A 56,051-nucleotide genomic window follows, 5' to 3' on the forward strand; every position below is an offset into this window, starting at 1 on the left:
GCCCGTCGTCCAGGTGCTCCACCTTCGCGCCCGCCCGTGCGCTGGCGCCGTCGAAGACCAGCAGGAGCTGGCGGGCGAGCAGCCCGGGGTCGCGGACGGAGCGTACCGCTCCCTGTGGGACGTGCTCGCCCACCACGCGGTGGTCGCGCCCGCGCTGCCGCACATCGCCGACCCGACGCTGGCCGGCCGGCTGCGGGCCGCCTCACCCCTCACCGCCCTGCTCGACCGGCCCGACCGGGTCGGCGAGACCCAGGCCGAACTCCTCCTGGAGGACGTACTGCTGCCACATCCTCAAGGACGCCGCCTGATCACCACCGTCTACTGCGAGGCACCCGCCTCCCCGGCCCAGGCCCTGTGGCGGGGCCGGCTGCTCGACCAGCTCCGGATGAGCGAACGGGAGCTGGTGATCGACGTGTACGAGGCGGCCCTGCTGCGCCACGCGGAGGCACACCTGTCGCTGATACGCCGGGCCCGCGTCGGCCTGACCGTGCCGCCCGACCTGGCCGCCGCCCGCCCGGTCGCCCACTGGTGGGCCGCACTCGCCCGGCTGGAACGCTCGCACCGCCGGCTGCTGCGGGCCCGCTCCGGCATCGGGACCGCGTATCTGCCGGGTGTGCGGCTGTACCGGCAGGTGGAACGGCTCGAAGCGAGTGGGGGGAGTGCCGTGTGACCAGGACCGTGTGTCGTATGTCCGTGGCGGATTGCCCGGCGGTTTGCCGGTGGGTTCGGCCGGCCGGGCCGGGAGGCGTGCGTCGGGGGCTGTTGCGGGGGCGTTGCGGCGTCGGTGCCGCGTATCTGCCGGGTGTGCGGCTGTACCGGCAGGTGGAACGGCTCGAAGCGAGTGGGGGGAGTACCGCATGACCACGACCGTGCGCCGCATGTCCGTCGTAGCGCCGGACGAGGCGTCCCGGGCGGCGCTGCGCCGGCAGCCGCCGCACATCACCGTCGAACAGGCCCTGGCCTCCGGACCGTACATGCTGCTTCTGCCGCTCCCGCCGGGCTGGGACGTGCTGAGCTGGGAGACCGTCTCACCGGAACTGCTGCTCCAGTCGGAGCTGCCGCCCGGCACCCCGCTCTACGCACCGGCGTACTCGCCCACCGCGCCGCGGCACGACCTGACCAAGCGGCCCGGTTCGGGCGGCAGCACCGAACCGCCCCGCGAACAGGCCGTACCCGAGGAACCGGTGTACCGGCACCCGCAGCCCGCGGAGCTCCACGAGGACCAGGCGACCGTCCTCGCCTACGGCCGGGACATCGCCCAGGTCGCCTCGCTGCTGCGGGCCCGGCTGTCCGTGCTGGTCGTGGCCGAGAAACCGGTGGTGCCGCACCTGTGGCGGGAGATGGCCTCCCGGGCCGGACTGCGGGCCGAGGTACTGGAGGAACCCCCCGAGGGCGACGACGGCGACCCGCAGGAGCAGCCGCCACCCGGCGAGCAGCTCATCCCCCCGGTGCAGCAGAACCCGCGCCAGCGCCTGCTGGCCCGGCTGCGCGAGCTGGTGCGCGCGCTCAACGACGACACCGTGCTCGTCGTCCAGCACCTCGACCTGCTCGCCGGCGGCTCCGACGGACAGCTCTCGCCGGAGGCGCGGGAGGTGACCGAGCTGCTGCACGGGGCGCCCGAGCGGGTGATGCTCGCCTTCGCGGCGCCCTCGCTGTCGGTGCCCGAGGTGCTGGCCGAGCGGTTCAGCACCCGCGTCACGATCACCGGCGTGCCACGCACCGTCTGGTTCCGCGACGACCAGGAGGAACAGCCGCTGGGCCGGGCCCTGGTCACGGTCGGCGAGGCCGGGCGGTTCGACCGGTACGACCCCGTCGAGTTCTACAAGCACGTCGCCGGCATGAACCCCGTCCTGCTGCGCCAGGCCATGCGCTTCGCGATGAGCGTCCACAAGGACCACCCGGCGCCGGTCGCCCGTGACCTGTACTCCACGATCCGGGCGTTCAAGGCCCAGATGTCCAGCAACTTCGAGGTGCCGGACGTCGGTTTCGACGACATCGCCGGCTACGACGAGGTCAAGGCCCAGATCCAGCGGGCCATCGACATCGTGATGGGCCACCACCGGCTGCCCCCCGAACACGACCACCTGCGCACCAAGCTGATCCCGCGCGGCTTCATCTTCCACGGCCCGCCGGGCACCGGTAAGACCCTGTTCGCCAAGGCGATCGCCAACCGGATGAACGCCACCATCCTCGTGGTGTCCGGACCCGAGGTCATGGGCACCTACGTCGGCGAGAGCGAGCGCAACGTCCGGGAGATCTTCGCCGAGGCACGCCGCAACGCCCCCTCGGTCGTGGTCTTCGACGAGTTCGACTCCATCGCCTCGCGCCGCTCGGAGCACTCCGACGGCGGTACCCGCGCGGGCAACGCCGTGGTCGCCCAGATCCTCACCGAGATGGACGGCTTCCGGCCGGAGGTGCCCACCCTGGTGATCGGCACCACCAACCGGCTGAACCTGATCGACGAGGCCCTGCTGCGGCCCAGCCGCTTCGAGAGCATCGCCATCGACCTGCCCAACGACGAGGCCCGGCTGAAGATGATCAACCTGCACGCGGCGAAGTTCGGTATCGACGTCGGCGGCGGTGTGGACGAGCTGATCGCCTCGGCGTTGCGCGGACGCAACGGCGACGACATCCACTCGGTCTTCCGGGACGCCTTCGTCGCCGCCCACTTCCAGGACCCGCCGGTGCCGCCCACCCCCGAGCAACTGGGGCAGATCGTGGGGCAGCTGCAGCGTAAACGCCGCGAGCAGCGCCGGTCGGGCAGGCGCTGACACCGTTGCGGTCACGAGGGACACGAGGGAAGGAGGCACGGTGAGCTGGGGCCAGGACACCGTCGACACCATCAGGGACCTGGAGTACGTGCGGCGGCGGCTCGACGGCGAGTTCGTCGGCCGGGACCGCGCGGTGCGGCTGCTGCAGCTCGCCGTGGTCTGCCGGGAACACGCGCTGCTGCTCGGGCCCACCGGCACCGCCAAGAGCGAGCTGATCTCGGCCCTGGCCCGGCACATCGAGGCCCGCCACTTCAGCTATCTGCTCACCCGGTTCACCGAACCGTCGGAGATCTTCGGCGCGCTGGACTTCGAGCAGTTCCGGCAGGGCACCTACCAGGTGCGCACCGAGGGCATGCTGCCGACCGCCGAACTCGTCTTCCTGGACGAGGTGTTCCAGGGCAGCAGCGCCATCCTCAACACCCTGCTGACCCTGCTCAACGAACGCCGCTACCACAACGGCGCACGGGCCGAGCACGCCCCGCTGATCAGCCTGCTGGGCGCCACCAACGAGATACCCGACGATCCCGGCCTGACCGCGTTCTCGGACCGGTTCCTGATCCGGCTGGAGGTGGAGCCGGTGGGCGGCACCGACCTCGAACGGCTGCTCCAGGTGGGCTGGGAGCACGAGACCCGCCGGTTCACCGCCGCCGTGCAGGCGGCCGAACAGGCGCGGAGTGCGGACACCGCCGCCCAGCCGTTCGACGGTCACCGCACCTCGGGCACGGTGACCGTGGAACGGCTGGGCCGGCTCACGCTGCGGCTGAGGGACGTCGGCCTGGACCCGGTCCTCGGCGAACACCGGGAGCTGGTACGGCAGTTACTGATCCAGGGGGTCCGTCTGTCGGACCGCCGGCTGGTGCGCAGCCTGAAACTCGTCGCCGGGGCCGCGCTGCTGCGCGAGTCACGCACCGCCGAACCCGTCGACCTGTGGCCGCTGGCCCACATCTGGACCGACCCGGCCGACCGCACCACGGTCGAGGAGGCCGTCCAGGCCGTGGTGGAGAAGCACGGCGGGGAGCCGGCCGGGCGGCGCCGCCGCGACGACGAGATCCTGCTCGACGCCCGGGAGATCGGCGCACCCCTGACCGCCGGCCGGCGGCCCAGCGAGTGGAGCGTCGTCGAAGGTCTCCACAAACTCGCCGATCTGTCACGGGAGTTGAGGGAGCATCCACCCGTGAACACCCAGACCGAGGCAGAGCTGTCTCGTATCATTGCCGAAGTGAACGCCTTGCTCGACCAGTTCGAGTGAGGGCGGGAACACACGAGGGGGTACCCCAGCATGTGCAATCCCCGACGGGTCCGCATCCGGGCCTCCAGCCGGCTCACCCGCATATGGCAGGAAGAGCTGCGCCGTACGGGCCGGGCCAGCGCCGAGGTGGCCGGCGAGGCCACGCTGCGCGAGGATTTCGGCACCCTGCTCGGCGCCCCGGCGCGCCGGGCGTTCGAGGACGCGCTCGGCGCCGACACCCGGTGGACCTGGCAGGACGGCGCCTACCGGCTCGACATGGACGGCGGCACGGTCGTCTACCACCTCGACACCGGAGAGATCGAGATGACCGCCCGGCTCAGCGACATCGTGACCGCCGAGGCCGAGGTGACCCGTACCCTGCAGGGCACGGTGGACGTGAACGCCACCGCCGAGCACACCGAGCCGTACTTCGACGACAGCTGGGCGGGCCTGAGCAAGTCGCTGGCCGAGCGCACCGCCCGCGCCCAGGCCCAGGAACGCGCCGACCGCGACGCCGCGGAGCGGGCCGCCCGCCAGGAGGAGCGGGAGCGGCTCGCCGGGCAGCGCAGACTGGCCGGGCAGCGCGACGAGATCGACGCCGAGGCCCGCGCGGAGGCCGAACGCCGGGCCGCCGCCGAGGCGGAGCGGCGCCGCGGGGAACTCGAACGGGACGCCGAGGCCCGGCTGCGCGACACCCGTACCGGCTTTCTGCGCCCGGTGCACGAGGTGCTGGCCGTGGCCTACCGCGACGCCATCGTGGCGTACGCGCGCGAGCACGGCGTGCAGGACATCCAGGTCGACGAGACGGGCGGCACGCTCAACATCCAGTTCGAGATGGAGGCCTGAGCGATGCGGGTCAGGGTCGATTTCCGGTTCAACGCCGAGACCGGCGAGGTCGAGCTGTTCCAGGTGGACGACATCGGCCGTACCGCCCGGATCGAGGACCACGACGCCGCCCACGAGGAGATCGCCCACGCGATCGGCCGGGTGCTGGACCGCAGCCCCGTCCCGGAAGAGGTACGCGACCAGGAACGTGAGCCGCAGGCCCGGCAGTTGCCCGCGCAGACCGATCCGGCCGACGGGGAACAGCACCGCGAACCGAGGCGCGCCCACGAATGACCAGATCACCCGACCTCCTCGCGTACGCCGCCCGCTGCTACGAGCAGGCGGGCGACTACGCCGAGGCCGCCCGCTGCCACGAAGAGGCCGGCCATCCGCTGAAGGCGGCCGAGCTGTGGGAGCAGGCCGGCGACCCGGAACGCGCCGCCGACCTCTGGCGGCGCGCCCGCCGGCCGGGCCGGGCCGCCGCATGCCTGCTGTCCGCGCGACGGTTCGAGGCGGCGGCCGAGTGCTTCGAGCAGGGCGGCGACCTGCTCAGCGCCGGCTGGACCCTGGTCACCCGCACCCGGTCGTACGCCACCGCCGAGCATCAGTTCGCCGTCGCGCAGCCGCGGACGGCGGGCGAGCGGCTGCGGCGCCGGCTGGGCCGGCAGCTGGCCGCGGCGCTGGCGTACGGCGAGCACGAGGCCCTGCTGCGCACCCTGGCGTCCGTGCCCGAGCACATCGGCTCGCTCACGCCGGCCCGGGAGCGGGCCGAGACCGAGGCATGGGCGGTCACCGCGGCGGACCATATCCGCCGCCCGGACCTCGGCGCCCTGGTCTTCGCCGCCTCCTACCGGGCCGGCGTCAGCGGCTGCGCCGACCGCTGGCAGCAGTGGGCCGCCCGCACCCTCGGCGACACCACCGGCGTGCCCACCGGACCCGCGCCGCCGGGCCCGGCACGGGACTAGGCCCCTTCTGACGGACTTCCGGCGACACCGCGGAGATCCATCAGAAGGGCCCCAGGCGAGCGGCATCGGCAGATCCACACATCGGGGGATCCATGAGTACTCTTTGGCGGCGCAAGAAGCGGCCGTTCCCCTTGTTTCCCGCACAGCAGCCCGCGCCCGTGCCCGCGCCGGCCGACCGCTCACGGTCCATCACCGTGATCCCCAAGCCCCCGCACGGCCAGGACACACCGCCCGCGCCGCCCGGCGAACCCCCGGCCGCCGAGCCGGGGGAGCGGGGCGAGCCGGCCGGCTGGTCGGCCGTGGTCCGCTTCCCGTCCCCCCGCGCCGCCCTCGGCCATGTCGCGGCGACGGCGGAACTGGGCCCGCCCGGCCTGCGCAGATCGCCGTACGACCCGTCCGTGTGGGCGCTGCTCACCCCCGGGCACCAGCCGGGCCTGCCCCTGGCTGCCGGGTACGGCGGCGTGGTCTGCGAGGCCGACGCCGACGGCCTGCTGTGGCCCGACCGGCCGGCCGCACGCGTCCCGCGGGCCATCGGCGAGCTGGCCACCGTCGCCGCCTGGGAGCCGGTGTCCCTCGCCGAACTCGCCGCCCACAGCCCGGTGGCCGGCCCGCCGCCCGGCCTGAAGGAGGTCGCCGTCCTCGCACCGGGCGCGCTGGGCCGCTGGCTGCTGCGCCGCTGCCTGGCCACGGGCGTGGCGACCACCTTCACCCCCGTCGAGCGGCTCGGACCGGACGGCCGGGACGCGGGCTGGCTGCTGCTGCGGCTGAGCGCCGCGGACGGCGCCGTACCCGCCGGACTGGTCGAGGCCTGCGGCAGGCTGCCGGGAACCGTGGCCTGCCGGGCGGCCGACCCGGACTGCCGGCTGCTGGTCGACGTACGGCTGCGGCTTCCGCTGGACGACGCCGCACTGCTGGAGGAGGTCCCGCCCGCCGGGCACCTCGTCGTGGAACGCGCCGTGTCCGGACCGCCCTGGCAGTGGCGGCCGTTGGGGGAGGCCGCCGCGGGCGAACTCCTCGACGCACGCCACGTGCCGGCAGCCACCCCGCCCGTCCGCATCCCGGTGCCCGTGCCCGCCCTCGGGCCGCCGCTGCCGGTCCGCCTGGTGGCCAGCGCACGAGCCCCGCACCGGGTCGACGCCGTGCTGGTCGCGGACGGCGAACTCGACGCGCTGCGCCGCTTCCTGCGCACCCGGCCGCTGCACGAGACCGCCGTCGTCGCCTTCGGACCCGGCCGCCACCTGGTGACCGAGCCACCCGGACTGTGCCAGGCCCTGCCCTTCGGCGTACCCGTCCACCAGGCCGGTCCCGGCGCCCTGTACCTGGAGAGCGGCTGCGTCCTCAACCCGCCGCTGCCGGACACCGCACGCGACGAGGTCCTCGGCCTCGGCCCGGACGTCATCACGGTGCTGTGCCGCGACGGCGCCTGGCGGCTGCGCCTGGCCGACGTACGACCCGCCTGGCAGCTGTGGATGCCCGCACCGCCCGCCTTCGCCGCCGGACTGTCCGAGCCCGCGCGGGAGCTGCTGGACCGGCTGGCCGGAGTGATGCCCGAACCGGAGCCCACCGGGCCGGCCGCGGCGCACACCCCGGAGGCCGAACGGCGGCGGCTGAACCAGGTCGCCATGGAGCACTCCCTGCGCGGCGAGTACCGCAAGGCCGCCGAACTGCTGGAGCGGGCGGGCCACTTCCAGCGCGCCGCCCAGATGTACGAGCGGGCCGCGGCCGAGCTGGGCGAGGGCCTGTGAGCACACCGCCGGCCGGCGCCTGGAGCGCCCAGCACATCCTCACCGTGCCGGCGGCCGAGGCCCGCGGCCTGTGCCTGTCACCGGACGGCACCGGACTGGTCGTGGTGCACGGCGGCACGGTGGTGCGCTACGACGACGAGGGCCGCGTCGTGTGGCGGCTGCCCTGGCCCGGCCCCCCGCTCGGCGCGGACCCGCGCCCCGGCACCGACGCGGCGGTGTGGACCCCCGACGGCGACCGGCTGTTCCTGCTCGGCGCGGGCCGGCTGGTCCTCCTCGACGCCGACACGGGAGAGCCCGTGGAACTGCCCGCGCGGCTCCACACCGAGGGCGAGATCACCGCCCTGGCCCTGTCGCCCGACGCCCGGCTGCTCGCGGCGGGCCTGCGCACCGGCGACGTCCTGCTGCTGTACCGCGCCGAAGGCACCGTGACCCGGCTGCGCGGGATCGACCCGGTGGTGGAGGTGAGCTGGATCCCGGGCCGGCAGGACACCCTGTGCGTGGCCACGGCGACGTCCGCACAGCTGTGGGAACCGCACGGCGGCACCATGACGGGCACGCTCGGCGGGCTCTTCGAGGGCCTGCGCCGCGTGGCGTGCTCCCCGGAAGGGCGGGCGATCGCCGTCGAGGACTACGCGGGGCTACGGCTCCTGGACCCGGGCTCCGGCCGGGAACTGCGCCGCGAGTTCGTGCCGTACCGCATGAACGCGCTGACGTTCAGCCACGACGGCTCCCTGCTGGTCGCCGGTTCCGAGCTGGACGGGCTGCGCGTCCTCGGCCCCCGCCTCGACCTCCTCGGACAGCTGCCCGGCCGGGTCACCGGCCCCGGCGACCTGAGCCTGTCGGCGAGCGGACTGTTCGCCGCCCGGCTCGACGCGGACACCATCGCGGTGTGGGAGCCGTCCGGGGCGGTGCCGCGCCCGCACCGGCGCCGCGACCCGGCCGCGCTGCGCCGCTGGGCCAACGCGATGGGGGTCACCGTCGGCAAGGTCCACACCCGCACCGGGGAACGGCCACCGGGCGTGCTGCGCGCACTGAGCCTGCCGGACGCCGGGCTGGGCTGTGTCGCCCCCGCCCTCGTGTGGTCGCCCGACGGCGCCCGGCACTGGTGCGAGTCAGGGCCGGGCCGCATCCTCGAGTACGCCGCCGACGCGACCCGCCCGCGCGGCGAGGCACCGGTGCGGAGCTTCCCGCACGGCTGGTACGACGCCGCCTGCCTGGCCGGCGACCGCCCCGTGCTGGTCCTGGCATCCCATTACGAGCAGGGCGTCAACCGGCTGGTGGACCCGGGCGACGGCGGAGTGCTCGCCGAACGCGCGGCGGGACAGGCGGTCACCGCCGATCCGGTGCGCCCGCTGCGCTGGGCCGCGCCCGAACCCGGCGCCGCTCCCCGGCAGTTGCTGGTGCACGACCTCGCCCAGGACGGCGGCGGCCCGCAGCGGCTGCCCGTGGAGGACGGGGTGCGCCGGCCCGCCTGGTCCCCGGACGGCCGGCTGCTCGCGGCCGGCACCCGCGGCCGGGTGATCGTCTGGAGCACCGCCTCCACCGGCCGGTGCCGGCGGGTGCGGGTGCTGGACTGGCCCGACCCGCAGGCCATGGTGTGCCACGTGGCCTGGTCCCCGGACGGCAGCCGGCTGGCCGCCACCCCGGGCAGCGCCGGCGGCCCGGTCGTGGTCTGGGACACCGGCACCTGGCAGCGGCGGCAGACGTTCGGCGAGGCCGGCGGCCGGGACTGGGCGCCGGCACTGTCCTGGTGCGCCGACTCCCGGCTGCTGGCGTTCGCGTCCGCCGACCAGGACTCCGTGGCCGAGGTCTGGGACGCGCAGGACGCGCGCCGGATCCGGGTGCTCGTGCCGCCGGACGGGGTCGGCGGGCATCTGTGGACGCTGCGCTGGTCCCCGGTCGGCGACCAGCTCGCGGCCACCTACAACTCCGGTGCCGCCGTGCTGTGGGAGCTGTTCACCGGCGGCCCGCGCACCGCCGCCGCCCCCGTGCCGCCCACCGGCCAGGAGGAACTGGTACGGCTCGCCGTGCTCGCGGCCGTCCACGGGTTCGGGGTACCGCTGGACCTGCTGGCGGACGTGCTGGCGCTGCTGCACGGCACCACCCCGCCCCGGCTGCGCACCCTCGCCGACCACCGCGGCCTGCACGCACTGCGCGAACTCGGCTGGCCGGGGCCCGCATTGGCGGGACTGGCGCTGCTGCTGGTCGCGGACCTGCCCGCCGACCCCGCGTACCTGGCCCCGCCCGAGGTCACCCCGGCCGATCTCGCCCAGGCCCTGGGCCGGGCGCTGACCGGCTCCTCCGTCCCCGCCCGCAGAACCGCTCCCACGCTCACCGAACTGACCGCGGCGCTGGGCACCGTGGACGACCGGCTGGTCGCGCTGCTGCGCATCCTCGGCCCCGATGCGGTGGCCGCCGACCCCACCCTGCCGGCCCGGATGCGCCGGCTGCCGCTCTCCCTGACCCCGCCCGGACCCGCGCAGCGCGCCCTGCTGGGCCTGAGGCTGCTGGACGGTGACACCGGACTCGCCATGGGCGGCGCGGGCGGCACCGGCCGCTCCGGGCTGGCCCGGCACGGCCCCGCCAACCGGCTGCTGCCCACCCAACTCGCCCTGCCCACCGAGCTGCTCACGGCCCGGCACGCCCGCGACGAACTGCTGTACCGCACCAGCAGCGGCCGGCTGCCGCGCGACCCGCACGGTCTGGTCCTGGTGCTGGACGACACACCCGCCACGCACGGCAAGGTCGGATCCGTGCTGCGGCTCGCGGCCCATCTGATGGCCGCCACCGTGATCGGGCTGGGCCGGCCCTGCGCCCTGGTGCCGCTCGGCGAGCCGTGGCGGTCGCGGATCCTGCAGGGTCCGGAGGACCTGGTCCATGTGTGGGCCGCCGGCCCGCTGACGGAGGGTGACGTGCCGACGGCGTTGCGGGAGGCCGAGGTGGTGGCCGCCCGGCTCACCGCCGACATGTCCGGGCCGCCCCGGATGGTGCTGCTGTCCCACCCCTACCTGCGGCCCGCACCGCGACCGGGACTGCGCGAACTGCGCGTGCACTACCCGCACATCCCCTGGCGGGAGCCGGCCCGGCACCGCCAGGTACTGCCGCCGGAGCCGTCACCGGAGGAGCTGCGGGCGGCACTGACGGCGCTGCTGTCGGACGACTGAGATGCCTGGGCGCCGCCGTGTGCTCAGCCGCAGAGCATCTGCTCGATCGCGTCCGGTCCCAGCGTCTGCAGCAGCTGCTCCAGCACCTCGGGCCGGAAGGCGTCGCCGAGCACCTGGACGCCCCCGCCGTCGACGCGGATGCTGATCCGCACCAGGCGCCCTTCGGGATGCTGCTCGTACTCCTCGGGCTGGATCAGGTCGGGGATGTGCTCGACCATCCGGTATTCGGCCATGGTGTCACCATCGTCCTTCCACCTCGGTGCCGCACCGCGGGCACCTGCCGTCTTCGAGAACGTTCTCGCCCAGGGCCCAGATGTCCCGCGCCACCACGGTGGTACGGCACCGCGGGCACCGGGTGGCCCGCCCGTCGGCACCCACGGCCCGCTCGACGTACACATGCCGCAGCCCTTCCTCCTGCCCGATCCGCACCCCGGCCTCGAGGTCGGCCACCGGCGTGGGCACGTGGCCGGTGCGGCGGTGGGCGGGGGTGGCCCGGACGAGATGCCAGGGGATCGCGGGGTCCAGCGCGGCCAGCGCCCGGGCGATCGGGCGCAGCGTGCCGGGGCCGGCGGTGAGACCGGGGATCAGCGGGGTCGACACCTCCACCCAGACCCCGCGTTCCCGCAGCCCCGTGAGCGCGTCGAGCACGGGACCGGGCAGGGCGCCGGTCAGTTCACGGTGGTCGCGTTCGTCGAGGGTCTTCACGTCGACGTTGACGGCGGCGACATGGCGTGCGGCAAGGTCGACGGCCTCGGCGGTGAGGAAGCCGTTGCTCTTCCAGACCACGTCCACACCGAGCGGACGGCCCGACTCGGCGAGCGCGGCAGTGAGTTCGATGGCCAGCGAGGGCTCGGTGTAGGAGATCGCGACGCACCCCGAGCGCTGTGCGGCCTCGCCGGTGACCTCCGCCGGGTCCACCGGCTCGGCGTCCCAGCGGACGGAGTCCACCCGGCCGTACTGGGACATACGGTGGTTGATGCAGTAGTCGCACGCGAAGGTACAGCCGGGCGCGGCCAGGGTCAGACAGGGTGTGCCCGGCCGGTAGTGGTACAGCGGTTTGCGCTCAACGGTGTCCCAGTGCCGCACCGACGACGCGAAGGTCGCGGTCTCCAGCCGGTCCCCGGACCGGCGGCGCACCCCGCACAACCCCGTCTCACCGTCCTTCAGCGAACAGCGGAAGGGACACAGCACGCACTGCACCCGTCCATGCCGCGGCCGGTGGAGAACCGCCGGCGTCCACCGCATGCCCATGTACCGTCCCCCGTCCGGTCGGTGCGCCTTGCCAGGGTAACTCCGGGCAGAGCCAAGGACGTTCCCTTCTCGGCAGGCTGCAGCAGACGTTCACCGGAAATCCGCTCGGCCCGGATCCGGCCCGGCATCCGGCCCGGCATCCGGCCCGGCATCCAGCGCGGCCAGCACCGCACGGCCCGCCTCGGCATGCGCGCGGCGGCGGTCCGTGGCCGACGGGTCCGCGGCCGGTGCCGCCCTCGTGCCGGCGGACCGCAGACGCAGCACCTCCGCCACGGCCAGCTCGCCGATGCCCAGCCGGTCGTACGCCGCCGGGTCGTGCTGGAAGGCGAGCGCGGCCGCGGCCAGCACTCCGGACGCCGAGGAGCACCGGGACGGGCCGCCCGCCAGCAGCCGCCGCGCCCCCTCGGGTACGTCCGCACGGCCGGGCGGACGTCCGGCCGCGAGCAGCTCGGTGAGCGACACCCCGTCCAGCCCGGACCAGCCGCCGCGTACCAGTGCCCCGGCCACGACACGGGCCTCGTCGCCGTCGCCGTCGTCGTCGCCGAAGTCGGTGTCGTCCTGCGCGCCCGGGTGTCCGGCCAGCCGGGCGGCGGCACCGGCCAGCCGCAGCCGGGCCCCGGGCGGCGGATGCGCGCCGTCGAAGTCCCGCTCGTCCGCGTCGTCCCCGGCGTCGAGCAGTTCGGCGAGTACGCAGACGTAGGCGGGCCCGCACAGCACGGCGGCGCACACATCGGCGAACGCCTCGCCCGACCACCGCTCCCAGGGGACGGCACGCTCCGGAGGAAGACCGGCCGTCGCGACCCGCCGGCGGATCTCGTCGCCGAGGCCGCGGTCGTCGTCGATGTGGTGCGCGGCCTCGTGCGCCACCGTCAGCAGCGCGGGCAGATGGGAGCCGAAGGACCAGGGCACGTCGATGACCGGGAACGGCAGCCGCGCGGCGGCCGCACGGCCCTCGCGGGTGTGGATGCCACCGCGGGGCAGCAGATCGTGGTAGGCGCTGCCCCGGCGGTGGGCGCGCGGCGCGGCCGCCCGGCTGAAACCGACCAGCGGGGGTTCCTTGGGGCGGGCACCGGCGAGCCCGAGGACCGGGCCGTAGCACTCCCACGCCACCTCGTCGGCGACGTCCAGGACGCGGCGGTAGTCACGGACGCGGCGCAGCAGCAACCGGGTGCGGTAGTAGTCCCACACATGATGCAGGTCCAGGACCCGGCCGGGCACGTCGTCGGCGCGTCCGTCGGCGAGCCGCGCTCGTACGTCGGCCACTCCCACGCCGAGCAGCGCGAGGATCGCCTCGAGCTGGCTGTGGTGCTTCTCCAGCGGTCCGCCGGCGTGGCTCGCGCCCTGCCACCGGCGTAACTCCTCCTCCAGCCCGGCGACGGCGTGCAGCCGCGCGGCGGCGCGCCGGACGGAGAGCGGGGCCGGGCCGGTCAGGACGCGTCCTGGGCCGGCTCGGGTCCGGTCCCGGTCGCGGGTTCGGTCCCGTTCCCGGACTCCTCGACGAGCTGGGGCGGGGCCTCCAGCACGGCCGCCGGGTCGTCGGCGGCCTGCTCCAGCAGCAGGGGCGGTACCGGCTCGGCGTCGAGGCCGCGTCCGGGCTGCACGGGCCCGTACTCCTCGCGCACCCCGCCGAGCCAGGTGCCGCGCAGCCGTACGACCCGGAAGAGCGGCGTAAGGGCCTCGCCGATCCACTGGAAGCCCAGGTGCCTGCTGCCGGCGAGCCGCGCCGAGCCCGCCAGGTCGAGCAGTTGCAGCGGCCCGCTACCGACGGACGTGGTCAGGCGCAGCTCGGCCGAGGCGCCCGCCTCGGCGGCCACCAGCACGACCGCCGCATCGGCCCGGACCACCTCGGTCACGGCGAGCAGCCCGGCCTCCCACCGGCCCGCCCAGTAGCGCCGGACCAGTGCCCGGGCCAGGGCGGGGGTGTCCGTCAGTCCGCTCCCGGCCAGGCCCCGGTACGCCACCAGCGCGGCCCGCTGCCGGGTGAACCGCAGCAGCACTCCGGCGTCCGCGTCGCCGAGGGCCGTGAAGAGCGGGTCCGTGGCGCCGGAGGCCTTGAGACGGACGTCGATCCCGCCGCCGGCGTCGTGCAGGAAGGTGCCGCGGGCCTCAGGCGCGGTCGCGTCGAAGGCGATCCTGTGGTCGGCCAGCGTCCCGGCCGCGCGGACGGACCCCCGCGAGTCGTGCAGGACGTCCCCCACGGCGACCTTCTGCAGCAGGGGCCAGGCCAGCCACCAGTCTCCCCACGCCTCGCGCATGGCGTCCCGGTACACGGCGAACGCATGGACCACGGCGTTCAGCTCCTCCCCTGTCCCGCCCGAGCACCTGCGCGCAGGCTAGCAGCGCCACATCCGGGACACGCCCGAACTGCCGTGTCCCCCAGGGGCCTTGTCCGCGATTTCTCCCTCCGTGGAGGGAGAACGGCTGAGCACGGTGGAGACAGACGGGGGCGTCTCCATCGACCCGTGGGTGGTGGTGGCCGGCCGGGTGCGCGGAGCAGTCTTGAGGTATGGGTTCTCTTCACTCGGCACTTGTCCTGACCATCGACGTCTGTGTCCTGGTCTTCGTCGCGGCCTGGGCCGTGGGCGCTGTCTACTTCGGCGTGAAGAGCCGGTCCGGACTGCGCGGCTGGGTGCGCGGACTGCGCCGCACACTGCCGCACCGGCTGCTGCTGACCGCGGGCGTCTTCTTGTTCTTCACCCTGGTCGGGCACACCGAGGGATTCTGGCGTCAGCTGCGGTACTGGCGGCCCGAGCCGGCGTTCCTGGGTGTCCTGCTCGCCGTCGCCTCGACCGCCCTGCTGCTGTGGGCCCGCTGGGTGCTGGGCACGATGTGGGCCAGTGTGCCGACGGTCCGGGAGCACCACGAGCTACGGACGGACGGGCCCTACCGGCTGGTCCGCCACCCCATCTACACCGGGCTGCTCGGCCTGGTCGTGGGTGGCATGCTGGCCTGCGGCTTCGGCGTCTGGGTGGCGTTCCTGGCGGTCGCCGTCCCCTGGCTGCTGCGCCGGGTCCGGGTCGAGGACGGCCTGATGGCCCAGCGGTTCGGCGCCGCCTACGACGCCTACCGCGCCGAAGTCCCGGCCCTGATACCCCGCATACGCCCCACGGCCCACCGGCCTGGCCGGCGCCCTGCGGGCAGCGCGCAGCGGTAGCCCGGTCGTCGCTCCGGCCGCGCCTGGGAGGGCGTGGGCGGTGACGGTACGCGCGGCGCTCCGACCGGTGATGGCATGATGACCGGCGACATAGGGCGACGGCGGTCCGAGGAAGCCGGTGTGAATCCGGCGCGGTCCCGCCACTGTGACCGGTGAGCGAGTTCCGGCAGGCCCCCGCCCCGGCCGGGGCGGGAAGGCCGGGCGAGCGACCCGGGAGCCAGAGACTCACGCGGTCGCCTCCTCGACGCACACCGGGGCGGATCTCCCCGGGAGGGAGTGACATGGGCGTGCCGGAGAGGCCGACGGAAGAGGCGTCCGGCGGCGAGGTCACGGGGAGCGCCGGGGCGCCGTGCCGGGTCGTCGTGTGCCGGGACTGCTGCTGCGGCAGTCCCAAGGTCATGGGAGTCGATCACGCCGCGCAGACCGCACGGCTGCGGGCCGAGGTGCCGGTGCGCATCTCTGACTGTCTCGACGTGTGCGACCAGGCCAACGTCATCGTCGTACAGCCGTCCACCGCGGGCCGGGCCGCCGGTGCGCGGCCCGTCTGGCTCGGACTCGTCAACGATCCGGACGCAACCGAGGACATCGTGACCTGGGTGCGGGCGGGCGGCCCGGGCGTCGCTCCCCGGCCGGACATCCTCGACCTGTACGCCTTCACACCGCCACGGCGCCGTGCGGATCCCCGCTGACCGAGGGTCCACCGTCCGGTGCGCGCCACCGACAGACCCGTGCACAACGGCACCGGAGGACCGTCGAGTTGGGCCCCGCCTGCGCTGCCGTCCCTCCGGTCTCGTAGCGTCCCTCCTGGTGAGAGAGGAAGATCACGGCGGGGCAGGCGGTCTTGGCCGTGCGTGCGGCTCGCGGTACGGTCTGTCCGATATCGACGACGGCGAGACGGAAGCCGGTGGGAATCCGGCACGGTCGCGCCACTGTATGCGAGACGCCCCCGCGGCGTCCCATGAGTCAGACCCGTGGCCGTCGTCCTGTGCACCACCGAGATGGGACGCGAACTCCCAGAGGAGGTTCTGCCATGGCGCAGACCGTCGCCCAGCCGACAGCCACCACCCCCGCCGTTCCCGCCACGCTGCCGCTGAAGGCGATTGCTCCCTGGGCGGTCTTCTTCGGCATCCTCATGCTGATCCTGCTCTACTTCGTCGGCGCCGAGCAGGGCGCCACCTCCGTGGTCAACGGCACGGACGTCCACGAGTGGGTGCACGACGCCCGCCACCTGCTCGGCTTCCCCTGCCACTGAGGCGAGGGGACACCGCCCGCCCATGAGTTCCGCAACCGTACGGAACCTTCTCGTACGGGGCATGCTCGCCGGCCTCGCCGCCGGCGTGCTCGCCCTCGTCGTGGCGTACGTCCTCGGTGAGCCGAGCGTCGACAAGGCGATCAGCTTCGAGGAGGCCCACTCCCATGAGCACGAGATGGAGGTCGTCTCCCGCTCCCTGCAGTCCACCGCCGGCCTCGCCACCGGCGTCCTCGTCTACGGGGTCGCCTTCGGCGGCATCGCCGCGCTCGCCTTCTGCTTCGCCCTGGGCCGCGTGGGCCGCTTCAGCCCGCGCGCCACGGCACTGCTGCTGTCGGGCTGCGCCCTGCTCGCCGTGTACGTCGTGCCGTTCCTGAAGTACCCGGCCAACCCGCCGTCGGTCGGCAACCCCGACACCATCGGCAAGCGGACCACCCTGTACTTCCTGATGATGCTGCTCAGCGTCCTGCTGGCGATCGCCGCCACCCTCCTGGGCAAGCGCCTGGCTCCCCGTCTGGGGACCTGGTGGGCGACGGTCGTCGCGGTGGCCGCGTTCACCGTCGTGATCGGTCTGGCCTACCAGTTCCTGCCCGTCGTCAACGAGGTGCCCAAGGGCTTCCCGGCCAGCCTGCTGTGGCGGTTCCGGCTCTCGGCACTGGCGATCCAGACCGCTCTGTGGGGCGGATTCGGCCTCCTCTTCGGCGAGCTGGCCGAGCGCCTGCTGAACCCCGGGCCGGCGACGGCCGGGAGCGGGCGAGCGGTTCCGGCCGCCCGCTGACTCCTTCCGGACAACAGCCGCCCGACAGAGGGCCCTTCGGAACCATCGGGGGGCCCTCCGGCGTTCTGCGGACACCGACGCGCACGGGATCACCGGAAGGGCACGGGAATCCGGCGGGCCGGACGCGGATCACCCGGCCGAGGAGCGGAGGAACCGAGTGGCCAGAGCCCCACAGCCGCGCCGCATCACCCTCGGTGGCCGCGACGCGGTCGCCCTCACCCCGCAGGAATACGAGCAACTGGTCGCCAGTCGACGGCAGATCGGCGGCCAGAGCGCCCGCGTGCGGGTGCTCGCCCAGCAGGCCAAGCGCACCGAACAGCTCCTGCACGACCTGGAGACGCTGATAGCGGCCTCCGGGGACGGCTGCCGGGGACGGTCCCACCCGGCGCCGACGATCTGCCCCGACCGCCAAGCCACGGAGCCGGGCGCCGGCGGCACCTGCCTGCGCTGCGCGATAGCGGCGCTGCTGCGCCGTCACCGGGACACGGCAGCCTGAACAGCCGCTCGGCGGCACCTAATCGGCGTCCGGCGCGGCAAGCGGACGCCCCAGCCGCAGATTCCAGCGCCCGGCCCGGCCGCTGAGCTCGGTCACGGTCAGCGGCGGCACATCGAGGCGCCAGAACACCGTGGGGGGCACCCCCAGCGCGTCGACGGCGGCCGCCCGCACCACCTCCGGCTCGACGACGGCAACCGTACGGCCCTCCACGGCCTGCGCGTCGGCCAGCCACCGCGCGACCCTTGCGCACAGATCCTGCACGGACTCACCACCGTGCGGTGCGCAGCCGGGGTCGGTGAGCCAGTGGCCCACGGCCTCCGGCTCGGCGGCCCCCACCTCCTGCAGGGTGCGGCCCCGCCAGCGGCCCACGTCGAGCCCCGCCAGCTCCGGCACCGGCACGCCGTCGAGGCCCAGCGCCGTGGCCGTCTCCCGGCAGCGCGCGCCGGGGGAGACGGCCACACGCCCCGCGGCGGGCAGCGAGCCGGCCGCCGCCCGGGCCCGCGCCGTGCCGGCCTCGTCGAGCGAGCCGCCGTCATCGAACCGCGCCTGCCGCAACGACACGCTCGTTGCGGGGGAGACGAGAAGAACTCGGCTGGTCACGGGGATGCTCCTGCTGCCGTCGACATGGGGCGGGGGACTTGACCGGTACGGCCCGCGCAGCCGCTCACCGTCCCCGGGCGAGGGGATCGGCCGTTACCGGTGCTCAGCGCGCGGGGGGTTGCCATCAGCTGCCGGCCTCGCTCAACCCCGGTTCCTCCGGTGTCGTCGGCGGCTCGGTGGGCGTGGGCGCGGGCGGGCGCAGGAGGACGGCCCGGGCCACGGCCGGGGCGAACAGGGCGGTGACGGGTGCGCGGAGCGTCAGTACGGAGCGGAAGGCGGGCCCCACCACGGGGTCGCCGGGGTAGCGCTCCAGGACACGCTGCAGGTACCAGTCGGCGACGCGGTCCGCCGGCCCGGCGGCCACGGCAGTGCCGACCGCGCCCGGCATCTTGCGGTCCGCCCCGGCGGAGATGTCCCACGCCTGCCGGGACGCCGCGAGGAGCGCCCGCTGCGCGCGCTGCGTCGTGGGGACCCGGCGGGGATCGGCGAGCGTGTCGCGCAGGGCGACCGCGCTCATCGCGGCGACGGCCATGCCCTGCCCGTAGATCGGGTTGAAGGTGCACAGCGCGTCGCCGGCGGCGATGAATCCGGCCGGGCGGCGGCCGGGCAGGTCGTAGCGGCGGCGGATGTTCGCGGTCCGCCGGTGGCCGAACGCCGACGAGAGCGGTTCGGCCTCGTCCAGCCACTGGTGCAGGAGCGGATGCGGCAGCCTCTTCCTGGTGTACGTCTCGAACTCGTCGTCGTCCGTGGGCGGTTCGTCACCGCGCAGCCCCGAGACGATGACCAGATGGGTGCCGTCCTCCAGTGGCAGAGCACCACCGCCGTGGACCTGCTCTCGGCTGGGGTAGACGTAGTAGCCGCAGGTGTCGCCGTCGAGGACGCCGCTCCTGCCGCGGTAGACACGCGAGGCGTACGCGAGACCCGTGTCGATGGTCTCCTCGTGCGCGGCCTCGGCCCCGATCGCCGTGAGCCACTGCGGGGCCTTCGTACCGCCGCCGGAGGCGTCGACGACCAGGTCGGCCTCAAGGGCGCGCTGCTTCCCCCGGGCGTCGCCGGAGCGGTCCCGCAGCAGCACGCCCCGCACGCGCGAGGCGTCACCGAGGAGCCCGACGGCATCGGTCCCCTCCACCACGCTGATCACCGGGTTGGCGAGGACGCGCCGCCGCACCAGCTCCTCCAACTGCGCGCGGGAACCGGTGTAAACGTGTGTCGTCGCGGGCAGCCGCCGGAACCAGTGCCCGTTCTGCCTCTGCACCAAGTCCGACGGCAGGCCCACGCGCGGTGCCCCCGCCGCCCGCAGCTCCGCGACGAAGCCCGGCAGCAGCGACTCCAGAGCCACCTGCCCGCCCTCCAGCAGGACATGCGGATGCCGGCTCTGCGGTACGCCGGGCCGCGGCTTCGTACCGTCCGGGAACCGGTCGCGTTCGACGACGGTCACCCGGTCGGCGTGCCCGGCGAGGACGTGCGCCGCGAGCAGCCCCGCGAGGCTCCCGCCCACGACGACCGCATGCCGCGCGTCCCGCCCGCCGCCCACACCCCGACGATCCCATTTCCCCGCAGAGTTCACCGATGCGCTCCCCTGGTCACCTCGTGGTCAGAAGGCACCAGTATCCCGCTCCGCAGGGCGAGTTGGCCGCGTTCAGGGTGGCGCGGTCCTTCATGTCCTAGATGTCGGCCGTCGGCGTGGCGTCCACCTTGATCACCTGGGTGCCGATGGAGTAGACGGAAGGTTTGCCGTCTGCGGAGATGATTCCGAGCTCCGTCTGTGCGTAGTGGCGGACGACCTTGTACATACGCGCGTCCGGGTTGTGCTTGACGAACGGCTTGTCCGAGTCGCCGAGGTTGACATAGGACTGCAGGTCCTTGGCGAGGAAGGTCTCGTCGACAGCGCTGTCGGACAACACGAGCGCGCCACCGCCAGCGGTTTTCGCGGCGAAGACGTCCCCGGCGCGGGGAGCGGTCTTCTTGAAGTCGGCCCAGGCATGCCCGCCCAGGTTGTCGGCCCGCTCGGTGTACCAGGACCTGCCGGTGCGCCGGGCTGAGGTGTCGGCGAGCGGGGTGTCGCGACCACCTGTCACCCACAGATCGGTGACCAGTTCCGGCAACTGCGACGGCGCCGTCTTACCGATCTTGGTGTCGGGGCCGGCGACCTTCATCAGCCCGGCTCCGTCGAGGGCGATGTGCGGCACCTTGGCCACGTCGGACCCTTCGAAGTCGCGGGCGACGACCATCCGCCAGCCGTCACCGGAGCGCTTGAAGACGAGGAACCTGATGTCCTTCGACCACAGCTTGCCCGGCTTGCCATGGGTGAGATGCGCGCCTTGGGCGCGCACCAGGAACCAGTCGGCCTTCGAGGAAGCGGGCGGGATGTAGAAGGTGCGGTTGACGTACGCGAACGGAGCGAGGTTGTCCGCGACGTCGCTCTTGGCGAGGGCTGGGATCTGTGTGAAGTACGCCTGGTCCATCGCAAGGACCGCGCCGCCTTCCGCCCTTGCCATGAGTGAGGCGGAACGCTGGGCGTTGGCCTGGTTGTTGAGCTGCTGATAGGCGTCCACCGCCTTGTTCGCCTCGGCCCTGGTGAGCAACGGCCTCTCGGCCGGCGCAGCGCCCGCGTGCGCGGAAGCGCCGTCGGCGGTGGAGCATCCGGTCAAGGCAGCCGCGGCTGAGAACACGGCCGCGGCGAACACGCCGATGCGCGTGGCACGGACTATGTGGGCAGAGCGGGCCGAGTGAGCCATGGCGAGGTGTCCCCGTTTCTCGTGTACTTTCGGCGACCGCCCTGTGCAGCGCGCACGAGACGATCGCCGTGCCACGGTATCGACCCCACTCACCGAGGCGGCAACTCCCGCTCGTCGCCGACGGCCTTGCGCACCTTGTGCACGACCATGGCGCCGCGTCCGTAGACGGGCGGGTCGGACACGCGCCCCCGCTGGGCGGATCGGCGGGCGGGAAGGCCCAGATGCCCTCGCTCTCGGCGCCCGTTCCGTCGTAGAAGTTCTGGAAGATCTCGTCGGTGCTCCTGCCGCCCTGCTTCTCCTCCCACAGCCACTCCGCGTAGGTGGCCAGCCCCTCGCTGAGCCACATGTCCCTCCAGCTGCGCGGGGTCACGGAGTTGCCGAACCACTGGTGCGCCAGCTCGTGCACGAGCAGCGCCTCGTCCGGAGCTTCGGCGAAGTGGGGCTTGGTCTGGGTCTCCAGGGCGTAGTCGAGAGGGTGTTCGCATGGTGGACGCCCTTATCTCGTATTCTGGGACGAGCGTGAAATGGCGCAGCGTGTCAGGGGTTTACCCACGCTCCTGGGGCATCGCTCAACGCCGACACTTCGGCAGGTAGTCGGGCGGCTGCGACGTCGGCCAGTGACACGCCGTCCAGAATCTCGCGCACATTGGACCGCAGTGCGATCCACAGCGGCAGGAGTGACTCGGCGGGGCCGGTGTAGGACAGCTCCGGAGGGCGGACCCCGCGCACCGAGACAAGCGGTCCGTCCACGACGCGGATGACGTCGGCGATGCTGATGGACTCGGCGGGCCTGGCCAGCCGGTAGCCGCCGCTGCCGCCGCGCTGGCTGAGGACGAGACCGCCCCGGCGCATGTCGTTCAGGATGCTTTCGAGGAACTTGTGCGGGATGTCCTGGGCGTCGGCGATGGCCTCGGCCTTCATCGGCCCGTCGTCCCGTGACGCGGCGAGCTGCAGCGCGGCACGTACCGCGTAGTCCGCCCTGGCTGAGATCCGCATGCGCCCATTATCCCGTACGGCTTCGGTCGGCATCCGCTGTGGGCAGGTCACCGGTCGCCGGACGGGTCTCCCCGCCCGGCGACCGGGGAGGTTCAGGCCGCTGCGGGTGTGTAGTGGGAGGCGTCGTCGCCCTCGATGGTGTGGCTGAGCGTGCCGTCGACACCGGCGGGGACGTCGCCCGCGACGGTCACCCGATGCAGCAGGCGCGGGAGGTCGCCGTAGTCGTCGGGGGCGTAGTGCTGGGTGATGCGGTTGTCGAACAGGACGAGGTCGCCCGGCGTCCAGGCCACGCGCACGATGTTCTCCGGGCGGGTGACGTACGACTGGAAGATGCGCAGCAGGTCTCGGGAGTCGGAGGGGCCGAGGCCGACGATGCTCTGGGCGAAGCCGCCGATGAACAGGCCGCGCTCCCCGGTCTCGGGGTGGACGCGGACGACGGGGTGCGCGGTGCGGTACTTCCGGGAGACGAACCGCCTGCGGTGCTCAGCGGCCTTCTCGTTCTTCGGGGCGGCGTAGTCGTAGTCGTTGGTGTGCACCGCCCACAGCTTGTCGGCCAGGTCGCGCAGCGGCTCGGGCAGGTCGCGGTAGGCGGCGGCCGAGTTGGCGATGAGGGTGTTGCCGCCGTAGGGCGGGACCACGATGCTGCGCAGCGTGGACGCCTTCGGAGGCGTCCGCACGAAGGTGACGTCCGTGTGCCAGTGGTTGGCGCGGATGCCTTCGTCGCCGTCGACGGGCAGGATCTCGGGCCGGCCCTCGACGGAGGGCACGGTGGGGTGGGCGGTGGTGAGCTCGCCGAAGAGGGAGGCGAAGCGGAGCTGGCCGGCGTCGTCGAGGTCCTGGTTGCGGAAGACGAGCGCCTTGTGTTCCAGGAGCGCGGAGTCGATCTCGGTGACGACGGCGGGGTCGAGGTCGGTGGAGAGATCCACACCGAGGACTTCGGCGCCGATACGGCCGCCGATCCTGCGGATGTCGAAGCCGGTGCTGGCGGTCATACGTGGGTGTCCTTTCGAGGAGCGATCAGTGATCGTGATCGACTGGGGGTGATCAGGAGGTGATGGGCAGGGAGGTTTCCTTGGAGCCCGGCGGTACGAGGGGCGGGCCGACGGCTCGCAGGGCGCCGGGTGTACGGCCTGGTCCCCAGCCGATGTGCCGGCGGTAGCTGCCGAGCAGGCCGGTACGGCTCAGGTGCTCCTCGTCACGCGCGGCGGAGTCGTCGGGCATCGGGCGTGCCAGGGGCACGACGTAGAGGGCGTCGGCCGGGCAGTTCGCCTCGCACTGGAAGCAGGTCTGGCAGTCGTCGCGGCGGGCGAGTACGGGGATGCCGTCCCCGCCACGGTCGAAGACGTTGGTCGGGCAGACCTTGATGCACCTGTCGCAGGTGATGCATCGTTCCGCCGAGACCAGTTCGATCACGACGCCACCTCCAGTGGTGCCACCGGTGCGGTGGGTGCCGCCAGTGCGGCTGGTGCGGTCGGCAGCGGCTCGGCGCGGGTCCACACCTGGTCGAGGCCACCTGTGACGATGCGGTGGTGCTGCCCCGGGTCCTGCGCCGGGAAGTCGAGCCGCTTGGCCATGCCGCGCGTCTCGGTGCGGGCCAGGGCGGCGGCGTACATCCAGCGGGCGTGCGCCGTCATGGCTGCCGCCTGCCTGGCCCGTACGACGTCCCCGCCCCCGGCGTGCAGGGACGCGCGTGACTCCTCCCACACGGCGTCGAGCACCTTCAGCGAGGCTGTGAGCCGGTCACCATGGCGCAGGTAGTTCTTCTCGTACGGAAGCACTTCGCCCTGGACGGCGGTGATGACGTGCCGGAAGCCGTCGGCCGGACCGGGTGTCCCGGTGGGCCGGAGTCCGGCTCCGCCCGCTGCCACCACGGGCCTGGTACCGGCGCGGGCGCCCAGGGAGCGGGCGTGGCGGGCGGCGCCCCGGCCCGCCCAGGTGCCGGAGGAGATGGCCCAGGCGGCGTTGTGGCTACCGCCGCCGGTGAAGCCGCCGCAGATCAGCTCGCGGGTCGCGGCGTCCCCGGCCGCGTACAGTCCGGGGACGGTGGTGGAGCAGTCGTCGCCGGTGATCCGGATGCCGCCGGTGCCGCGCACGGTGCCCTCGGCGAGGAGCGTGACGGCGAAGAGCTGGGTGAAGGGGTCGATGCCGAGCCGGTCGAAGGTGAGGAAGAAGTTCGGCTGGGCCAGCCGCATCGCCTGCCGGGCCGCCTCGTCCGCCCGGTCCAGGCGGCAGTACACCTTCTCGCTGAGCAGCGTTCGCGCGATCACGGACCTGCCGCCCTGGCCGGCCGCCCCCTCCAGGACCGAGCCGTCCGCACGGTAGAAGGTCGCGAAGGAGTAGAACGCGGTCTTGGTGACGGAGGTCCCCTCAGGCGCGATGCCGTACGCGCTGGAGAACTCCATCCCGGACAGCTCCGCGCCCGCCTCGGCGGCGAACAGGGCACCGTCGCCGGTGTTGACGTTGCAGCCGAGCGCTCCACTGAGGAATGCGCAGCCGCCGGTGGCCAGCACGACCGCTCCGGCGCGCACCCGGTACGGCTGCCCAGCCTGGCGCCGGTGGCCCCGCGCCCCGGCGACGGCGCCGGAGGGGTCGGTGAGCAGTTCGGTGACCGGGCTGTGGTCGAGGATGCGTGCCCCGGCACGCTGGACGCGGATCCGCATCCTGCGCATGTACTCCGGCCCCTGCAGCCCGTTCCTGAGCTGCTTCCCGTCGGGCCCGGCCGGGAAGGGGTAGCGCCCGGCCGCCGCGAGTTCGTTGATTCCGGCGTACGTCTGGTCCAGAACCCGGGTCATCCAGCGCCGGTCGGCCAGGTATCCGCCCAGGGCCTCCCTGCTCGCCATGGCCGCCTCCCGCGCGGCGGGCTCCGGGGGGACGTACCAGACGCCGGTACCGGCTGAGGCGGTGGCGCCGCTGGTGCCGCAGTAGCCCTTGTCGGCGAGGACCACGTCGGCCCCGTCCTGCGCCGCCTTGAGCGCGGCCCACGTGGCCGCGGGGCCGCCGCCGACCACCAGGACGTCGGTGGTGAGTTCCAGCCCGCTCATACCGGTTGCCTCTCTCCGGCGACTGCCGCGACCAGCCGGTTGGCGGGGCGGGCCAGACCGTAGTGCTCGCGCAGGGTGCGGCCGGTGTACTCGGTGCGGAACAGGCCGCGCCGCTGCAGGATCGGCACCACGTGGTCGACGAAGTCCTCCAGGCCGCCCGGCAGATGGGGCGGCATGATGTTGAAGCCGTCGGCGGCGCCCTGGGTGAACCACTCCTGAAGCTGGTCGGCCATCTGCTCGGGGGTGCCGGCGAAGACGCGGTGGCCGCGTCCGGCGCCGAGACGGGCGATGAGCTCGCGCAGGGTGAGGCCGTCGCGGCGGGCGAGTTCGGCGACGAGCGCGAAACGGCTCTTGTTGCCGTTGATGTCCTGTTCCTCGGGCAGGTCGGGCAGCGGTCCGTCCAGCGGCAGCCCGGTCAGATCGGTGCCGAGCATCCCGGAGAGTTGGGCGAGTCCGTATTCCGGGACCTGAAGTGCGGTCAGCTCCTGCTCCAACGCGCGCGCCTCGGCCTCGGTCGAGCCGATGACGGGGGCGATACCCGGCAGGACCAGGAGCTGGTCCCCGGTACGGCCGTAGCGGGGCAGCCGGGACTTGAGGTCCTTGTAGAAGGACTGGCCGTCGGCAAGGGTCTGCTGGGCGGTGAAGACCGCCTCTGCGTACTGGGCGGCGAACTCCTTGCCGTCCTCCGACGAGCCTGCCTGCACCAGCAGCGGATATCCCTGTGGGGTGCGGGGTACGTTCAGGGGGCCCTGCACCCCGAAGTACTCCCCGCGGTGGTTGATCTCCCGCACCTTGTCGGTGTCGGCGTAGACGCCGCGCTCACGGTCGAGCAGGATCGCCTCGTCCTCCCAGCTGTCCCACAGCTTGGTGGCGACGTCGACGAACTCCCGCGCCCGGTCGTAGCGCAGCCGGTGCTCCAGGTGCTCGTCCTGCCCGAAGTTGCGGGCCTCGTTCACGGTGCCGGAGGTGACGATGTTCCAGCCGGCCCGGCCACCGCTGATGTGGTCCAGGGAAGCGAACTTGCGGGCGGTGTGGAAGGGCTCGTTGAAGGTCGTGGAGACGGTGGCGATCAGGCCGACGTGCTCCGTGACCGCGGCCAGAGCGGACAGCAGGGTCAGTGGTTCGAAGCCGCCGAGCGCGTTGTGCCGGACCTTGCCCCACAGAGCGAGGCCGTCGGCGAGGAAGACCGAGTCGAGCAGACCGCGCTCGGCGGTCTGCGCGAGCTGCTGGAAGTAGCGCAGATCGGTGACGCGTTCGGGCTGGGTACGGGGGTGCCGCCAGGCGGCGTCGTGGTGGCCGGCGTTCATCAGGAAGGCGTTGAGGTGCAGCTGACGGGGGCTCGTGGTGGTCATGAGGTACCTCGGGTCGGTGGAGTGAGGTGATCGGTGCGTGCGGACGTCGTGGGCGCGGGCCGTCGCGGTCCATGAGCCGGAGCGCTCATGCGCGGGACCGGAGGCCAGTGGGGCGAGCCGGCGGCGGGGTCAGCCGCCCGCGGGTACGCGCCAGGAGCTGAGCCGCCGCTCAACGGCCACCAGGGCCTGGTTGAAGGCCACGCCGATGGCGGAGATCGTGAGGATGCCCGCGTACATCTGCGGGATGGCGAAGTTGTACTGCGAGGCGTTGATCAGATAGCCGAGGCCCGCCTTGGCGCCGATCATCTCGGCGGCGACCAGAACCAGGATGGACGCCGCTCCGGCCAGCCGGATGCCGGTGAAGATCACCGGTACCGAGGACGGCAGGATGACCTTCTGGAACAGCCGGGGTGCGGACAGGTCCATCGACTTCGCCAGCTTCACCAGGGTCGGGTCGACGTTGCGCACCGCGCTGATGGTGTTGAGCAGGACCGGCCAGAGGCACGCGTACACCACGATGGAGATCTTCGAGGTCTCGCCGATGCCCAGCAGCAGCACGAACACCGGCAGCAGGGCGAGAGCCGCGGTGTTGCGGAAGACCTCCAGCAGCGGTCCGAGAAGGTCGGCGACCGGCCGGTACCAGCCGATCAGCAGGCCGAGCGGCACGGCGACGGCCACGGCGAGGCAGAATCCGCTGAAGGAGCGGACCAGGCTCGCCCGTGCGTTGTCGGTGAGTTGGCCGTCGGCTGCCAGCCCCCACCAGGCGCGGGCGACCTCGCTGAATGGCGGCAGGAAGGTCCGGTCGACCAGGCCGAGTCGCGGTGCGGTCTCCCAAACGATCAGCAGAGCCACGATCGCCGCGGACTTGGTCGCCCCCTTCACCAGCAGGTACGGCAGCCGCGACACCGCCCGGCGGACCCGGGCCGTGGGGGAGGGGACCCGGTGTGCCTCCGATGCCGATGCCCCGGGTGGTCCGGACGCGGCAGGGGAAGCAGCCGGGACGGGCGCGGTGGTGCTCGCAGAGCCCGGCATCATGGTCTTGTCGGCGGCCGTGCCGGTTATGGGACTCATACGGAAGCCTCCTCCTTCTCCAACTGCTGGGCCCTGGCCACCTCGTCGTGCAGCAGTGCCCAGATCTCGTGCCGGTGGCGTGCGAACTCGGGACTCGAGCGGAGGTCGTCCGTCGCCGTACGAGAGTCGAAGGCGACCGGCACGATCTGCTTGATGCGGCCCGGCCTCGACGTCATGACGGCGACGCGTTGGCCCAGGTACACGGCCTCGTCGATGCCGTGGGTGATGAAGACGACGGTTTTGCCGGTGCGCTGCCAGATGCGCAGCAGTTCCTCCTGCAGCGACTCCCGGGTCTGGGCGTCCAGCGCGGCGAACGGTTCGTCCATCAGGAGCACATCGGGGTCGTAGGCGAGGCTGCGGGCGATCGCCACCCGCTGGCGCATCCCGCCCGAGAGCTCATGCGGGTGGCGTTCCTCGAATCCGGTCAGGCCCACCAGATCCAGGAACTCGCGGGCGCGCGAGGCCCGTTGACGCCGTGGGACGCCGGTGGCCTCCAGGCCGAACTCGACGTTGCCCTGCGCCGTTCGCCACGGGAGCAGCGCGTACTGCTGGAAGACGATGCCGCGGTCCAGGCCCGGGCCGTTGACAGGTTTGCCGTCCAGCAGAATCTGCCCGCCGGTGGGCTGGGCGAGGCCGCCGAGGAGATCGAGCAGGGTCGACTTTCCGCAGCCGCTGGGACCGACCAGGACGATGAACTCGCCGGCCGCTATGTCCAGGTCGATGCCGTCGAGGGCGGTGAACCGGGTGCCCTGCCGGGCCTGATGCGCCGGCCGGCCGGCGACGGTGAACTCCTTTCGCACCTGCCTCAGCATGATCTTGGGTGTGGTGGAATCCGGCATCGGGTCAGCTCCCGGTCGTCGAGGAGGAAGAAGCCGCGTTGAACTCATTGGTGTAGAGGTCGGCCACCTTGACCTGGCCCTTCTTGATGTCTCCGCGCTCGGCCAACCAGTCGATCCACAGCTGCAGCTCCTTGTCGGTGATCCGGCCCGCCGTCTCGGCGACGCCGAAGGAGCGCCAGTACTTCAGCGGCGCGGTGTCCTCGTTCCGGCCGCGTTTCTTCACGATGTCCGTCATCCGGGCGACGACTTCGCCGCGCGGAGTGGAACGGGCCCACTCGATAGCCTTTCCGACACCGGTGACGAAGACCCGGGCCGTGTCAGGGTTCTCCTTCAGAAAGCGGTCGGTCATCACATAGGTGCCGGCACTGAACGCGCCGAGCAGTTGGTAGTCGGTGAACAGGGGCCGGATCCCCCCGGTTGCCAGGGCCTTGTCGCGCAGGATCGCGCCGAGCACGGCCACGTCTATCTGCTTCTGACGCAGTGTCTGCTCGGTGTTCACCGGAGGCACCACGAGAGGCTCGACTTCGCCGATCTGTGCCCGGGACAGACCGCTACGCTGCAGATAGATGTCGAGCATGGCCTCGGCATGGGCTCCGAGGGTGTTCATGCCGACCTTCTTGCCGATCAGGTCCCTGGCCGTGCGGATCGGGCTGTCCTCGAGGACGTAGAAGCCGTTGAAGGCGTCCTTGTCGGAGCCGTAGTAGCTGATGACCGCCTTGAGGGGGGCCCCGTTCGCCGCCAGTTTCACGACGGCGCCGTTGAACGCCCCGCCGAAGTCGACCTGGCCCGTGGCCGCGGACTGGATGTCCTGTGGCCCGCTGATGGTGTTGCCGATCCACTTCAGCTTCACATCGCCCAGGTAGCCGAGGTCCTCGGCCAGCTCCGGCAGGGTGACCTGGCCCGCCCAGCCCTGGTACCGGAGCGTCTTGGTCCCCCCGTTGCCGGAGGTGGCTCCGGTCGCGGTCGTGCCGCAGCTCACGGCCACCGCCGAAAGGCCGAGCAGAGAGAGAAACTGGCGTCGGGTCGATGCCGTCGTGGCCATGGAAGCGTCCTGTTCGAGATCGATGGAGCGGCTGGAGTGCATACTGCGGTTCCCGGGTTCGTCGGTGCCGCTGGGAACGCGTGGCGGGACGTGACGGAAAGGGTGCACGGCCGATGCCGAATGGCGGGAAAGAGACTCGCCAGAAATCGCTGTGGCGGCCCGAGGACTGCGCAGACACAGCATTGACGCAGAAGCTGATCGTGAAAGGGGGCGCAGTCAGCCGCGCCTGTCAGCGGTTACGGCGACCGACTGCACAGATGGCGCTGGCCTGACGTCGTAGGTCGACGTGCAGGCGAGCGGTGAGGTTCTCGGACGTGCTCACAGCCAAGAGAGTCGCAGCGAAATCCGGCCAGGTCAACGCCACTTGCGCGTACGTCTCATATTCTCAACCGTCCGACATGTGGGTGAAGTACGGCGTTCATAAATGTCTGGGCGGCAGGCATGGAAAACGTGACTCATGCCCATTCTGTCGGGAGAGATCGATCGCATTCATCGGGCAGCAACGTCGTGCGCCGCTGATTCGGCGCTCCGGGTCGGCCGGTAAAGGTCAGACAGGCAGGACGAACGGCGGATGCGTGCCGTTGAGGAAGTAGTCCCCGACATCGCGTAGCCGGTGGGTGACGGGCTCGTACAGCGTGTGGGTCCGGGCGTTGCGCCAGAAGCGGTCGAAGCCCAGCCGCGAAGACGCGGAGCGGGCGCCGACGATCTCCAGGGCGCGGGCGGTGGACTCCTGCGCGGCCCGGGAGGAGGCGGATTCGGCCATGGCGACAAGGATGGAGATGTCCGCGTACTCGTCGTAAGTGAGGTCTTCGCCGCGTGTCAGCCCGCCGTGCACTGCTTCCAGCGCCTGGTCGGTGAGTGCGGACGCGGAACGGGTGAGGACGGTGAGTTCCCCGTAGGCGGCCAGCACCTGCGGGTCCTGGGGAGAGCCGGCCGGCCGGGCGGGGTGCCAGGGCGAGTGACCTGGCCGGCTGTACTCGCGGGCTTCGGCGAGCACTCCCTCGGCCATGCCGAGCCGGAGCTGGACGGACAGGAGACGCCCGACCGGAGAGGCCAGGGCAGCCAGGGGCGAGAGGATGTCCTCGTCCGCGGAGAGGGAACCGAGTATGTCGTCGGCGGCGACCGGTACGGCGTCGAACTCCACGCTGCCGCCGGCCGCGAGGCGCTGACCGAAGGTGTCGGCGTCACCATCGACACAGACGCCGTGGTGGACGGGATCGACGACGATGGCGACTGGTTCGCCGGTTTCGGCCCGCACGGCCCGCACGGCGAGGCGGTCGGCGACCAGGACTCCGGTGGTGTAGCTCTGTCGACCGTTGAGCACATGGCCGCCACGAGCCGTGGTCAACGTCAGAGGGGATTCCTGACGAGCCAGACCACCACCCCAGCACCACTGCTCCGCCGCGTCCTGTCGCTCGAGTCGGGCGCCGCGGGCGGGTTCGGTGAAAAACCGGGCGCTCCACGACAGGAAGTAGTGACTGCCGAGCAGTTGACCGATCGCGCCGTCGGCCGCTGCGATCTCCCGGACCACGGCGTAGGCGGTGGGCCAGTCCGCGCCGCCTCCTCCGGACTCTGCCGGCAGGAGGAGCGTCAGTAGTGCCGCCTCACGCAACCGGGACACCGCGTCGAGCGGGGCCTTGCCTGCCTGTTCACGGGCCACCGCGTCCGTTGCCAGGTCGTCCGCCGTCTCGCGGGCCACGCGCAGCCAGTGCGCGCGGCCGGGCCCGGTACGGCCGGGCTCCGAAAGAGGGTCGGACGGCGCAGTGGCAACGCCCATGGCGGAGTTCTCCTCAAGGTCAACGGCAGGGTGTCGAGTCGGAGCTGTGCTGCTGGTCGGGAACGTACGTGTAGCCCACCCGCCGTACGGTGACGATCCGGGGCCGGTGAGCCGCGCCCGGCTTGCGGCGCAGGCGTGCGATGGGGACGTCCACGGTGCGGCCGTCGCCGATGCGGACGGCATCGCCTCCCGTCCGCCGCACGGGAGCTGAGTCCGTGTAGGTGACCGGCCGGATCTCCGGCCGTGTCACCTCCTTGGCGCAGAGCTCGGCGGGATCGGTGCCCTCGGGGAGCAGCGAGCCGGACGGGGTGGTGGCCTGGGCCGGAAGTGCCGTGGTCATGGCGGTCGTCCTTCGAAGGTACGTCGGGACATCAGACGCAGCGGACATGGGCTCGCCTGATTGCCCGGGATGAGGGAGAAGGAGCGGAGCGGCGCGCGCCGACTGTCAGCCGTGTGCCTTACACACGACAGCAGGCGGCGCTGACGACGTGACCAAAGTCGACATGCCGACGACGAACGAGTCGTTGCTGCACGGGTGACATGTGCATCATCCTGCGCACCCCGCAGACGGAACGTCAATGCTTCCCTAGTAAACCGATAGGAAATGTAGGGAATACCATACCGTGGGCCGGCTCGTGTCATCACCGAGCCGATCCGTCCTCGATCGCATGGGGCCACAGCACGCAGGTGTCAACCGGGCATGAGCCGCTCGACGTGCGTCCGGCATCCGGGCCGTAGTTGACGAGATGCGAGACGTACTGCTCAATTAATCGCATGAATGCCGGACAGCGCCTGGTCACCCGTGGCCACATCGACTTCGGTCGGGTGTGGTCCGCCGCGTGTTGCGCCTGAAGCGGTAGCGGGCTGTCTGATCGGCCCTTCCCTCACCTTCCCTTCCCTTCCTCGGTCACTCCGTTGCGGGCCGAGTCCCTCCTTTCGTAGCACCGTCGCACGCCCGCGCTGACACGCGCTGGACCAGTGCGGGGGCGGTTCTGCGAGACCGGGCACGCGCTGCCGCCGCCCAGCCTCGCCCAGGTCCTGCCCCGGCGTCGTCACACCCACCCCCCCCCGGCTCCCAGCCCCGAGGCGTGCCGTCACACGGGCCGCAGGGCTGCTCCGCCGTGCCTGCACGCTGCCCTGCCTGCCCGGCCACGGCACCGAAGACTTGAGGAAAGGCCATCTCCCATGCCAGTGGAGTTCCTCGGCATCGCCGCCACCAACGACGGCTCCGAAACCACCCCGCGCTCCGGCGCCGCCTTCGACAAGGAGTACACGCTCCGGCTCGCCCGGGCACACGAGGAGCACGGGTGGGACCGGGTGCTGTTCGCCTACGGCTCCGGATCGCCGGATCCGGCGCCGGCCGCCGCGTTCATCGCGAGCAGGCTGGACCGTCTCCAGATCCTGCTCGCCCACCGCCCCAACGTCTCGTTCCCGACCTTCGCCGCGAAGACCTTCGCCACCCTCGACCAGATCAGCGAGGGCCGGCTGACGGTGCACTTCATCACCGGCGGCAACGACCATGAGCAGGGCCGCGAGGGCGACACTCTCCCCAAGGACGAGCGCTACGCCCGCACCCGCGAGTACATCCGGATCGTGAAGAAGATCTGGACCAGCCACGAGCCCTTCGACCACGAGGGCGAGCACTACCGCTTCCACGACTTCGTCAGCGACGTGTTTCCCGTTCAACAGCCCCTCCCGAAGGTGTCGTTCGGCGGTTCGTCACCTGCCGCGTACGCCGCGGGGGGCGCCGAGGCGGACATCTACTGCCTGTGGGGGGAACCCCTGGAGAAGACCGCCGAGCAGATCGAGAAGGTGAAGGCCGCCGCGCGGGCCGCGGGCCGTACGGACGTGCCGCGCATCCAGGTGGCGTTCCGCCCGATCATCGCCCCGACCGAGGAACTGGCCTGGGAGAAGGCCCACCGTACGGTGGGTGCCATTCGGGAGCGGCGCGAGGCCGGTCTTGTACGGCACCACCGCAGCGGCGCCCCGGAAGCTGCAATGCCTAAAAACGTCGGCTCGCAGCGACTGATCGCCATCGCCGAGGCGGGAGAGCGCTACGACCGAGCCCTGTGGACCCCGACCGCCGCCGCCACCGCTGGCGCAGGCAACTCCAACGCCCTGGTCGGCACCCCGGAGACAGTCGCCCAGGCCCTGCTGGACTACCACGACCTCGGTGTCGACATCCTCTCCGCCCGCGGCTACGACCTGCTGGGCGACGCCATCGACTTCGGCCGGCACGTGATCCCGATCGTCCGTGAGGAGGTCGCCAAGCGCGACGCCGAGCGGGCGGCACGGGGGACGCAAACCCTTGCGGCGGTGGGCGCATGACTTCCGTAGCTCAACCACCGTCTTCGGCAGTCTCGTTGGACATCGTTCACGTCCCGGTCTCCGACCCGCGTGTCGTACCCCTCCTGCGCGAACTCGGGCACGAGTACTCGACCCGCTACGGCAAGGATGCCCACGCCGAGATCGCCCGCTACCCCGACGAGGAGTTCACCCCGCCCCATGGAGGACTGCTCCTCCTGCTGCTGGAGCACGGCGAGCCCGTCGCGGGCGGCGCGTTCCGCCGCTACGACGCGACCACGGCCGAACTGAAGCGGATCTGGACGCACTCCGCCCACCGGCGGCGCGGTCTGGCCCGACGCGCCGTCGCCGAACTGGAACGCGAGGCGAGTACTCGCGGCTACCGGCGGATCTACCTGACCACCGGGCCGCGCCAGCCCGAGGCCCGCGGCCTGTACCTGGCCACCGGCTACACGCCGCTGTTCGACACGGAGGCCGACCCGGAAACCATCGGCCCGCTGCCCTTCGAGAAGTACCTGTCCGCCGACTCCGCGATCGAGACATCGCGGATCAACCCGCCCGAGCACACATAAGAGTCGAGCAGGAACAACACGATGGCATCCACTACTGACGCCGCCCCGCCCGGTACGGCCTCCCCGGGCGCCGCCCCCGCCACCCCGCCCGCCCCGCCCGCTCCGGACGACCCGGCCGCCCTCAAGGTCGTCCCCGCCCGCCACTACGCCCGCTGGGCGGCGGCCGTCGCCGTGATCGTGCTGGTCGCCCAGTTCGTGCACGGTCTGGCCACTAACCCCGTCTGGGAGTGGGGCGTCTTCCGCGACTACGTCCTGTCCGAGACGATCGTCCAGGCGGTGTGGGTGACCCTCCAGCTCACCGCCTGTGCCACCGTGCTGGGCTTCCTCCTCGGCACCGTCCTGGCCTTCATGCGGCTCTCGCGCAGCCCGGTGCTGCAGACCGTCGCCTGGACCTACACCTGGATCTTCCGGTCCATCCCGATGATCGTCCAGCTGGTGTTCTGGTTCAACCTGAGCGCGCTGTACAAGGAGTTGGGGATCGGCATCCCCTTCGGGCCGGTGCTCTGGTCCGTCGACAGCAACAGCCTGATCGGCACCATCGGGGCCGCCGTCATCGGGCTGACGCTGCACCAGGCCGCCTACGCCGCCGAGATCGTCCGCGGCGGCGTCGTCTCTCTCGACCACGGACAACTGGAAGCCGCCGCCGCGCTGGGCATCCCCCGGCTGCGGCAGATCCGCCGGATCGTGCTGCCGCAGGCCATGCGCGTCATCCTGCCCACGGCCGGCAACGAGATCATCGGCCTGCTCAAGGGCACCTCGGTGGTCTACGTGATGTCGATCGGCGAGCTGTTCTATCAGGTCCAGGTGATCTACGGCCGCAACGGTCGGGTGATCCCGCTGCTGCTGGTCGCCACCACCTGGTACGTGGTGCTGACCTCCCTGCTGTCGGTCGCCCAGTACTACGTCGAGCGCCGCTACGCCCGGGGCGCCAACCGCACACCGCCGCCCACCCCGGTCCAGCGTGCCCGCCGGTTCGTACGCGACCTGCGTGCGGCGGCCGCCCAGCGCAGCCGGCCCGTCGTAACCCCGAAGGCCCTGGGACCCCTGGGAGACAGCCGATGAGTCAGGTCATGGTGGACGTCCACGGCGTCCACAAGAGCTTCGGCCCGCTGGACGTGCTCCGCGGCGTCGACCTGAAGGTCCGCACCGGCGAGGTCACCGTCGTCCTCGGCCCGTCCGGCTCCGGGAAATCCACGCTGCTGCGCACCATCAACCACCTGGAGAAGGTCAACCGCGGCTGGATCAGCATCGACGGCGAGCTCATCGGTTACCGCCGCGTGGGTGACAAGCTGCACGAGCTGAAGGAGAAGGACGTTCTGAAGCAACGCACCCACATCGGGTTCGTCTTCCAGAACTTCAACCTCTTCCCGCACCTGACCGTGCTGGACAACCTCGTCGAGGCCCCCGTCTCCGCGCTGCGCCGCCCCCGCAAGGAGGCGGAGGAAAGAGCCCGCCGGCTGCTGGACCGGGTCGGCCTGGCCGACAAGACCGACGCCTACCCGCGGCAGCTCTCCGGCGGCCAGCAGCAGCGCGTGGCCATCGCCCGCGCGCTCGCCCTCGAGCCGAAGGTCCTGCTCTTCGACGAGCCCACCTCGGCGCTCGACCCGGAGCTGGTCGGCGAAGTCCTCGACGTCATCAAGGACCTGGCCCATACCGGAACCACCATGATCGTCGTAACCCACGAGACCGCCTTCGCCCGCGAGGTCGCCGACACCGTGGTGTTCATGGACGGCGGTGTCGTCGTGGAGCAGGGGCCGCCCGCAGCCGTCCTGGACGACCCGCAGCAGGAGCGCACCCGCGCCTTCCTCTCCAAGGTCCTCTGACCGCCCCTCACCCCTTTTCGCACGCCCACGCAAGGAGAACGACCGTGTCCACCCTCCCCCAAGTTCTCGGCTTCGCTCGAACAGGGGGCGCCCCCACCGCCCGCCGCTCCGCCGCAGTCGCGCTCGGACTCGCCTCAGCCCTCGTCCTCGCCGCATGCAGCAACCCTTCCGACGGCGGCACCACCGACGTGGCGGCCACGAAGGGCACCAAGACGAAGATCAACATCAGCCCTGGCCAGAACCGCATCACCACGGACAAGGTCGACTCCATCGCCGCGGAGGTCCCAGAGGCGATCCGTAAGAGGGGCACCCTGGAGATCGTCAACTCCTCCGGCTCCGCGGCGCCGCTCACCTTCTACGCCACCGACAACAAGACCGTCATCGGCGTCGAGCCCGACCTCGCCTACCTGGTCGCAGCCGTCCTCGGCCTCAAGCCGCACATCAGCACGGTCTCCTGGGAGAACATCTTCGTCGGCCTCGACAGCGGCAAGTACGACGTCGGCTTCAGCAACATCACCGACACCGAGGAGCGCAAGGAGAAGTACGACTTCGCCTCCTACCGCGAGGACAACCTCGGCTTCGAGGCGAAGAAGGGCAGCGGCCTGAAGGTCACCGGGCCCAAGGACGTGGCGGGCAGGACGGTTGCCGTGGGCAGCGGCACCAACCAGGAGAAGCTGCTCATCGAGTGGAGCAAGGAGGACGTGAAGGCCGGCCTCAAGCCGGTGAACATCAAGTACTACCAGAACGACAGCGACACCTACCTCGCCCTCCAGTCCGGCCGGATCGACCTCTACCTCGGCCCCAACCCGACCGCCGCCTACCACGCGGCCACCACGGGCAGATCGGAGGTCGTCGGCACGTACTCCGGCGCCGGTGCCACCCTCCAGGGCCTGATCGCGGCCACCACCAAGAAGGACAACGGACTGGTCAAGGCGCTCGCCGACGCCCTCAACGAGATCATCGACAACGGAACGTACGCGAAGGTGCTGAAGCGCTGGGGCCTGTCCGGCGAAGCCGTGGCGAAGTCGGAGATCAACCCGCCCGGCCTGCCCAAGACCAACAAGTAGCCGTCCACTCAGGCCGTCCTCACAGGTGCGGGGCCGCAGTCCGCGGCCCCGCACCGATCACACGCCCGTCCCACGCTCCGAAGGGTCCGCCATGGCCACCGTCCTGTCCGTCTCCGGAAGTCCCTCCGCCACTTCTCGTACCGCCCGCCTGCTGCGCCACCTGGACAGGCGGCTCACGGCCCAGGGACACGAGGTGATCCCGCTGGACGTCCGCACCATCCCCGCTGAGGCCCTCCTCGGCGCCGACTTCCGGCACCCGGCGATCGTCGAGGCGACCGCGCTGTTCGACCGCGCCGACGGGGTCGTGATCGGTACTCCCGTCTACAAGGCCGCCTACTCCGGGCTGCTGAAATCGTTGCTCGATCTGCTGCCGCAGTACGGTCTGGCCGGCAAGACCGTCCTTCCGCTGGCGACCGGCGGAACCACGGCGCACGTCCTGGCGATCGACTACGCCCTGCGCCCTGTGCTCAGTTCCATGGGCGCCGCGCACATCGTCCAGGGCTGGTTCACGCTGGACAAGGACATCGCGGTGGGCGACGAGGGCACGCTGACCGTCGCGCCGGGCCCGGCCGAGGCACTCGCACAGATCGTCGACCAGTTCTCCGAAGCCCTCGGCAGCCGTACGGCCCTGCTGGCGGCCGCCGGATGAACGCCCTGACCGTGACCGCCGACGACGACGAGCGAAAGACAACGTCCCGCGCAGCCCCGAGGGCACACTGGAGGCGGGACGGGACTTCTGCACCGACACCAGACCTTACTCGGCGGCGCCACATCGACCTGGCGCACGTCTCCAGCGCGTTCTGTTGTCGCTGACCCGGCACGTCGGCATACGGTGCGCCGCGAGACCTCGTCGCCACCTTCTGAAGGTCTCCTTCTGCGGCTCTTCCCCATGTCTCTCCGCGCCGGTGCGGGCAGTCCGAGACCGTCACTGAGGATCGGATGAGCGGTCGGCCGGGCTGCAGAGCTGTGCAGCTACGTGCCGGTGGACCAGCCGGGGCGGTACCTGCCCACCGGTCGCCAGACCTGCGTCAGATGCCCTCAGCGCCGTCCTTCCGTCCCTCCCGCATCGCCTACTGACGACCACCGAGTCCCTGGTGGGCCGGCCGCGCGCGTCGCCCCTTCACTCCACCTCTTCGCCACTCCGCACCCTGTGGTGCGCCCCCTCCTCAAGAAGGACCTCCGTATGCCTCCGTCCATCCGCAAGCTGACCGGCCGTATCGGCGCGGTCGTCGAGGGCGTCGACCTCACGGCACCGGCCGACCCCTCGACGGTCACGGCGCTCCGCCAGGCCCTCAACGAACACAAGGCCATCGTGTTCGACGAGGTGAACCTCGACAACAGCGGCCAGGAGCGTGTGGCCGCATGGTTCGGTGAACTCACCACCGCGCACCCGAACGTGCCGGCCGCCGACGGTACGAGGAACGTGCTCGCCGTCGACAGCGAGACGTCCAAGGCCGACGAGTGGCACACGGACGTCACCTTCGTGGTCAACCCGCCGCAGGTCACCACCCTCCGGTCCCTCACGGTCCCGCCGTACGGCGGCGAGACGCTCATCGCGAACACGGCCGCCGCCTACCGCGACCTGCCCGAACCCCTGCGCGTCCTCGCGGACTCCTTGCGCGTCGTGCACACCAACCAGTACGACTACGCCCGCCCTCCCGCCACGACAGCGGTGCGACAGGAGTACGACCGGGTGTTCGTCTCGACCCCGTACGAGGCCGAGCACCCGCTCGTGCGCGTGCATCCGCTGACGCGCGAACGCGGCCTGTTCATCGGCGGGTTCGCCCAGCGGATCGCCGGCCTGCCGAGCAGCGACTCGGCCGAGCTGCTGCGCATCCTGCAGTCGTACGTGACGCGTCCGGAGAACATCCTGCGCTGGACCTGGTCGCCCGGCCAGCTGCTGGTCTTCGACAACCGGATCACCCAGCACTACGGGGTGGACAACTACGACGACCACCCGCGTCGCCTCAACCGGGTGACGGTGGCGGGGGATGTGCCGGTGGGTGTCGACGGCCCCCGCAGCGAGCAACTCGTCGGTGACGCCTCGCACTACACCGGAGTCCTGGAGGCGGCCGCATGACCGAGATCCAGGAGATCCACCTCCCGGCGCCGGCCGTCACCAAGACCGCCGACGCCGAGCCGACGGGGGCACGGGAACGCGAGGTCTTCCTGCCACGCGACGCCCGCCGCCGGACACCGTTCAGCACACTCCGCGAGCGCCTGCGCTGGCCGCTGGGGATCTACACGACTCCGGTCGTGATCCTGGTCGCCTGGGAGGTTCTCGCCAGGGCCGGAGTGCTGGCGAAGACATACGCTCCGGCCCCGACCTCCATCGTGAAATCCGCCGCCGATCTGTGGCAACAGGGCGTGCTCGGCCCGGACGTTGCCATCTCACTGCAGCGGGCGGGCATCGGACTCGTGATCGGTCTGACGGTGGGCATCGTCACCGGGGTGCTGGGCGGTCTGCTGCGCAGCGGTGAATACCTGTTCAACGGTCTGGTGCAGGTCCTCAACACCATCCCGCTGCTGGCCGTGCTGCCGCTGATGATCGTGTGGTTCGGCATCGACGAGCTCACGAAGGTGCTGCTGATCTCGTTCGGCGCCGGCGTCCCGATGTATCTCAATCTGTTCGCCGCGATCCGGGGCGTCGACCAGCGCCTGATCGAGATGGCGCGCACGACCGGCGCGGGCACGTGGCGCATCGTGACGCGGGTGCTGGTGCCCGGGGCCCTGCCGGGTTTCCTGGTCGGACTCCGGTTCTCCCTCGCCTACAGCGTGCTGGGCCTCGTCGCCGCCGAGACGGTCAACGCCGACAAGGGACTCGGCTTCCTCATCACTCAGGGGCAGACCTATCTGCAGACCAACCAGGTCTTCGTGGGGCTGGTGATCTACTCGCTCCTCGGTCTGCTCGCCGACCAGTTCGTCCGGGTTCTCGAGCGGGTGCTGCTGCGGTGGCGACCCGGTTATGAGGCGTCATGAGCTCCACGATCGGCACACAGACCCGTCGGCAGACCGGAGTCGTCGCCCAGCAGGTCGTCCGTCGGTTCGGTGACCGGGTGGTGCTCGACCACCTCGACCTCACCATCGCCGACGAGGAGTTGGTGATCCTGCTAGGCCCCTCGGGCTGCGGCAAGAGCACCCTCCTTCGTCTGCTCGCCGGCCTCGACCGGCCCGACGGCGGGCGGGTGGAGGTCCCGGCGAAACGCGCCATCGTGTTCCAGGCCGACCGGCTGCTGCCCTGGCAGCGGGTGCTGCGCAACATCACGCTCGGTCTGTACGGGGCTGACGCGGAACAGCGAGCCCGCGACGTGCTCGCCGAGGTCGGGCTCGCGGGACGCGAGAAGGCATGGCCCAAGGAGCTCTCCGGCGGCGAGGCCCAGCGGGTGTCGCTCGCGCGGGCACTGGTCTCCGAGCCCGAACTGGTGCTGCTGGACGAGCCGTTCGCGGCCCTCGACGCGATCACCCGGCTGCGCATGCACGACCTCGTGCGGGCGCTGCGCAGCAAGCACCACGCGGCCATGCTGCTGGTCACCCACGACGTGGACGAGGCGATCGCCCTGGCGGACCGCATCGTCGTGATGCGCGACGGGCGCATCGGCGCCGCACATCCCGTCCAGCTCTCGGCAGCGGACCGCGAGGCGAGCGTCGCCCGCGAGGAACTGCGTTCCGCGCTCCTGAACGACCTCGGTATCGCCGCTCACCACTGACATCCTCCACCACTGCACACAAAGCGGAGAGAAACCATGTACACGAGAACCACTCGCCTCGTCGGCGCCGTCGGCCTGCTCGCCCTCACCGGCACCCTTGCCGCGTGCGGCTCGTCGTCGCAGGCGGCGCCGCTGGGCAAGTCGAGCGGCAGCGCGTCCGCGCACCCCAAGTGGAGCAAGTACACCTTCACCATCGGAGACAACGGTGGTGACGGCAGTCAGGCCCTGGCGAAGATCACCGGCGCGTTCGACGACGCACCGTACAAGGTGAAGTTCGCCCGGTTCACCTACGGCCCGCCGCTGGTGCAGGCCGCCGCGTCGGGCGACATCGATCTGGGCAGCGTCGGCGACGTACCGCCGATCACGGGTGCCGCGAAGGAGTACGGCTTCAAGGTGGTGGCCGTCAACCGCTCGCTCACGCCCAGCCAGTCCAACGAGAACATCATCGTGCCGAAGGGGTCGAAGCTGAAGACGCTCGCCGACCTCAGGGGCAAGAAGGTCGCTGTGCCGCAGGGCAGTTCGGCGCACGGTCTGGCCCTCAACGCGCTGAAGAGCGTCGGCCTCAGCCCCAAGGACGTGCACCTGGTCTTCCTCGACCCGGCGGCCGGCGCCACGGCGTTCAACACCGGCAAGGTGGACGCCTGGTCGATCTGGAACCCGCAGTCGGCGATCGCGGTCAAGAACGGGGCACGGATCCTGGCCAAGGGCCTCCCGCCGATCGACCAGACGGGCAGTTACTACGTCGCGAGTGCGAAGTCGCTCAATGACGCCACTAGGCGGGCGGCCCTGACGGACGTTCTGCAGCGGCTGGCACGCGAGTTCGCCTATGCGATCAAGCACGAGGACACGTACGCACAGGCCGTCTCCGAGGAGGAGGGCATCCCGTTGGCCGACGCCAAAGCGTCCCTGAAAACATTCGAGAACCGGGTGACGCCGATCCAGAAGTCGGACATCGCGGCGGAGCAGAAGCTCGCCGATGCCTTCCTGCAGGCAGGCCAGATCACCAAGAAGGTCGATGTCCCGTCGATCACCGACAACCTCCTCCCGGCCGGCTACGACAGCTCGAAGCTGACGTACGGCTGAGCCAGCCCCCAGGAAAACGGACTCCTCACCATGGTGACCGTCCTTGCCGCCCCGCCCATCAGCGGAAGACGCGGACGCCGTCCGTTGCCGAGGCTCGCCGCGAACTCGGTCAGCAGACGGTCGCGACTCAGAAGGCTGATCTCGGTCACGCCGAGCGGCACGTCGGTCATGCCGCCAGTATGCGACCCTCCGGTCAGCCGAGTCCGTCGGCTGCCGTCTTGTACGCGGCAGCCTGCGTCGGTGTGAGGTCGTGCGAGACCCGGACCAGCGCAGTGCCGTTGACATAGTCGTACTCGGTAAGCGCCGGGAGCGACTTCGTGACGGCCTGGATGTACTTCGCCCGGACCTGAGCATCCGAGGGGCTGCCGAACACCTCGACCGCGCCACCGCGTTCGACGTCCCCCGGCTGGGTGCCTTCGACGTCGCTCGCCTTGATGCGGCTGTCCGTGAAGGTGACCTTCGAGGTGTACTGCCCGGGCCGGCCGAGGAGATGGTTCGGATCGTTGGCCGCCGTGACGGTGCCGGACAGCTTCGCCGAGGCCACCTTGCCCGAGATCTGCATGAACGCGGCGCTAGCGTCGAGTGGCTTGCCGGCGGCAGGCGTCGCGGAGGTGCCGGCCTTCCCGTCGGAGGCCCGTTGGTTCAAGGAACTGCTGCCGTTGTTGCTGCTGCAGGCGGCGAGGGTGGCGAGCAGAAGGGCCGTGGCTGCAGTGCTGAGGGTTTTGTTCACGGCAGAGATATAGGTTGCCTGGGGCAGCTTATGAAAGCCTGCGGGGCTGATGTGATGAACTTGTGACGGCTTGTTCGATGATCACACACCCAAGGCCCGCAGCGCGGCCTCGGAGCGGCGGACAGCGGCACCCGGTGACACACGCAACCACACGAGCTGCCGGCACACCCGCTACGCCCTCACCTGCACCGAATTCGACGACCTTCTCTGCCGCGCCGACGACCACTGCATGCTCTGCCGGGCCAAACGCCCAACAGGCCGGTCGGTGACCAATGCGGGCAGGACGAAGCCCCGATCCCGGGCGGCACCGGCACCACCCGGACATTCTCGGCATCCGCCTTGTCGCGGGAGTCCTCGATCGGGTCGCGATGCTGCCAGTCGGAGACCAGCCGTATGTCAAGGGCCTCGCCGTGGACGCACTCAGCTTTCCGGTCGGCACGGGGCCGATCACGCACATGCCCGTCACCAGGTCGAACCGGTCCGCGAGCGACAGAACGGCGCCGGCGTCGCCGGTGGGCGCGGCGCAGCCGGCGGAGCGCGGCAGTCCCCTCTCGGCCAGGGCCGAGCGTCCAGCACATGGAAGGTGTGGCTGCCCGCTGCACAGGCGCGACGCACGGGGGCCCCACGGCGGTGCCGAGGCACGAGCGCCTGAGTCCAGGTCATCGGCCGTGGGCGCGCCTGCTTGCCGACCAGGAGTCACCATGGGCCCTCAACTGGGTTGACTGGCCTGCGTATCGAGGACCACAGACCGCCTCGATCCCTAGTTGCAGCATGTTGCTCCATCGGGCCACTATGGTGCACCAACGGAGGTGGGCGATGGATCAGGAGGCAACCGGCATGTCCCCGCCACGACCCCTGGACGGCCTCGTCCATGAGACAAAGGCCGACATCGCCCGGCGGCTTCGCCGCATTCGTCGGCACCACCCCGAAGGGCCGTTCAGCCTCGCAAAACTCGCCGATCTCGCCGGCGTCTCCAAGCGGACCCTGACGTCGGTCGAGTCCGACGACGGTGCCAACCTCACCATCGGAACCCTCGTGAAGGTCGCACACAGCCTCGGCATCCAGCGCTGCGCCCAATGGAGTTGAGGGGAAGCAGAACTCGACGCCTTGCCCCGCGTACTCGATGCTGCGGCCCAAGCGCGCGACTCACTGCGAGGCGCGCCGCTGAGCAGCGGTGATCCCGACCCACAGTGAGCAACGGCAGACGTCCGGGCCCAGCCCCCCACGTTGAGGCGCCGGGCAGTGACCAGGACACCTACGGTGCGCTCGCGACCCTGCCGCCGAGCATCAGCCCCGACATGGTCAGCCGACTGCCGGCCCGCACCAACTGCACCACCGAGCAGAACAGGAAGCCGAACTCGTGGCCAGTCTGATCCACTCCACCACAGGGATGCGTGCTCCCGCACCGTCGGCAGGTGTACGCGGCGCCCTCGAAGCCGCCCTCGGAATGTGCAAGTAGGAGCACATGAACTTAAGTTCCCTCTACCAGCTGGGGTCCCGCGCAGAACTTCTGGGCGCGCTGGCGCTGTGGGTGGTGATCTTCCTCCGGCTGCCCACAGCCCGCCGCTCTCACCAGCAGAAGATGCTGCTCATCGCTGTGACAGGCCTTGCCGGGTCGATCACCGTCTATCTCGACCCCGTCTCCGCGGTCCTGAACCACACGTTCACCTTCGCCCAGAGCTGCGGCCTGTTCATGAACGCGTGGGGTGTCCTCAGCTCGGCCCTCATCCTCGACTTCGTCCTCGCGGCCATGGCGCGGCGCCGTCCCTGGCTCATCTACGGCCCCATGACCGTGACGATAGCCGCCCTGGTCACCCTCAACTACACCGTCGACCCGCATGCCGGATGCGTCAATTCCGAGGCCGTTCCCTGGTACAGCCCCTTCTGGTGGCTGCTGGTCGCAGCCCACCTCGTCGGTACGATCCCCTGCGCCGTGCTCTGCGTGCGCTACGGCCGCCAGGCCCGCGACGACCGGCCCCTGCGCACCGGCCTTGTCCTGCTCGGCGCCGGCTTCACCTCATCCAGCCTGTTCTGGTGTGTCGTCCTGGCCTTCCTCCTCACCCGACCCGCCTGGCTGGGCGCGCTGTTCCCCGGCAACATCAGCCTCACGTCCTGGCTGATGACCGCCGGCGTCGGTCTGCCGCTGGTCCTCACCGCCCAACGCACGGTCCGTGACGCGAAGGTCATGTGGCAGTTGTATCCCCTGTGGCGCGACCTCGTCGAAGCCGTCCCACAGGTCGCTCTCGACAGACCGCGTACCCGCGTCCGTTCACTACTCGGCAGCCCGCACACGATCCACCTCCGGCTTTACCGCCAGGTCATCGAGATCCGCGACGCCCTGCTCGTGCTGCAGGACTATGTGACACCCGAGACGACGGAACACGCTCGCCGTCACATCACCGCCCATGGTCTCCGGGAAGAACAGGTCGAACCGGCGTTCACCGCGTGCTGGCTGCACGCTGCCCTCGAAGCCAGGGCTGCCGCAGGGACACCCCGGCCGAACCCGCTCGCCAGCGCAGGCCCCCGTGACGACGGCCTCCGCAGCGAGACCGACTTCCTGTTCGCCGTACTCCGGGCCCGGACACTTCCCGTCGTACGTTCCTTCGCGCTGCCCGCCACTGCCGAACCCTCGACGCCCGACCGCACCGGTCAGCATGTGCCGGTCACCCCACCCACTCGCACGAACAGGTGATACCCGTGACACAGCCCCCCGCCGTCACCACCCCCTACAACACCGGCATGCTCGGCAATGATGAGCCGCGCGAGCGTGACCGCCTGGAGTCCATCCAACACAGTGTCGACACATTCACCACCAACATCCTCCAGGGCCTGCCCATCCGATCAACCTGGAACTGCCTGGAACTCGGCGCAGGCGCCGGCTCCATCGCCTACTGGCTCGCCGACCACTGCCCGGACGGCCACGTGGTCGCCGTCGACCTCGACACCCGCCACCTCGATGGCGGCCGGGCCACCAACCTGGAAATCCAGGAAGCCGACATCACGCGCCAGGACTATACGCCCGGCACCTTCGACCTCATCCACGCCCGCTATGTCTTCTGCCACCTCTCCGATCGGGACGAGATGGTCGCCCGCGCCGCCGGCTGGCTCTCCCCCGGTGGCTGGCTCATCATCGAAGAGCCCTACGATCTGCCCGCCGACACATCCCCCTTCCCGCTGATCCAACGCATCCTCACCGCCTACCAGCACAGCTACCGACAAAACGGCGCCGACATGACCTGGGCCCGCCGACTGCCCGCCCTCCTCGCCCGCAACACACTCACCGAGGTCGCCTTCGCCGGAAACCTCGGCCACATGGGCGGACTCGAAAAAGACCGCTGGCGCCCTCTCATCGACCGGGCCGCCCCCGCTCTCCTGGCGAGCGGCCTCGTCACCGACGCAGATCTCACCGAATTCGCCGAGCTACTGAAAGACCCGGCGTTCATCGACATCCCCCAAATGACCATCTCGGCGTGGGGTCGCAGCCCATCGGACATATGACACCTGAGCCCGGCCCGCTCACGCAGGCATCTGGTTCAGCGCCGCAGAGTGTCACACTTCGCCACGTCCCGGTCGGCCGATGAGGGCCTACCGGGACGTCGGGCTCAGGCGAGGTCGAACCGGTCGAGATTCATCACCTTGTTCCACGCTGCCACGAAGTCGCGTACGAACTTCTCTCTCGCATCCTGGGACGCGTAGACCTCCGAGACGGCTCGGAGCTGGGAGTGCGCACCGAAGATCAGGTCGACGGCGGTGGCGGTCCACTTGACCTCGCCGGTGGCGCGATCCCGGCCTTCGAACACGTTCTCGTCCGTAGCCGACGCCTTCCACTCCGTGCCCATGTCGAGCAGGTTGACGAAGAAGTCGTTGGTCAAGGTTCCCGGCCGGTGGGTGAAAACACCGTGGGAGGATCCCTTGAAGCCGGTGTTCAGGGCCCGCATGCCCCCGATCAGCACCGTCATCTCGGGAGCGGTCAGCGTCAGCAGGTTGGCGCGGTCCAGCATGAGGGTCTCCGGCGACAGCTTCTCGCCCTCCGGAAGGTAGTTGCGGAAGGCATCCGCCTTGGGCTCCAGCACGGCGAACGACGCCGCGTCGGTCTGCTCCTGCGAGGCGTCGGTACGCCCCGGTGCGAACGGAACCGTGACGTCGTACCCGGCGTTCCTCGCGGCCTGCTCGACGGCCGCGCACCCGCCGAGGACGATCAGGTCGGCGAGGGAGACCCGCGTTCCGCCGGTCTGGGAGAGGTTGAAGTCCTGCTGGATCCGCTCGAGCGTGCGCAGTACCTCGGTCACCTCGGGGAGGTCGTTGAGCTCCCAGTCCTTCTGCGGCGCGAGCCGGATTCGTGCTCCGTTCGCCCCGCCGCGCTTGTCGGTGCCACGGAAGCTCGCCGCCGACGCCCAGGCGGTGGTGACCAGCTGGGAGACGGAAAGGCCCGAGGTGAGGATCCTGCTCTTGAGGGCAGCGATGTCCTCGTCCCCGACCAGTTCGTGATCGACGGCGGGAACGGGGTCCTGCCACAGCTGCGGCTCGGGAATCCACGGGCCGAGGTAACGCGAGAGGGGTCCCATGTCGCGGTGCAGCAGTTTGTACCACGCCTTGGCGAACGCCACCGCGAGTTCGTCCGGGTTCTCGTGAAACCTCTTCGTGATCGGCCCGTAGACCGGGTCCACCTTCAGCGCGAGGTCGGTCGTCAGCATCATGGGCGCGTGCCGCTTCGACGGATCATGGGCGTCGGGCACGGTGTTCCTGGCCGCGGGGTCCTTGGGAGTCCACTGGTGGGCGCCGGCGGGGCTGCTCGTCAGCTCCCACTCATACCCGTAGAGATTGTCCAGGTACCCGTTGTCCCACGTGGTCGGCTCGGTGGTCCATGCGCCCTCCAGACCACTGGTGAGCGCGTGGGGACCCGTGCCGCTGCCGTAGGTGTTCCGCCAGCCGAGGCCCTGCTGCTCGATGGAGGCGGCCTCGGGTTCCGGGCCGATATAACTGGGGTCCACCGCGCCATGACACTTGCCGAAGGTGTGGCCGCCGACGATGAGTGCGACCGTCTCCTCGTCGTTCATCGCCATGCGCCCGAACGTCTCCCGAACGTCCCGGGCGGCAGCCATCGGATCCGGGTTTCCGTTGGGCCCCTCCGGATTGACGTAGATCAGTCCCATCTGTACGGCGGCGAAAGGACCGGTGAGTTCCCTGTCTCCGCTGTAGCGCTCATCTCCGAGCCATGTGTCCTCGGGTCCCCAGAAGATCTCCTCGGGTTCCCAGATGTCCTCCCGCCCGAAACCGAACCCGAACGTCTTGAACCCCATGGATTCCATGGCACAGTTTCCGGCGAAGACCAGAAGATCGGCCCAGGAGACTTTCCGGCCGTACTTCTGTTTGACCGGCCACAGCAGACGGCGCGCCTTGTCCAGGCTCGCGTTGTCCGGCCAGCTGTTGAGGGGGGCGAAGCGCTGTGCGCCGCTGCCGCCACCGCCGCGGCCGTCCGCGATACGGTACGTTCCCGCCGCATGCCAGCTCATTCGGATGAAAAGCGGCCCGTAGTGACCGTAGTCGGCCGGCCACCAGTCCTGGGATGTCGTCATCACCTCGAAGACGTCACGCTTCAGCGCGTCGACGTCGAGGGTCGCGAACTCTTTCGCGTAGTCGAAGTCCTCGTCCATCGGGTTGGATCGGGACGAGTGCTGGTGAAGAACCTGAAGATCCAGCTGATTCGGCCACCAGTCCCGGTTCGTCCTCGGCCGCGGAGTTGGCGTGGGCGTCGGTGAAGGGATTGCTGGATTCTCGCTTTCACTGCCGGACATGCCCGTCCTTCTTCCTGTCTCGGTGCTTCTTCTGCCGACTGCCGCTCTTGACGTCGTTGGCTTTGCTGACCGCGCCATGGCGCCCATCGACCAGAAAATGTGTTGTGCCGCGTCCGTATGGTCGCGCACCGCAGACCACACCTCTATGAAACACGCAGAGCGCCCCGGATGACAGACGCGAGAGAAGGGGCGGCCTTTCCGCTCCCTCGCCGACTTCCGGCGCAAGCCGGATCGAATACGGCAGACCCCGGACTCACCGGAGGGGCCTGGCCGGCGGCGGCCATTGAGTTGGAGCACGCGAACCTACGTCGCGTTCTGGACCAGGGCCCGCCCCGACGCGAGTCAGCGCCAGCCGGAACGGTAGGTCGGGGGCTGTCAGCGGAAAAGTCAGCAACGGGTCAGTGTGAGCCCTGAAACACCTGGGGACGGCTGACCGGACATGCGAACCGTTGTAGTCTCCGGAGACCGCCCTTGACCTGCAAAAGCAGGCAGGGAGCAGACGAATCAGGAGTTCTTTCGTGTTTCGTACGATGTTCAAGTCCAAGATCCACCGCGCCACCGTCACCCAGGCCGACCTGCACTACGTGGGATCGGTGACCATCGACGCCGACCTGCTCGACGCCGCCGACCTGCTGCCCGGTGAGCTGGTGCACATCGTCGACATCACCAACGGCGCCCGGCTGGAGACGTACGTCATCGAGGGCGAGCGGGGGTCCGGGGTGATCGGGATCAACGGGGCGGCCGCCCATCTCGTGCATCCCGGAGACCTGGTGATCATCATCAGCTACGCTCAGGTCACCGACGCCGAGGCACGGGAGCTGAAGCCGCGGATCGTGCACGTCGACGGCGGCAACCGGATCGTGTCCCTCGGTGCCGACCCCTCCGAGCCGGTGCCCGGCTCGGACCAGCAGCGCAGCCCGCAGGCCGTCCGGGCCTGACCGGGGGACCGCGCCGTACCGGACCAGGAGCGCCGAGCCCATGAGCGAAATCGAGACCCGCGACGACCGGGCGGCGGGCCGCCTGGAGGCCGTCGGCGAGGGCGACGTCGCCGGCCGCATCGAGTACTTCGTGCTGGAGGCGCCCGCCCGCGCCCTGGTCCCGGTCCACACGATCGTCGAGCCCGCGCACGAGGGCAGGGGCATCGCCGGTTCCCTCGCCCGCGAGCTGTACGCCCTCGCCGAGCGCGAGGGCGTCCCGGTGGCGCCGCTGTGCCCGTACGTCGTCAGGTGGGCCCAGCGGCACCCGGAGGTCGCCCCGCCGGCCGATCCCGAGCTGACGGCGGCCGCCAAGGACTGGCTCCGGGCCCACCCCGACCGGTTCTGAACGGCGGCTCGCCCTGTCGGGTGAGTGACCGAGGGCCCGTCGGGTAGGCGGGGGAGTAGTCCAGAGGCGACGTCCAGCGACTGCCCGGAGGACACCATGACGAACCCGCACCCCGACCCGGTCCCGCCGGGGCCGGCCCCGGGTCCTGGTCCCACCCCGCCGGACCCCTACCCGAGCCCCGTCCCACCGCCCGAGCCGGTCCCCCAGCCCACCCCGCCCCCGCCGGGCCCCAGTCCGACCCCACCCCCGGCCCCGCCGGATCCTTCCCCGTCTCCGATCCCACCGGGCCCGGAGCCGGTACCGAACCCCGAACCCGGTCCGCCACTGACGTGAGAAACCGGGCGCGGAGCGCCGGTCTTTCAGGGGCGCGGGGCTGTATCGACATGCGGCTCCGCCGCGCGGGCGCGATCAGCCACGGCGCACCCGCAGCCGCGCGACGGACAGTCCCCACCCCGTCGGGCGCACAAGGAACTACGCGGAAACCTCGGACCGGTCCCCACCCCACAACGTGTGGAACGCACCCTCCCGGTCCACCCGCCGATATGTGTGCGCCCCGAAGAAGTCCCGCTGCCCCTGCGTCAGAGCCGCCGGCAGGCGAGGCGCCCGCAACGCGTCGTAGTACGCCAGCGCCGCCGCGAACCCCGGTGTCGGCACCCCCTGCCGCGTCGCGGCGATCAGCACCTCCCGCCAGTCGTCCTGCGCGTCCGCGATCTCGCGCGCGAACGTCGCGTCGGACAGCAGGCTCGGCAGATCGGCGCGGGCGTCGTACGCGGCGCGGATCCGGTCCAGGAACGCGGCCCGGATGATGCAGCCGCCCCGCCAGATCGAGGACACCGCACCGAGGTCGATGTCCCAGCCGTACTCCTCGCTGCCCGCGGCGATCTCGTGGAAGCCCTGCGTGTACGACACGATCTTCGACGCATACAGCGCCTGCTCGACCCGGTCGGCGAACGCCGCCGCCTCCGACTCACCGAGCGCGGCCGGCTTCGGCCCCGCCAGGTCCCGCGAAGCGGCCCGCAGCGCGGCGTGCCCGGACAGCGAGCGCGCGAAGACCGCCTCGGCGATGCCGGACACCGGTACGCCCAGGTCCAGTGCGATCTGCACCGTCCAGCGGCCGGTGCCCTTCTGCTCGGCCTGGTCGACGACGACGTCCACGAACGGCCTGCCGGTCGCCGCGTCCACATGGGACAGCACCTCGGCGGTGATCTCGATCAGGTAGGAGTCCAGCCGGCCGGTGTTCCAGGTGCGGAAGATGTCCGCGATCTGCGCCGGCGTGTACCCGGCGACGTCGCGCAGCAGCTGGTAGGCCTCGCCGATCAGCTGCATGTCGGCGTACTCGATGCCGTTGTGGACCATCTTCACGAAGTGCCCGGCGCCGTCGGGGCCGCAGTGCGTGACACAGGGCGCGCCGTCCGAAGCCTTCGCCGAGATCTTCTCCAGCATCGGGCCAAGCGACTCGTACGACTCCTTCGAACCGCCCGGCATGATGCTCGGCCCGTGCAGCGCGCCCTCCTCGCCGCCGGAGATGCCGGTGCCGACGAAGTGGATGCCCCGCTCGCGCAGCTCCCGCTCCCGGCGCCGGGTGTCCGCGAAGTGCGCGTTGCCGCCGTCGATGATCATGTCACCGGGTTCAAGGAGCGGCGCGAACTCCTGGATCACCGCGTCCGTCGGCTCGCCCGCCTTCACCATGATCACCAGGCGGCGCGGGCGCTCCAGGGCCGCCACGAAGTCCTCGGCGGTCTCGGCCGCGACGAAGCCGCCCTCGTGCCCGAACTCCTCCACCAGCGCCTTGGTCCGCGAGACCGTACGGTTGTGCACCGCGACCGTGTAGCCGTTGCGGGCGAAGTTCCGGGCGAGGTTGCGGCCCATGACCGCGAGGCCCGTGACACCGATCTGCGCTGAAGTGCTCATACCGCCTGCTCCCTGGTTGCCTCGTGACTACGGCTCCGTCAGTACGGGTCCTCGCCCATCCTGACGTGCCGCTCCGGCGAGCGCACATCCGCCCCGCCACGCTTGGGTACGCGCCGAGGCCGCCGTCGGCCTCATTCCTCGGGGCAACCCGCCAAGGACGGGCCGTTCCCGGCCACTTGGACGGCGCGGGAGGCCGGATTTCCGTCTTGTCATGGCCTGTTCGCGGCGCTTACTTTTGCCGCTCCTGACGCATGCCGAGGGGAATTCGGACATGGCCGTACGCGGCCGGCATCGCCGGTACCAGCCGAGCAGGATCAACCGCGCCTCACTCACCGTCACGGCGGGCGGCGCCGGCCTCGCGATCCCGCTGGTCGCCGCCGGCACGGCCGACGCGGCCGACGCCTCCACCTGGAACAAGGTCGCCGCCTGCGAGTCCAGCGGCGACTGGAGCATCAACACGGGCAACGGCTACTACGGCGGGCTGCAGTTCACCCGGTCCACCTGGGAGGCGTACGGCGGCGCCCGCTATGCCCCGCGCGCCGACCTCGCGACCCGGGACCAGCAGATCGCCGTGGCCGAGCGGGTCCTCGGCGGACAGGGGCCGGGCGCCTGGCCGGTGTGCTCGGTGCGGGCCGGGCTGAGCCGGGGCGACGCCGGCCCGCACACGGACAGCGCCGCGACCCGGCCCGTGCAAGCAGGGAAGAAGGCTTCGGCACCGGACGTACGTCCGCAGACCACCCCGCAGTCGCGGGCCGGCCGCGCCGAGATGTACACGGTGGTGCACGGCGACACCCTCTCCGGCATCGCCGACGAGCACCACGTCCGCGGCGGCTGGCGCGGGCTCTACGCCGGCAACCGCGCGACGATCGGTGCCGATCCCGACCTGATACTGCCGGGCCAGCGGCTCAGCCTGCGCGGCACCGCCGCCGGCTCCACCACGTCCCCGGCGAAAGAGACCAACTCCCCTAAGAAGAAAGCGCCCGCGGGGCACAGGACTGCCCCGCACCGCACCGGGTCCACCAGCCGCACCCTCGTCGCCCCCGTCGACGCACCCATCGGCACCGGCTACCGGGTGGCCGGCGCGCACTGGTCGAAGGGCTACCACACCGGCGTCGACTTCCTCGTGCCGACCGGCACCGCGGTGGAGGCCGCGGAGGCCGGGCATGTGGTGGCCGCGGGCTGGGGCGGCTCGTACGGCTACCAGGTGGTGATCCGGCACGCCGACGGCCGCTACACCCAGTACGGCCATCTGTCGGCGATCTCGGTGCGGATCGGGCAGGCGGTCGGAGCGGGGCAGCGGATCGGCCGTTCGGGAGCCACCGGAAACGTGACCGGTCCGCACCTGCACTTCGAGGTGCGGACCGGACCCGGCTTCGGCACGGACATCGACCCGCTCGCCTATCTGCGGGCCGGCGGCGTCAGGATCTGACGCAGCTACGGGGCGGGTCCGGGACGGGCAGCGGCACAGGGACGTGCGCGGGCAGCGCGGTGGACGACACGGGGAACGCGGGCTCGGCCGGCGTCGCCGAGCCGCCGGTACTCTCCCCGCCGCCCGGTTGCGGTACGAGCAGGTCCGGCAGCAGCGGCTCGTCGAGCACCCCGTCGGCCTCCGCAGGCCCGGCCCGCTCCGGCTCGGCCGGTGCTGCCGCCACCCGCTGCGGCGGCACGCCCGGGCGGGCGTCCGCCACGGCGCCCGGCGCGGCGGCCTCCGCAAGGGAATCGGCCAGGGAATCGGAAAGGGAATCGGTCAGGGCATCCGCAAGGGCGGGCGCCCCGCTGCGCTCGATCCGCTCGGTGGTCAGCATGATCAGACCGCCCGCCGCCACCACCCCGCAGCTCACGGCGAGCCCGGTGCCCGTGCCGCCGTAGCGGAACGTCTCGCCGAACATCAGGATGCCGACGGCGGCCGCCAGCACCGGGTTGACCACGGTCAGCGTGGCCAGCGGGGCGGCGAGACCGCCGCCCCGGTAGGAGGCCTGGGACAGCAGGACGCCGGCGACGGCGAACAGACCGATCACCGCCAGGGAGGACAGCGCGGACAGGCGGACGCCGTGGGTCCAGTCGACGGCGACGGTCTTGGTGAACACCGACGACATGCCGAACGCGACGCCGGAGGCGGTGGCGAGCAGCACGCTGCGCACCGCCGGATGCCGGTGCGCGGCCAGACCCGCGCACAGCAGCGCCACGACCGCGCCGCCGGTGACCAGCGCGACCGCCACCCGCTGCACCGCGTCGAGGGAGTGGGCGTCGGAGGAACCGACCAGGGAGAGCAGACCGGCGAGGCCCACCGTGGCCATGACCGCGCCGCGCCAGGCGGCCGCCCCGGCCCTGCGGCCGACGAACAGCGCCGCCATGGGCAGCGCGAAGACGATGGTCAGCGCGCCCAGCGGCTGGACGAGGCTGAGCGGACCGCAGGCCAGCGCCACCACGTGCAGCACGCCGCCGAGGCCGTTGAGCACCAGCGCCCCCCACCAGCCCGGCCGGCGCAGCGGCAGATACGCGCGGGCCGACGAGGACACCGCCACCTGCTCCTGCACGATCGCGCCGGCCGCGTAGGCGAGGGCGGACACGAACGACAGCAGCACGGACAACGCGAGGGCGCTCATCGGCGTCTCCTCTGCGTGCGGCGGGCGCCCTGAGCCCGGCGCGGCGGACGGTCGGATTGCATGGCCAACACTCTGCCCGCCCTTGCTCTTCCCGTCGTCGTACCTGAGCACGCCATGCGTCCTACTGCCGATGGAGTACACCGGCCGTATGATCATCCTCGGGTCGGGTGCGCACGGTGGACACCCGGGGCTGTGGCCCGGGAAACGCGCCTGGTACCAGTGGGTGTCGTGGACCTCGACCCCGCTCTCGCCGCCCTCCGCCCGCTCGGCGGATTCTTCGTCCTGCGTACGGCCGTCCTGCGTACGGCCCCGGGCCCGGCCGGCGCCGCCGGCGGCCCGGATCCCGGGCGGCTGCCGACCCTCGCGGAGACCTACGCACGGGTGACCCGGGATGTGCACCGCGACGCCCTGACGGAGCGCGTGGCCACGGTGGCGGACCGGCTGGGCACGCCCGAGCCGCGCGTCGCCGCCTCCCTCGCCCAGCAGGGGCTGGCCGCCCGGCTGTGGTCGGTGGCCCTCGGCAGCGCCGTCCTGTACGGGCAGTCGCCCGACCTCGACCCGTGCCTGCTGCGCTGGGACCCCCTGGCCGCCACCCCCGACGACCTGTACCTGACCGAGGCGCGCCCGCGGCCCGGTGACGCCGCGACCCTGGCCGCCACCGTGCTGCACGGACACCTGGAGCCGCTGGGGGAGACCCTGCGGGCCCGGTACGGCAGCGCACCCGGACTGCTGTGGGGCAACGCCGGCTCCGCGCTCGCCGGGGCGGCCCGGGAACTGGACCGCTGGGCCCGTGCGCACGGCCGTACCGACGTGGCCGGCCGGGCCCGCGTCCTGACGGACGAAATCTTCGCCCACCCCCTCCTGCGCACCACCGGCACCCGCAACGGCACGGCCTTCCGCCGCCGCAGCTGCTGCCTGTACTACCGGGTGCCCGGCGGCGGGGTCTGCGGCGACTGCTGCTTCACCCGGCCTCCGAGCTCTTCCCCAGGGGCCGCGTCTGGGTGACCATGAAAGGGAACCTGCCGCCGAGACCAGGGGGTTGACGGGTGCGAGTGGGACTGCTGACCCGGGAGTACCCCCCGGACGTGTACGGCGGCGCCGGGGTCCATGTGGAGTTCCTGGCCCGGGAGCTGACCTCCCTGGTCGACCTGGAGGTGCACTGCTGGGGCGAGGGCCGCGGGGTGGGCGTCGTACGCCACCGGCCCTGGTCCGCGCTCGACGGGGCCAATGACGCGCTGCGCACCTTCTCCGTGGACCTGTCCGTCGCCGCCGCCCTCCAGGGCCGCGAACTCGTCCACTCCCACACCTGGTACGCGAACCTCGCCGGCCACTTCGCCAAGCTGCTGTACGGCGTCCCGCACGTGCTCACCGCGCACTCGCTGGAGCCGCTGCGCCCCTGGAAGGCGGAGCAACTGGGCGGCGGATACGCGCTGTCGGGCTGGGCCGAGCGCACCGCGATCGAGGCCGCCGACGCGGTGATCGCCGTGTCCGGAGCCATGCGCGAGGACATCCTCGCCTGCTACCCCGCGCTCGACCCGGCCGCCGTGCACGTGGTGCACAACGGCATCGACACCCGCCTGTACCGCCCCGACCACGGCAGCGACGCCCTCACCCGGCACGGCATCGACCCCGGCCGCCCGTACGTCCTGTTCGTCGGCCGGATCACCCGCCAGAAGGGCGTGCCCCATCTGCTGCGCGCGGTACGGGACATCGAACCGGGCGCGCAGGTCGTGCTCTGCGCCGGCGCGCCCGACACCCCGGAGATCGACCGGGAGTTCCGGGAGCTGTTCGAGGAACTGAGCCGGGCCCGCACGGGCGTGTTCTGGATCCCGCGGATGCTGCCGCGCCCTGAGGTGATCCAACTCCTCACCCGCGCGGCCGTGTTCGTGTGCCCTTCGGTGTACGAACCCCTCGGCATCGTCAACCTGGAGGCGATGGCCTGCGGCACCCCGGTCGTGGCCTCCCGGGTCGGCGGCATCCCGGAGGTCGTGGACGACGGCCGTACCGGTGTGCTGGTCGACGCGGACGAGGAGTTCGAGACGCGTCTC

Annotated in this window: 54 protein-coding genes, 3 pseudogenes and 2 riboswitches (1 of these 59 running past the window's edge); of the genes and pseudogenes, 31 read left to right on the forward strand and 26 right to left on the reverse strand. The window is 71.6% G+C overall.

Annotated elements, in window-relative coordinates; genetic code table 11:
* Window positions 1-91, reverse strand: a pseudogene (locus ABZ624_RS22925) (TetR/AcrR family transcriptional regulator); the annotation flags it as partial.
* Window positions 92-139: 48 nt separating this feature from the next.
* Between ABZ624_RS22925 and ABZ624_RS22930 the strand changes: the two are divergent.
* From ABZ624_RS22930 to ABZ624_RS22965, 8 genes are all read left to right on the forward strand, one after another.
* Complete coding sequence (locus tag ABZ624_RS22930) at window positions 140-670, forward strand: hypothetical protein (protein WP_360092425.1); 531 nt, start codon at window positions 140-142, stop codon at window positions 668-670.
* A 187-nt stretch (window positions 671-857) separates the two neighbouring features.
* Window positions 858-2,771: an ATP-binding protein gene (locus ABZ624_RS22935; protein ID WP_360091856.1), complete on the forward strand. Its 1,914-nt coding sequence runs from the start codon at window positions 858-860 to the stop codon at window positions 2,769-2,771.
* Window positions 2,772-2,811: 40 nt separating this feature from the next.
* Window positions 2,812-4,020, forward strand: a complete 1,209-nt coding sequence (locus tag ABZ624_RS22940) for an AAA family ATPase (RefSeq protein ID WP_360091859.1) — start codon at window positions 2,812-2,814, stop codon at window positions 4,018-4,020.
* 30 nt (window positions 4,021-4,050) lie between these two features.
* Window positions 4,051-4,845: a hypothetical protein gene (locus ABZ624_RS22945; protein WP_360091862.1), complete on the forward strand. Its 795-nt coding sequence runs from the start codon at window positions 4,051-4,053 to the stop codon at window positions 4,843-4,845.
* A gap of 3 nt (window positions 4,846-4,848) precedes the next feature.
* On the forward strand, window positions 4,849-5,118 hold the full coding sequence (locus tag ABZ624_RS22950; RefSeq protein WP_360091865.1) for a hypothetical protein: 270 nt from the start codon (window positions 4,849-4,851) through the stop codon (window positions 5,116-5,118).
* Complete coding sequence (locus ABZ624_RS22955) at window positions 5,115-5,789, forward strand: hypothetical protein (RefSeq protein WP_360091868.1); 675 nt, start codon at window positions 5,115-5,117, stop codon at window positions 5,787-5,789. The genes ABZ624_RS22950 and ABZ624_RS22955 overlap by 4 nt, the downstream gene beginning before the upstream one ends.
* 92 nt (window positions 5,790-5,881) lie before the next feature.
* Entirely contained in the window at window positions 5,882-7,534 is a 1,653-nt protein-coding gene (locus ABZ624_RS22960) for a hypothetical protein (RefSeq protein WP_360091870.1), read from the forward strand.
* Window positions 7,531-10,698: a WD40 repeat domain-containing protein gene (locus ABZ624_RS22965; RefSeq protein WP_360091873.1), complete on the forward strand. Its 3,168-nt coding sequence runs from the start codon at window positions 7,531-7,533 to the stop codon at window positions 10,696-10,698. The genes ABZ624_RS22960 and ABZ624_RS22965 overlap by 4 nt, the downstream gene beginning before the upstream one ends.
* Window positions 10,699-10,721: 23 nt before the next feature.
* On the opposite strand, the gene ABZ624_RS22970 is transcribed toward ABZ624_RS22965, so the two are convergent.
* The 4 genes from ABZ624_RS22970 to ABZ624_RS22985 all read right to left on the reverse strand — a co-directional run bounded on the left by ABZ624_RS22970 (window position 10,722) and on the right by ABZ624_RS22985 (window position 14,237).
* The gene (locus ABZ624_RS22970) at window positions 10,722-10,931 is read right to left on the reverse strand and encodes a radical SAM-modified peptide, FtsH ternary system-associated (protein WP_351240601.1); all 210 of its coding nucleotides are present in this window, start codon (window positions 10,929-10,931) and stop codon (window positions 10,722-10,724) included.
* A gap of 4 nt (window positions 10,932-10,935) precedes the next feature.
* Window positions 10,936-11,889, reverse strand: coding sequence for a radical SAM protein (locus tag ABZ624_RS22975; RefSeq protein ID WP_360091876.1), 954 nt, complete (start codon window positions 11,887-11,889; stop codon window positions 10,936-10,938).
* 150 nt (window positions 11,890-12,039) lie between these two features.
* Window positions 12,040-13,218, reverse strand: coding sequence for a hypothetical protein (locus ABZ624_RS22980; RefSeq protein ID WP_360091879.1), 1,179 nt, complete (start codon window positions 13,216-13,218; stop codon window positions 12,040-12,042).
* A gap of 158 nt (window positions 13,219-13,376) precedes the next feature.
* The gene (locus tag ABZ624_RS22985; protein WP_360091882.1) at window positions 13,377-14,237 is read right to left on the reverse strand and encodes a hypothetical protein; all 861 of its coding nucleotides are present in this window, start codon (window positions 14,235-14,237) and stop codon (window positions 13,377-13,379) included.
* A 218-nt stretch (window positions 14,238-14,455) separates the two neighbouring features.
* On the opposite strand from ABZ624_RS22985, the gene ABZ624_RS22990 reads away from it, so the two are divergent.
* The 5 genes from ABZ624_RS22990 to ABZ624_RS23010 all read left to right on the forward strand — a co-directional run bounded on the left by ABZ624_RS22990 (window position 14,456) and on the right by ABZ624_RS23010 (window position 17,626).
* Entirely contained in the window at window positions 14,456-15,103 is a 648-nt protein-coding gene (locus ABZ624_RS22990; protein ID WP_360091885.1) for an isoprenylcysteine carboxylmethyltransferase family protein, read from the forward strand.
* Between the two features lie 108 nt (window positions 15,104-15,211).
* Window positions 15,212-15,330, forward strand: a riboswitch (cobalamin riboswitch).
* Between the two features lie 171 nt (window positions 15,331-15,501).
* The gene (locus tag ABZ624_RS22995; RefSeq protein WP_360092428.1) at window positions 15,502-15,792 is read left to right on the forward strand and encodes a hypothetical protein; all 291 of its coding nucleotides are present in this window, start codon (window positions 15,502-15,504) and stop codon (window positions 15,790-15,792) included.
* A 161-nt stretch (window positions 15,793-15,953) separates the two neighbouring features.
* Window positions 15,954-16,097, forward strand: a riboswitch (cobalamin riboswitch).
* 36 nt (window positions 16,098-16,133) lie between these two features.
* Complete coding sequence (locus tag ABZ624_RS23000; protein WP_360091888.1) at window positions 16,134-16,355, forward strand: CbtB-domain containing protein; 222 nt, start codon at window positions 16,134-16,136, stop codon at window positions 16,353-16,355.
* 22 nt (window positions 16,356-16,377) lie between these two features.
* Window positions 16,378-17,130, forward strand: a complete 753-nt coding sequence (locus ABZ624_RS23005) for a CbtA family protein (protein WP_360091891.1) — start codon at window positions 16,378-16,380, stop codon at window positions 17,128-17,130.
* A gap of 157 nt (window positions 17,131-17,287) precedes the next feature.
* On the forward strand, window positions 17,288-17,626 hold the full coding sequence (locus tag ABZ624_RS23010; RefSeq protein ID WP_360091894.1) for a hypothetical protein: 339 nt from the start codon (window positions 17,288-17,290) through the stop codon (window positions 17,624-17,626).
* 18 nt (window positions 17,627-17,644) lie between these two features.
* Here the strand turns inward: ABZ624_RS23010 and ABZ624_RS23015 are convergent, their stop codons facing one another.
* The 15 genes and pseudogenes from ABZ624_RS23015 to ABZ624_RS23085 form a co-directional block, all read right to left on the reverse strand.
* On the reverse strand, window positions 17,645-18,226 hold the full coding sequence (locus tag ABZ624_RS23015) for a histidine phosphatase family protein (protein ID WP_360091896.1): 582 nt from the start codon (window positions 18,224-18,226) through the stop codon (window positions 17,645-17,647).
* 124 nt (window positions 18,227-18,350) lie between these two features.
* On the reverse strand, window positions 18,351-19,724 hold the full coding sequence (locus ABZ624_RS23020; RefSeq protein WP_360092431.1) for an FAD-dependent monooxygenase: 1,374 nt from the start codon (window positions 19,722-19,724) through the stop codon (window positions 18,351-18,353).
* A 166-nt stretch (window positions 19,725-19,890) separates the two neighbouring features.
* Window positions 19,891-20,877: a hypothetical protein gene (locus tag ABZ624_RS23025; RefSeq protein ID WP_360091899.1), complete on the reverse strand. Its 987-nt coding sequence runs from the start codon at window positions 20,875-20,877 to the stop codon at window positions 19,891-19,893.
* 197 nt (window positions 20,878-21,074) lie between these two features.
* Window positions 21,075-21,433 (reverse strand): annotated as a pseudogene (locus ABZ624_RS23030) (M1 family aminopeptidase); the annotation flags it as partial.
* Window positions 21,434-21,501: 68 nt separating this feature from the next.
* Window positions 21,502-21,960, reverse strand: coding sequence for an Rrf2 family transcriptional regulator (locus ABZ624_RS23035; protein WP_360091902.1), 459 nt, complete (start codon window positions 21,958-21,960; stop codon window positions 21,502-21,504).
* A gap of 92 nt (window positions 21,961-22,052) precedes the next feature.
* A complete protein-coding gene (locus ABZ624_RS23040) occupies window positions 22,053-22,952 on the reverse strand; it encodes a TauD/TfdA family dioxygenase (protein ID WP_360091905.1) in 900 nt (299 codons plus the stop codon).
* Window positions 22,953-23,004: 52 nt separating this feature from the next.
* Window positions 23,005-23,373, reverse strand: a complete 369-nt coding sequence (locus tag ABZ624_RS23045; protein WP_360091908.1) for a ferredoxin family protein — start codon at window positions 23,371-23,373, stop codon at window positions 23,005-23,007.
* Window positions 23,370-25,001, reverse strand: coding sequence for an FAD-binding protein (locus ABZ624_RS23050; RefSeq protein WP_360091911.1), 1,632 nt, complete (start codon window positions 24,999-25,001; stop codon window positions 23,370-23,372). The genes ABZ624_RS23045 and ABZ624_RS23050 overlap by 4 nt, the downstream gene beginning before the upstream one ends.
* Window positions 24,998-26,353: an LLM class flavin-dependent oxidoreductase gene (locus ABZ624_RS23055; RefSeq protein ID WP_360091914.1), complete on the reverse strand. Its 1,356-nt coding sequence runs from the start codon at window positions 26,351-26,353 to the stop codon at window positions 24,998-25,000. Before ABZ624_RS23055 ends, ABZ624_RS23050 begins: the two co-directional genes overlap by 4 nt.
* A gap of 129 nt (window positions 26,354-26,482) precedes the next feature.
* The gene (locus ABZ624_RS23060; protein ID WP_360091917.1) at window positions 26,483-27,424 is read right to left on the reverse strand and encodes an ABC transporter permease; all 942 of its coding nucleotides are present in this window, start codon (window positions 27,422-27,424) and stop codon (window positions 26,483-26,485) included.
* Window positions 27,421-28,263 carry an ABC transporter ATP-binding protein gene (locus ABZ624_RS23065; RefSeq protein WP_360091920.1) on the reverse strand — a complete coding sequence of 281 codons (843 nt, stop codon included), beginning with the start codon at window positions 28,261-28,263 and terminating at the stop codon, window positions 27,421-27,423. The genes ABZ624_RS23060 and ABZ624_RS23065 overlap by 4 nt, the downstream gene beginning before the upstream one ends.
* Before the next feature lie 4 nt (window positions 28,264-28,267).
* Window positions 28,268-29,305: an ABC transporter substrate-binding protein gene (locus ABZ624_RS23070; RefSeq protein ID WP_360091923.1), complete on the reverse strand. Its 1,038-nt coding sequence runs from the start codon at window positions 29,303-29,305 to the stop codon at window positions 28,268-28,270.
* 229 nt (window positions 29,306-29,534) lie between these two features.
* Window positions 29,535-29,669, reverse strand: coding sequence for a putative leader peptide (locus ABZ624_RS23075; protein ID WP_360091926.1), 135 nt, complete (start codon window positions 29,667-29,669; stop codon window positions 29,535-29,537).
* A 183-nt stretch (window positions 29,670-29,852) separates the two neighbouring features.
* Window positions 29,853-31,082, reverse strand: a complete 1,230-nt coding sequence (locus ABZ624_RS23080; RefSeq protein WP_360091929.1) for an acyl-CoA dehydrogenase family protein — start codon at window positions 31,080-31,082, stop codon at window positions 29,853-29,855.
* Window positions 31,083-31,101: 19 nt separating this feature from the next.
* A pseudogene (locus ABZ624_RS23085) lies at window positions 31,102-31,254 on the reverse strand (winged helix-turn-helix domain-containing protein); the annotation flags it as partial.
* A gap of 1,013 nt (window positions 31,255-32,267) precedes the next feature.
* On the opposite strand from ABZ624_RS23085, the gene ABZ624_RS23090 reads away from it, so the two are divergent.
* The 10 genes from ABZ624_RS23090 to ABZ624_RS23135 all read left to right on the forward strand — a co-directional run bounded on the left by ABZ624_RS23090 (window position 32,268) and on the right by ABZ624_RS23135 (window position 41,638).
* Complete coding sequence (locus ABZ624_RS23090; RefSeq protein WP_360091932.1) at window positions 32,268-33,410, forward strand: LLM class flavin-dependent oxidoreductase; 1,143 nt, start codon at window positions 32,268-32,270, stop codon at window positions 33,408-33,410.
* Complete coding sequence (locus ABZ624_RS23095; RefSeq protein ID WP_360091935.1) at window positions 33,407-33,958, forward strand: GNAT family N-acetyltransferase; 552 nt, start codon at window positions 33,407-33,409, stop codon at window positions 33,956-33,958. Before ABZ624_RS23090 ends, ABZ624_RS23095 begins: the two co-directional genes overlap by 4 nt.
* Before the next feature lie 21 nt (window positions 33,959-33,979).
* Window positions 33,980-35,020, forward strand: coding sequence for an amino acid ABC transporter permease (locus tag ABZ624_RS23100; RefSeq protein WP_360091938.1), 1,041 nt, complete (start codon window positions 33,980-33,982; stop codon window positions 35,018-35,020).
* On the forward strand, window positions 35,017-35,781 hold the full coding sequence (locus tag ABZ624_RS23105; RefSeq protein WP_360091941.1) for an amino acid ABC transporter ATP-binding protein: 765 nt from the start codon (window positions 35,017-35,019) through the stop codon (window positions 35,779-35,781). The genes ABZ624_RS23100 and ABZ624_RS23105 overlap by 4 nt, the downstream gene beginning before the upstream one ends.
* Before the next feature lie 44 nt (window positions 35,782-35,825).
* Window positions 35,826-36,848, forward strand: coding sequence for an ABC transporter substrate-binding protein (locus ABZ624_RS23110; RefSeq protein ID WP_360091944.1), 1,023 nt, complete (start codon window positions 35,826-35,828; stop codon window positions 36,846-36,848).
* A gap of 91 nt (window positions 36,849-36,939) precedes the next feature.
* Entirely contained in the window at window positions 36,940-37,497 is a 558-nt protein-coding gene (gene ssuE, locus ABZ624_RS23115) for an NADPH-dependent FMN reductase (RefSeq protein WP_360091947.1), read from the forward strand.
* A 534-nt stretch (window positions 37,498-38,031) separates the two neighbouring features.
* Window positions 38,032-38,928 carry a TauD/TfdA family dioxygenase gene (locus ABZ624_RS23120; protein WP_360091950.1) on the forward strand — a complete coding sequence of 299 codons (897 nt, stop codon included), beginning with the start codon at window positions 38,032-38,034 and terminating at the stop codon, window positions 38,926-38,928.
* Window positions 38,925-39,827, forward strand: coding sequence for an ABC transporter permease (locus ABZ624_RS23125; RefSeq protein WP_360091953.1), 903 nt, complete (start codon window positions 38,925-38,927; stop codon window positions 39,825-39,827). The genes ABZ624_RS23120 and ABZ624_RS23125 overlap by 4 nt, the downstream gene beginning before the upstream one ends.
* The gene (locus ABZ624_RS23130; protein ID WP_360091956.1) at window positions 39,824-40,555 is read left to right on the forward strand and encodes an ABC transporter ATP-binding protein; all 732 of its coding nucleotides are present in this window, start codon (window positions 39,824-39,826) and stop codon (window positions 40,553-40,555) included. Before ABZ624_RS23125 ends, ABZ624_RS23130 begins: the two co-directional genes overlap by 4 nt.
* Window positions 40,556-40,591: 36 nt before the next feature.
* Window positions 40,592-41,638, forward strand: coding sequence for an aliphatic sulfonate ABC transporter substrate-binding protein (locus ABZ624_RS23135; protein ID WP_360091959.1), 1,047 nt, complete (start codon window positions 40,592-40,594; stop codon window positions 41,636-41,638).
* Here ABZ624_RS23135 and ABZ624_RS23140 read toward each other — a convergent pair.
* A complete protein-coding gene (locus ABZ624_RS23140; protein ID WP_360091962.1) occupies window positions 41,608-41,808 on the reverse strand; it encodes a hypothetical protein in 201 nt (66 codons plus the stop codon). The genes ABZ624_RS23135 and ABZ624_RS23140 overlap by 31 nt on opposite strands.
* A 23-nt stretch (window positions 41,809-41,831) precedes the next feature.
* Complete coding sequence (locus tag ABZ624_RS23145) at window positions 41,832-42,368, reverse strand: hypothetical protein (protein ID WP_360091965.1); 537 nt, start codon at window positions 42,366-42,368, stop codon at window positions 41,832-41,834.
* Between the two features lie 816 nt (window positions 42,369-43,184).
* Between ABZ624_RS23145 and ABZ624_RS23150 the strand changes: the two genes are divergently transcribed.
* A complete protein-coding gene (locus ABZ624_RS23150; protein ID WP_360091968.1) occupies window positions 43,185-43,454 on the forward strand; it encodes a helix-turn-helix domain-containing protein in 270 nt (89 codons plus the stop codon).
* 169 nt (window positions 43,455-43,623) lie between these two features.
* On the opposite strand, the gene ABZ624_RS23155 is transcribed toward ABZ624_RS23150, so the two are convergent.
* A complete protein-coding gene (locus tag ABZ624_RS23155; RefSeq protein WP_360091971.1) occupies window positions 43,624-43,746 on the reverse strand; it encodes a hypothetical protein in 123 nt (40 codons plus the stop codon).
* A gap of 87 nt (window positions 43,747-43,833) precedes the next feature.
* Here ABZ624_RS23155 and ABZ624_RS23160 point away from each other — a divergent pair, with 87 nt between their 5' ends.
* Together ABZ624_RS23160 and ABZ624_RS23165 are read left to right on the forward strand one after the other, a co-directional pair.
* Window positions 43,834-45,060, forward strand: a complete 1,227-nt coding sequence (locus ABZ624_RS23160; protein WP_360091974.1) for an MAB_1171c family putative transporter — start codon at window positions 43,834-43,836, stop codon at window positions 45,058-45,060.
* Between the two features lie 47 nt (window positions 45,061-45,107).
* A complete protein-coding gene (locus ABZ624_RS23165) occupies window positions 45,108-45,866 on the forward strand; it encodes a methyltransferase domain-containing protein (RefSeq protein ID WP_360091977.1) in 759 nt (252 codons plus the stop codon).
* A 104-nt stretch (window positions 45,867-45,970) separates the two neighbouring features.
* On the opposite strand, the gene katG is transcribed toward ABZ624_RS23165, so the two are convergent.
* The gene (gene katG, locus ABZ624_RS23170) at window positions 45,971-48,163 is read right to left on the reverse strand and encodes a catalase/peroxidase HPI (RefSeq protein WP_360091980.1); all 2,193 of its coding nucleotides are present in this window, start codon (window positions 48,161-48,163) and stop codon (window positions 45,971-45,973) included.
* A gap of 518 nt (window positions 48,164-48,681) precedes the next feature.
* On the opposite strand from katG, the gene panD reads away from it, so the two are divergent.
* Window positions 48,682-49,101: an aspartate 1-decarboxylase gene (panD, locus tag ABZ624_RS23175; protein ID WP_360091983.1), complete on the forward strand. Its 420-nt coding sequence runs from the start codon at window positions 48,682-48,684 to the stop codon at window positions 49,099-49,101.
* A gap of 40 nt (window positions 49,102-49,141) precedes the next feature.
* Window positions 49,142-49,486: a GNAT family N-acetyltransferase gene (locus ABZ624_RS23180; protein WP_360091986.1), complete on the forward strand. Its 345-nt coding sequence runs from the start codon at window positions 49,142-49,144 to the stop codon at window positions 49,484-49,486.
* A 471-nt stretch (window positions 49,487-49,957) separates the two neighbouring features.
* Here the strand turns inward: ABZ624_RS23180 and gndA are convergent, their stop codons facing one another.
* Entirely contained in the window at window positions 49,958-51,397 is a 1,440-nt protein-coding gene (gene gndA, locus ABZ624_RS23185) for an NADP-dependent phosphogluconate dehydrogenase (protein WP_360091989.1), read from the reverse strand.
* Between the two features lie 271 nt (window positions 51,398-51,668).
* Between gndA and ABZ624_RS23190 the strand changes: the two genes are divergently transcribed.
* Window positions 51,669-52,826 carry a transglycosylase family protein gene (locus ABZ624_RS23190; protein ID WP_360091992.1) on the forward strand — a complete coding sequence of 386 codons (1,158 nt, stop codon included), beginning with the start codon at window positions 51,669-51,671 and terminating at the stop codon, window positions 52,824-52,826.
* On the opposite strand, the gene ABZ624_RS23195 is transcribed toward ABZ624_RS23190, so the two are convergent.
* Window positions 52,816-54,003 carry a DMT family transporter gene (locus ABZ624_RS23195; RefSeq protein WP_360091995.1) on the reverse strand — a complete coding sequence of 396 codons (1,188 nt, stop codon included), beginning with the start codon at window positions 54,001-54,003 and terminating at the stop codon, window positions 52,816-52,818. The genes ABZ624_RS23190 and ABZ624_RS23195 overlap by 11 nt on opposite strands.
* Window positions 54,004-54,231: 228 nt before the next feature.
* Between ABZ624_RS23195 and ABZ624_RS23200 the strand changes: the two genes are divergently transcribed.
* Window positions 54,232-55,008 (forward strand): (2Fe-2S)-binding protein, encoded by a 777-nt coding sequence (locus ABZ624_RS23200; RefSeq protein WP_360091998.1) that lies wholly within the window; start codon window positions 54,232-54,234, stop codon window positions 55,006-55,008.
* A gap of 41 nt (window positions 55,009-55,049) precedes the next feature.
* Window positions 55,050-56,051, forward strand: the 5' portion of a protein-coding gene (glgA, locus tag ABZ624_RS23205; protein WP_360092001.1) for a glycogen synthase. It continues 150 nt past the right edge of the window; 1,002 of the gene's 1,152 nt are visible here — the first part of the coding sequence; its start codon is at window positions 55,050-55,052; its stop codon lies beyond the right edge, outside the window.

The organism is Streptomyces sp. NPDC007205 (genome assembly GCF_040634095.1).
In the GTDB taxonomy this organism is placed as follows: domain Bacteria; phylum Actinomycetota; class Actinomycetes; order Streptomycetales; family Streptomycetaceae; genus Streptomyces.

Coding starts and splice junctions, on each gene's coding strand:
- ABZ624_RS23095 (WP_360091935.1), top strand. CDS start 33,407: ATGACTTCCGTAGCTCAACCACCGTCTTCGGCAGTCTCGTTGGACATC.
- ABZ624_RS22995 (WP_360092428.1), top strand. CDS start 15,502: ATGGGAGTCGATCACGCCGCGCAGACCGCACGGCTGCGGGCCGAGGTG.
- ABZ624_RS22950 (WP_360091865.1), top strand. CDS start 4,849: ATGCGGGTCAGGGTCGATTTCCGGTTCAACGCCGAGACCGGCGAGGTC.
- gndA (WP_360091989.1), bottom strand. CDS start 51,397: ATGAGCACTTCAGCGCAGATCGGTGTCACGGGCCTCGCGGTCATGGGC.
- katG (WP_360091980.1), bottom strand. CDS start 48,163: ATGTCCGGCAGTGAAAGCGAGAATCCAGCAATCCCTTCACCGACGCCC.
- ABZ624_RS23125 (WP_360091953.1), top strand. CDS start 38,925: ATGACCGAGATCCAGGAGATCCACCTCCCGGCGCCGGCCGTCACCAAG.
- ABZ624_RS23040 (WP_360091905.1), bottom strand. CDS start 22,952: ATGACCGCCAGCACCGGCTTCGACATCCGCAGGATCGGCGGCCGTATC.
- ABZ624_RS23035 (WP_360091902.1), bottom strand. CDS start 21,960: ATGCGGATCTCAGCCAGGGCGGACTACGCGGTACGTGCCGCGCTGCAG.
- ABZ624_RS23070 (WP_360091923.1), bottom strand. CDS start 29,305: ATGGCCACGACGGCATCGACCCGACGCCAGTTTCTCTCTCTGCTCGGC.
- ABZ624_RS22960 (WP_360091870.1), top strand. CDS start 5,882: ATGAGTACTCTTTGGCGGCGCAAGAAGCGGCCGTTCCCCTTGTTTCCC.
- ABZ624_RS22935 (WP_360091856.1), top strand. CDS start 858: ATGACCACGACCGTGCGCCGCATGTCCGTCGTAGCGCCGGACGAGGCG.
- ABZ624_RS23160 (WP_360091974.1), top strand. CDS start 43,834: ATGAACTTAAGTTCCCTCTACCAGCTGGGGTCCCGCGCAGAACTTCTG.
- ABZ624_RS23105 (WP_360091941.1), top strand. CDS start 35,017: ATGAGTCAGGTCATGGTGGACGTCCACGGCGTCCACAAGAGCTTCGGC.
- ABZ624_RS23055 (WP_360091914.1), bottom strand. CDS start 26,353: ATGACCACCACGAGCCCCCGTCAGCTGCACCTCAACGCCTTCCTGATG.
- ABZ624_RS23140 (WP_360091962.1), bottom strand. CDS start 41,808: ATGACCGACGTGCCGCTCGGCGTGACCGAGATCAGCCTTCTGAGTCGC.
- ABZ624_RS23005 (WP_360091891.1), top strand. CDS start 16,378: ATGAGTTCCGCAACCGTACGGAACCTTCTCGTACGGGGCATGCTCGCC.
- ABZ624_RS22990 (WP_360091885.1), top strand. CDS start 14,456: ATGGGTTCTCTTCACTCGGCACTTGTCCTGACCATCGACGTCTGTGTC.
- ABZ624_RS23100 (WP_360091938.1), top strand. CDS start 33,980: ATGGCATCCACTACTGACGCCGCCCCGCCCGGTACGGCCTCCCCGGGC.
- ABZ624_RS23000 (WP_360091888.1), top strand. CDS start 16,134: ATGGCGCAGACCGTCGCCCAGCCGACAGCCACCACCCCCGCCGTTCCC.
- ABZ624_RS23050 (WP_360091911.1), bottom strand. CDS start 25,001: ATGAGCGGGCTGGAACTCACCACCGACGTCCTGGTGGTCGGCGGCGGC.
- ABZ624_RS23135 (WP_360091959.1), top strand. CDS start 40,592: ATGTACACGAGAACCACTCGCCTCGTCGGCGCCGTCGGCCTGCTCGCC.
- ABZ624_RS23165 (WP_360091977.1), top strand. CDS start 45,108: ATGCTCGGCAATGATGAGCCGCGCGAGCGTGACCGCCTGGAGTCCATC.
- ABZ624_RS23120 (WP_360091950.1), top strand. CDS start 38,032: ATGCCTCCGTCCATCCGCAAGCTGACCGGCCGTATCGGCGCGGTCGTC.
- ssuE (WP_360091947.1), top strand. CDS start 36,940: ATGGCCACCGTCCTGTCCGTCTCCGGAAGTCCCTCCGCCACTTCTCGT.
- ABZ624_RS22970 (WP_351240601.1), bottom strand. CDS start 10,931: ATGGCCGAATACCGGATGGTCGAGCACATCCCCGACCTGATCCAGCCC.
- ABZ624_RS23080 (WP_360091929.1), bottom strand. CDS start 31,082: ATGGGCGTTGCCACTGCGCCGTCCGACCCTCTTTCGGAGCCCGGCCGT.
- ABZ624_RS23130 (WP_360091956.1), top strand. CDS start 39,824: ATGAGCTCCACGATCGGCACACAGACCCGTCGGCAGACCGGAGTCGTC.
- ABZ624_RS23060 (WP_360091917.1), bottom strand. CDS start 27,424: ATGAGTCCCATAACCGGCACGGCCGCCGACAAGACCATGATGCCGGGC.
- ABZ624_RS22955 (WP_360091868.1), top strand. CDS start 5,115: ATGACCAGATCACCCGACCTCCTCGCGTACGCCGCCCGCTGCTACGAG.
- ABZ624_RS23195 (WP_360091995.1), bottom strand. CDS start 54,003: ATGAGCGCCCTCGCGTTGTCCGTGCTGCTGTCGTTCGTGTCCGCCCTC.
- ABZ624_RS23090 (WP_360091932.1), top strand. CDS start 32,268: ATGCCAGTGGAGTTCCTCGGCATCGCCGCCACCAACGACGGCTCCGAA.
- ABZ624_RS23190 (WP_360091992.1), top strand. CDS start 51,669: ATGGCCGTACGCGGCCGGCATCGCCGGTACCAGCCGAGCAGGATCAAC.
- ABZ624_RS23150 (WP_360091968.1), top strand. CDS start 43,185: ATGGATCAGGAGGCAACCGGCATGTCCCCGCCACGACCCCTGGACGGC.
- ABZ624_RS23065 (WP_360091920.1), bottom strand. CDS start 28,263: ATGCCGGATTCCACCACACCCAAGATCATGCTGAGGCAGGTGCGAAAG.
- ABZ624_RS23180 (WP_360091986.1), top strand. CDS start 49,142: ATGAGCGAAATCGAGACCCGCGACGACCGGGCGGCGGGCCGCCTGGAG.
- ABZ624_RS22945 (WP_360091862.1), top strand. CDS start 4,051: ATGTGCAATCCCCGACGGGTCCGCATCCGGGCCTCCAGCCGGCTCACC.